Origin of the sequence: Streptomyces sp. DH24 (genome assembly GCF_029813775.1) — a bacterium.
Lineage (GTDB): Bacteria > Actinomycetota > Actinomycetes > Streptomycetales > Streptomycetaceae > Streptomyces.
This window is the reverse complement of record NZ_JARVKW010000021.1, coordinates 57,672-114,791: the sequence shown is the minus strand read 5'-3', so window position 1 is coordinate 114,791 and position 57,120 is coordinate 57,672. Positions and strand designations below refer to the sequence as shown.

Annotated in this window: 54 protein-coding genes (1 of these 54 cut by a window edge); 25 read left to right on the top strand and 29 right to left on the bottom strand. The window is 69.4% G+C overall.

The window, feature by feature from the left end; genetic code table 11:
* Positions 1-187: 187 nt before the first annotated feature.
* The 5 genes from QC282_RS18790 to dnaA all read right to left on the bottom strand — a co-directional run bounded on the left by QC282_RS18790 (position 188) and on the right by dnaA (position 7,271).
* A complete protein-coding gene (locus QC282_RS18790; RefSeq protein WP_279550632.1) occupies positions 188-772 on the bottom strand; it encodes a DUF721 domain-containing protein in 585 nt (194 codons plus the stop codon).
* A complete protein-coding gene (gene recF, locus QC282_RS18785) occupies positions 769-1,890 on the bottom strand; it encodes a DNA replication/repair protein RecF (RefSeq protein WP_279550631.1) in 1,122 nt (373 codons plus the stop codon). The genes QC282_RS18790 and recF overlap by 4 nt, the downstream gene beginning before the upstream one ends.
* A gap of 95 nt (positions 1,891-1,985) precedes the next feature.
* On the bottom strand, positions 1,986-2,861 hold the full coding sequence (gene gnd / locus QC282_RS18780) for a phosphogluconate dehydrogenase (NAD(+)-dependent, decarboxylating) (RefSeq protein ID WP_279550630.1): 876 nt from the start codon (positions 2,859-2,861) through the stop codon (positions 1,986-1,988).
* Between the two features lie 190 nt (positions 2,862-3,051).
* Positions 3,052-4,182, bottom strand: a complete 1,131-nt coding sequence (gene dnaN, locus QC282_RS18775) for a DNA polymerase III subunit beta (protein WP_279550629.1) — start codon at positions 4,180-4,182, stop codon at positions 3,052-3,054.
* Positions 4,183-5,267: 1,085 nt separating this feature from the next.
* Positions 5,268-7,271 (bottom strand): chromosomal replication initiator protein DnaA, encoded by a 2,004-nt coding sequence (dnaA, locus tag QC282_RS18770; protein WP_279550628.1) that lies wholly within the window; start codon positions 7,269-7,271, stop codon positions 5,268-5,270.
* A gap of 399 nt (positions 7,272-7,670) precedes the next feature.
* Here dnaA and rpmH point away from each other — a divergent pair, with 399 nt between their 5' ends.
* The 9 genes from rpmH (at position 7,671) to QC282_RS18725 (ending at position 14,599) form a co-directional block, all read left to right on the top strand.
* Complete coding sequence (rpmH, locus tag QC282_RS18765) at positions 7,671-7,808, top strand: 50S ribosomal protein L34 (RefSeq protein WP_003956500.1); 138 nt, start codon at positions 7,671-7,673, stop codon at positions 7,806-7,808.
* Positions 7,809-7,829: 21 nt separating this feature from the next.
* On the top strand, positions 7,830-8,201 hold the full coding sequence (rnpA, locus tag QC282_RS18760) for a ribonuclease P protein component (RefSeq protein WP_279550627.1): 372 nt from the start codon (positions 7,830-7,832) through the stop codon (positions 8,199-8,201).
* The gene (gene yidD, locus QC282_RS18755) at positions 8,198-8,551 is read left to right on the top strand and encodes a membrane protein insertion efficiency factor YidD (RefSeq protein ID WP_279550626.1); all 354 of its coding nucleotides are present in this window, start codon (positions 8,198-8,200) and stop codon (positions 8,549-8,551) included. The genes rnpA and yidD overlap by 4 nt, the downstream gene beginning before the upstream one ends.
* A 3-nt stretch (positions 8,552-8,554) precedes the next feature.
* Positions 8,555-9,817 carry a membrane protein insertase YidC gene (yidC, locus tag QC282_RS18750; protein WP_279550625.1) on the top strand — a complete coding sequence of 421 codons (1,263 nt, stop codon included), beginning with the start codon at positions 8,555-8,557 and terminating at the stop codon, positions 9,815-9,817.
* Positions 9,818-9,832: 15 nt separating this feature from the next.
* Complete coding sequence (locus QC282_RS18745; RefSeq protein ID WP_279550624.1) at positions 9,833-10,345, top strand: R3H domain-containing nucleic acid-binding protein; 513 nt, start codon at positions 9,833-9,835, stop codon at positions 10,343-10,345.
* A 122-nt stretch (positions 10,346-10,467) separates the two neighbouring features.
* Entirely contained in the window at positions 10,468-11,187 is a 720-nt protein-coding gene (rsmG, locus tag QC282_RS18740) for a 16S rRNA (guanine(527)-N(7))-methyltransferase RsmG (protein ID WP_279550623.1), read from the top strand.
* Between the two features lie 296 nt (positions 11,188-11,483).
* Positions 11,484-12,557 (top strand): ParA family protein, encoded by a 1,074-nt coding sequence (locus tag QC282_RS18735; protein WP_279550643.1) that lies wholly within the window; start codon positions 11,484-11,486, stop codon positions 12,555-12,557.
* On the top strand, positions 12,554-13,654 hold the full coding sequence (locus QC282_RS18730; protein ID WP_279550622.1) for a ParB/RepB/Spo0J family partition protein: 1,101 nt from the start codon (positions 12,554-12,556) through the stop codon (positions 13,652-13,654). Before QC282_RS18735 ends, QC282_RS18730 begins: the two co-directional genes overlap by 4 nt.
* A 327-nt stretch (positions 13,655-13,981) precedes the next feature.
* Positions 13,982-14,599: a GNAT family N-acetyltransferase gene (locus QC282_RS18725; protein WP_279550621.1), complete on the top strand. Its 618-nt coding sequence runs from the start codon at positions 13,982-13,984 to the stop codon at positions 14,597-14,599.
* 99 nt (positions 14,600-14,698) lie between these two features.
* Here QC282_RS18725 and trxA read toward each other — a convergent pair whose 3' ends face one another.
* The 7 genes from trxA to QC282_RS18690 all read right to left on the bottom strand — a co-directional run bounded on the left by trxA (position 14,699) and on the right by QC282_RS18690 (position 24,478).
* Positions 14,699-15,031: a thioredoxin gene (trxA, locus tag QC282_RS18720; protein ID WP_003991504.1), complete on the bottom strand. Its 333-nt coding sequence runs from the start codon at positions 15,029-15,031 to the stop codon at positions 14,699-14,701.
* Between the two features lie 45 nt (positions 15,032-15,076).
* A complete protein-coding gene (trxB, locus tag QC282_RS18715; protein ID WP_279550620.1) occupies positions 15,077-16,045 on the bottom strand; it encodes a thioredoxin-disulfide reductase in 969 nt (322 codons plus the stop codon).
* A 135-nt stretch (positions 16,046-16,180) separates the two neighbouring features.
* Positions 16,181-17,146, bottom strand: coding sequence for a hypothetical protein (locus QC282_RS18710; RefSeq protein ID WP_279550619.1), 966 nt, complete (start codon positions 17,144-17,146; stop codon positions 16,181-16,183).
* Positions 17,143-17,874, bottom strand: a complete 732-nt coding sequence (sigM, locus tag QC282_RS18705) for an RNA polymerase sigma factor SigM (RefSeq protein ID WP_279550618.1) — start codon at positions 17,872-17,874, stop codon at positions 17,143-17,145. Before sigM ends, QC282_RS18710 begins: the two co-directional genes overlap by 4 nt.
* A 33-nt stretch (positions 17,875-17,907) precedes the next feature.
* Positions 17,908-19,623: a serine/threonine protein kinase gene (locus QC282_RS18700; RefSeq protein ID WP_279550617.1), complete on the bottom strand. Its 1,716-nt coding sequence runs from the start codon at positions 19,621-19,623 to the stop codon at positions 17,908-17,910.
* A 143-nt stretch (positions 19,624-19,766) separates the two neighbouring features.
* On the bottom strand, positions 19,767-22,043 hold the full coding sequence (gene murJ, locus QC282_RS18695; protein ID WP_279550616.1) for a murein biosynthesis integral membrane protein MurJ: 2,277 nt from the start codon (positions 22,041-22,043) through the stop codon (positions 19,767-19,769).
* Positions 22,044-22,087: 44 nt separating this feature from the next.
* The gene (locus QC282_RS18690) at positions 22,088-24,478 is read right to left on the bottom strand and encodes a DUF6049 family protein (protein WP_279550615.1); all 2,391 of its coding nucleotides are present in this window, start codon (positions 24,476-24,478) and stop codon (positions 22,088-22,090) included.
* A 256-nt stretch (positions 24,479-24,734) separates the two neighbouring features.
* Between QC282_RS18690 and QC282_RS18685 the strand changes: the two genes are divergently transcribed.
* Complete coding sequence (locus QC282_RS18685; protein WP_279550614.1) at positions 24,735-26,180, top strand: CCA tRNA nucleotidyltransferase; 1,446 nt, start codon at positions 24,735-24,737, stop codon at positions 26,178-26,180.
* Positions 26,181-26,267: 87 nt separating this feature from the next.
* On the opposite strand, the gene QC282_RS18680 is transcribed toward QC282_RS18685, so the two are convergent.
* The 4 genes from QC282_RS18680 to QC282_RS18665 form a co-directional block, all read right to left on the bottom strand.
* Entirely contained in the window at positions 26,268-26,762 is a 495-nt protein-coding gene (locus QC282_RS18680; RefSeq protein WP_279550613.1) for a hypothetical protein, read from the bottom strand.
* 143 nt (positions 26,763-26,905) lie between these two features.
* A complete protein-coding gene (locus QC282_RS18675; RefSeq protein WP_279550612.1) occupies positions 26,906-28,168 on the bottom strand; it encodes an MFS transporter in 1,263 nt (420 codons plus the stop codon).
* Positions 28,169-28,246: 78 nt separating this feature from the next.
* Positions 28,247-29,329 carry an inositol-3-phosphate synthase gene (locus QC282_RS18670; RefSeq protein WP_279550611.1) on the bottom strand — a complete coding sequence of 361 codons (1,083 nt, stop codon included), beginning with the start codon at positions 29,327-29,329 and terminating at the stop codon, positions 28,247-28,249.
* Between the two features lie 44 nt (positions 29,330-29,373).
* Entirely contained in the window at positions 29,374-30,057 is a 684-nt protein-coding gene (locus QC282_RS18665; protein ID WP_279550610.1) for a PadR family transcriptional regulator, read from the bottom strand.
* Between the two features lie 744 nt (positions 30,058-30,801).
* On the opposite strand from QC282_RS18665, the gene QC282_RS18660 reads away from it, so the two are divergent.
* Positions 30,802-33,072, top strand: a complete 2,271-nt coding sequence (locus QC282_RS18660; protein ID WP_279550641.1) for a transglycosylase domain-containing protein — start codon at positions 30,802-30,804, stop codon at positions 33,070-33,072.
* Positions 33,073-33,170: 98 nt separating this feature from the next.
* On the top strand, positions 33,171-34,691 hold the full coding sequence (locus QC282_RS18655; RefSeq protein ID WP_279550609.1) for a glycosyltransferase family 87 protein: 1,521 nt from the start codon (positions 33,171-33,173) through the stop codon (positions 34,689-34,691).
* Positions 34,692-34,804: 113 nt separating this feature from the next.
* On the opposite strand, the gene QC282_RS18650 is transcribed toward QC282_RS18655, so the two are convergent.
* The 3 genes from QC282_RS18650 to QC282_RS18640 form a co-directional block, all read right to left on the bottom strand.
* Positions 34,805-35,836: an alanine racemase gene (locus QC282_RS18650; RefSeq protein WP_279550608.1), complete on the bottom strand. Its 1,032-nt coding sequence runs from the start codon at positions 35,834-35,836 to the stop codon at positions 34,805-34,807.
* 106 nt (positions 35,837-35,942) lie between these two features.
* Positions 35,943-37,064 (bottom strand): peptidoglycan bridge formation glycyltransferase FemX, encoded by a 1,122-nt coding sequence (gene femX, locus QC282_RS18645; RefSeq protein ID WP_279550607.1) that lies wholly within the window; start codon positions 37,062-37,064, stop codon positions 35,943-35,945.
* Positions 37,065-37,238: 174 nt separating this feature from the next.
* The gene (locus tag QC282_RS18640) at positions 37,239-37,553 is read right to left on the bottom strand and encodes a hypothetical protein (protein ID WP_279550606.1); all 315 of its coding nucleotides are present in this window, start codon (positions 37,551-37,553) and stop codon (positions 37,239-37,241) included.
* A gap of 308 nt (positions 37,554-37,861) precedes the next feature.
* On the opposite strand from QC282_RS18640, the gene rpsF reads away from it, so the two are divergent.
* From rpsF to rplI, 4 genes are all read left to right on the top strand, one after another.
* Positions 37,862-38,152 (top strand): 30S ribosomal protein S6, encoded by a 291-nt coding sequence (rpsF, locus tag QC282_RS18635; protein WP_077798159.1) that lies wholly within the window; start codon positions 37,862-37,864, stop codon positions 38,150-38,152.
* Positions 38,153-38,229: 77 nt separating this feature from the next.
* On the top strand, positions 38,230-38,811 hold the full coding sequence (locus QC282_RS18630; RefSeq protein ID WP_279550602.1) for a single-stranded DNA-binding protein: 582 nt from the start codon (positions 38,230-38,232) through the stop codon (positions 38,809-38,811).
* A 78-nt stretch (positions 38,812-38,889) separates the two neighbouring features.
* Positions 38,890-39,126: a 30S ribosomal protein S18 gene (gene rpsR / locus QC282_RS18625; RefSeq protein WP_003949403.1), complete on the top strand. Its 237-nt coding sequence runs from the start codon at positions 38,890-38,892 to the stop codon at positions 39,124-39,126.
* 18 nt (positions 39,127-39,144) lie between these two features.
* Positions 39,145-39,591 carry a 50S ribosomal protein L9 gene (gene rplI, locus QC282_RS18620; RefSeq protein WP_046727591.1) on the top strand — a complete coding sequence of 149 codons (447 nt, stop codon included), beginning with the start codon at positions 39,145-39,147 and terminating at the stop codon, positions 39,589-39,591.
* Positions 39,592-39,714: 123 nt separating this feature from the next.
* Here the strand turns inward: rplI and QC282_RS18615 are convergent, their stop codons facing one another.
* Positions 39,715-41,052, bottom strand: coding sequence for an MATE family efflux transporter (locus tag QC282_RS18615; RefSeq protein ID WP_279550601.1), 1,338 nt, complete (start codon positions 41,050-41,052; stop codon positions 39,715-39,717).
* Between the two features lie 459 nt (positions 41,053-41,511).
* Here QC282_RS18615 and dnaB point away from each other — a divergent pair, with 459 nt between their 5' ends.
* The gene (gene dnaB / locus QC282_RS18610) at positions 41,512-42,987 is read left to right on the top strand and encodes a replicative DNA helicase (RefSeq protein WP_279550600.1); all 1,476 of its coding nucleotides are present in this window, start codon (positions 41,512-41,514) and stop codon (positions 42,985-42,987) included.
* A gap of 76 nt (positions 42,988-43,063) precedes the next feature.
* Positions 43,064-44,449 (top strand): serine hydrolase, encoded by a 1,386-nt coding sequence (locus QC282_RS18605; protein ID WP_279550599.1) that lies wholly within the window; start codon positions 43,064-43,066, stop codon positions 44,447-44,449.
* A gap of 62 nt (positions 44,450-44,511) precedes the next feature.
* Here QC282_RS18605 and QC282_RS18600 read toward each other — a convergent pair whose 3' ends face one another.
* Both QC282_RS18600 and QC282_RS18595 read right to left on the bottom strand, forming a co-directional pair.
* A complete protein-coding gene (locus QC282_RS18600) occupies positions 44,512-44,964 on the bottom strand; it encodes a GNAT family N-acetyltransferase (RefSeq protein ID WP_279550598.1) in 453 nt (150 codons plus the stop codon).
* A 9-nt stretch (positions 44,965-44,973) separates the two neighbouring features.
* On the bottom strand, positions 44,974-45,462 hold the full coding sequence (locus QC282_RS18595) for a MarR family winged helix-turn-helix transcriptional regulator (RefSeq protein WP_279550596.1): 489 nt from the start codon (positions 45,460-45,462) through the stop codon (positions 44,974-44,976).
* Between the two features lie 139 nt (positions 45,463-45,601).
* On the opposite strand from QC282_RS18595, the gene QC282_RS18590 reads away from it, so the two are divergent.
* The gene (locus QC282_RS18590; protein ID WP_279550595.1) at positions 45,602-46,810 is read left to right on the top strand and encodes an MFS transporter; all 1,209 of its coding nucleotides are present in this window, start codon (positions 45,602-45,604) and stop codon (positions 46,808-46,810) included.
* 170 nt (positions 46,811-46,980) lie between these two features.
* Complete coding sequence (locus tag QC282_RS18585; RefSeq protein ID WP_279550594.1) at positions 46,981-47,403, top strand: heme-binding protein; 423 nt, start codon at positions 46,981-46,983, stop codon at positions 47,401-47,403.
* Positions 47,404-47,528: 125 nt separating this feature from the next.
* Here QC282_RS18585 and QC282_RS18580 read toward each other — a convergent pair whose 3' ends face one another.
* The gene (locus tag QC282_RS18580) at positions 47,529-48,395 is read right to left on the bottom strand and encodes a GNAT family N-acetyltransferase (protein ID WP_279550593.1); all 867 of its coding nucleotides are present in this window, start codon (positions 48,393-48,395) and stop codon (positions 47,529-47,531) included.
* A gap of 645 nt (positions 48,396-49,040) precedes the next feature.
* Between QC282_RS18580 and QC282_RS18575 the strand changes: the two genes are divergently transcribed.
* Positions 49,041-50,636 carry a globin domain-containing protein gene (locus QC282_RS18575; protein ID WP_279550592.1) on the top strand — a complete coding sequence of 532 codons (1,596 nt, stop codon included), beginning with the start codon at positions 49,041-49,043 and terminating at the stop codon, positions 50,634-50,636.
* Between the two features lie 29 nt (positions 50,637-50,665).
* On the opposite strand, the gene QC282_RS18570 is transcribed toward QC282_RS18575, so the two are convergent.
* The 5 genes from QC282_RS18570 to QC282_RS18550 form a co-directional block, all read right to left on the bottom strand.
* Positions 50,666-51,148 (bottom strand): NUDIX hydrolase, encoded by a 483-nt coding sequence (locus QC282_RS18570; RefSeq protein ID WP_279550590.1) that lies wholly within the window; start codon positions 51,146-51,148, stop codon positions 50,666-50,668.
* An 88-nt stretch (positions 51,149-51,236) separates the two neighbouring features.
* Complete coding sequence (locus tag QC282_RS18565) at positions 51,237-52,142, bottom strand: LysR family transcriptional regulator (RefSeq protein WP_279550589.1); 906 nt, start codon at positions 52,140-52,142, stop codon at positions 51,237-51,239.
* A gap of 222 nt (positions 52,143-52,364) precedes the next feature.
* On the bottom strand, positions 52,365-53,528 hold the full coding sequence (locus QC282_RS18560) for a cystathionine gamma-lyase (RefSeq protein ID WP_279550588.1): 1,164 nt from the start codon (positions 53,526-53,528) through the stop codon (positions 52,365-52,367).
* A complete protein-coding gene (locus QC282_RS18555) occupies positions 53,525-54,019 on the bottom strand; it encodes a low molecular weight phosphotyrosine protein phosphatase (RefSeq protein ID WP_279550587.1) in 495 nt (164 codons plus the stop codon). Before QC282_RS18555 ends, QC282_RS18560 begins: the two co-directional genes overlap by 4 nt.
* A gap of 6 nt (positions 54,020-54,025) precedes the next feature.
* A complete protein-coding gene (locus tag QC282_RS18550; protein ID WP_279550586.1) occupies positions 54,026-54,403 on the bottom strand; it encodes a phage holin family protein in 378 nt (125 codons plus the stop codon).
* 59 nt (positions 54,404-54,462) lie between these two features.
* On the opposite strand from QC282_RS18550, the gene QC282_RS18545 reads away from it, so the two are divergent.
* The 4 genes from QC282_RS18545 (at position 54,463) to QC282_RS18530 (ending at position 56,811) form a co-directional block, all read left to right on the top strand.
* The gene (locus QC282_RS18545; protein WP_279550585.1) at positions 54,463-54,780 is read left to right on the top strand and encodes a cupin domain-containing protein; all 318 of its coding nucleotides are present in this window, start codon (positions 54,463-54,465) and stop codon (positions 54,778-54,780) included.
* A 208-nt stretch (positions 54,781-54,988) separates the two neighbouring features.
* Positions 54,989-55,201: a DUF5326 family protein gene (locus QC282_RS18540; RefSeq protein WP_279550584.1), complete on the top strand. Its 213-nt coding sequence runs from the start codon at positions 54,989-54,991 to the stop codon at positions 55,199-55,201.
* Positions 55,202-55,552: 351 nt separating this feature from the next.
* Complete coding sequence (locus tag QC282_RS18535; RefSeq protein WP_336621079.1) at positions 55,553-56,278, top strand: IclR family transcriptional regulator C-terminal domain-containing protein; 726 nt, start codon at positions 55,553-55,555, stop codon at positions 56,276-56,278.
* Between the two features lie 98 nt (positions 56,279-56,376).
* Positions 56,377-56,811 carry an SsgA family sporulation/cell division regulator gene (locus QC282_RS18530; RefSeq protein WP_279550582.1) on the top strand — a complete coding sequence of 145 codons (435 nt, stop codon included), beginning with the start codon at positions 56,377-56,379 and terminating at the stop codon, positions 56,809-56,811.
* Between the two features lie 112 nt (positions 56,812-56,923).
* On the opposite strand, the gene QC282_RS18525 is transcribed toward QC282_RS18530, so the two are convergent.
* Positions 56,924-57,120 carry the end of a YibE/F family protein gene (locus QC282_RS18525; RefSeq protein WP_279550581.1) on the bottom strand. Its footprint extends 1,312 nt past the window's final position, so only the last 197 of its 1,509 coding nucleotides appear in the window; the start codon falls outside the window, past its right edge; its stop codon occupies positions 56,924-56,926.

Here is a 57,120-nt window from a genome sequence, read left to right as displayed (position 1 = left end):
GGACTCGCCCGACTCCCGATATGTGGATGGGGGCTCCAAGAGGCTCACAACGGCACTCAGCGCTTCCGGGTGTCAACCCTTGGCTACTTGGAAGTCAGGTCGGCACGCGCAACCGCGTGCGACGGCACTCCGGAGGCCGCCGGGAGGGGTGGAAAGGCCCGTTCAGCGGCCTTCTGTGTGATCTCTGTCACCCATAGGTGTCGCCGGGTCCCGTGCTGCCCGGGGCGCGCAGAGGACCGTAGCGACGGGCACTGCCGCCGGGGCCGTTGACCTTGATCAGACGCACCGTTCCGTGGCCGAGATCCTCGTTGAGCCGGGCCACCAGCGTCGGGGCGAGCAGCCGCAGGTTCGTCGCCCAGGCCGTGGAGTCGCACCGCACGACCAGGACCCGCTCGTCCTCGTCGTACCGCTCCGGTACGCAGTGCTTGGCGACGTCCTCGCCGACGATCTGCGGCCAGCGGCCCATCACGCCGCCCACCGCGGCCGGTGCCTCCCAGCCCCGCTCGGTGATCAGCCGGTTGATGGCCGCGCCGAGCGCCATCGGATCGCGGCCATCGGCGCGCGCGCCGGAGCGCAGACCGCCGCGCCGCGCCTGCTTCTTCTGCCGCGCCGCGTCGCCACGCGCGCGTGCCGCCTCCTTCGCCGCCCGCAGCGCCACGCGCGCGAGGTCGACGCCGGACGGCTCGGCTGCCTTCGCCGGGGCGCTCCCGGGCTTGCTTCCGGGAGCTCCGGCCGCGTTCTCGGGCGGGCTCCCCGGGAGGTTCTCGCTCATACGCGCTCCACGGTCCCCTCGGCCACCGCGAACCGCGCCCCCGCCAGTACGTGCGGAACGTCGTCGTCGACCGCGGCGGTCACCAGCACCTGCTCGCCGGGCGCGACCAGTTCGGCGAGGCGCTCGCGGCGGCGGGTGTCCAGCTCGGCGAACACGTCGTCCAGGACGAGCACCGGCTCGTTGCCCTCGGCGCGCAGCAGGTCGTAGGAGGCCAGCCGCAGGGCGAGCGCGTAGGACCAGGACTCGCCGTGCGAGGCGTAGCCCTTCGCGGGCAGCTGGCCGAGCTTGAGCAGCAGGTCGTCCCGGTGCGGGCCGACCAGCGTGACGCCCCGCTCGATCTCCTGCTTGCGCGCCTCGGCGAGCGCCGCCATGAGCTGCTCGTAGAGGTCGTCACGCGTGTGTGCCTCGCCCGGGGCGGACGGCTTGTACTCCAGGGCGACCGGGCCGCCGCCGGGGGCCAGTTGCTCGTACGCCTTGTCGGCGAGCGGCTGGATCGTGGCGATCAGGTCGAGACGCTGGGCGAGCAGTTCGGCGCCCGCGCGGGCCAGGTGCTGGTCCCAGACGTCGAGGGTGGACAGGTCCATGGTGCGACCGCCGTGCCGGCGGGCCAGCGCGGCCGACTTCAGCAGGGTGTTGCGCTGCCTGAGGACGCGGTCGTAGTCGGAGCGGACGCCCGCCATACGCGGTGAGCGGGCCGTGATCAGCTCGTCGAGGAAGCGGCGGCGCTCACCGGGGTCGCCCTTGACCAGGGCGAGGTCCTCGGGCGCGAACAGCACGGTCCGTACGATGCCGAGCACGTCGCGCGGTCTGACCTGCGTGGACCGGTTGATGCGGGCGCGGTTGGCGCGGCCCGGGTTCAGCTCCAGCTCGACCAGTTGGTGCCGCTCGCCCTGCCGGACCTGGGCGCGGATGATCGCGCGGTCGGCGCCCATGCGGACCAGCGGCGCGTCGGAGGAGACGCGGTGGCTGCCGAGGGTGGCGAGATAGCCGACCGCCTCGACGAGGTTCGTCTTGCCTTGACCGTTGGGCCCGACGAACGCGGTCACGCCCGGGTCGAGCGGGACCTCGACCCGGGGGTAGGAACGGAAGTCGGCCAGCGACAGATGCGTGACGTGCATGATCGTTCGCCGACCTCCCCCAGAACCTCTAGGTGACTGCTTGCTGTGCCCCGGCCGGTGGCAGCTGGGCTGCCGGGCCGGCCGGGGACCGTGGACTACTTCTTCTCGACCGCGTGGCCGCCGAACTGGTTGCGCAGCGCCGCGATCATCTTCATCTGCGGCGAGTCGTCCTGCCGGGAGGCGAACCGCGCGAAGAGGGAGGCGGTGATCGCGGGCAGCGGCACCGCGTTGTCGATCGCGGCCTCCACGGTCCAGCGTCCCTCGCCGGAGTCCTGTGCGTAGCCCCGGAGCTTGTCGAGGTGCTCGTCCTCGTCGAGGGCGTTGACCGCGAGGTCGAGCAGCCAGGAGCGGATGACGGTGCCCTCCTGCCAGGAGCGGAAGACCTCCCGGACGTCGGTCACGGAGTCGACCTTCTCCAGCAGTTCCCAGCCCTCGGCGTAGGCCTGCATCATGGCGTACTCGATGCCGTTGTGGACCATCTTGGCGAAGTGCCCGGCGCCGACCTTGCCGGCGTGCACCGAGCCGAAGTCGCCCTCCGGCTTGAGCGCGTCGAAGACCGGCTGCACCTTGGCGACGTTCTCCGCGTCGCCGCCGTACATCAGCGCGTAGCCGTTCTCCAGGCCCCAGACGCCGCCGGAGACGCCGCAGTCGACGAAGCCGATGCCCTTGGCGGCCAGCTCCCCGGCGTGCTTCTCGTCGTCGGTCCAGCGGGAGTTGCCGCCGTCCACGACCACGTCGCCGGGCTCCAGCAGCTCCGCGAGCTCGTCGATCGTGGACTGGGTGGCCTCGCCGGCGGGGACCATCACCCAGACCACGCGCGGGCCCTTGAGCTTGCCCACAAGCTCTTCGAGGCTGTGGACATCGGCGAGGTCCGGGTTGCGGTCGTATCCGACGACGGTGTGGCCCGCGCGGCGGATCCGCTCGCGCATGTTGCCGCCCATCTTGCCGAGGCCGACGAGACCGAGCTCCATCAGTTGCGTCCTTAAGGTGTGCGAGGTGGCGTTACGGCACTTCCGTACCTGTGTCCGAGCCTAAACCCGGACGGTGACGCACACCTGTGGGCATACGCGCTCATACGTACGCCCCGACCTGCGGCTTCGCCCGGTGGGCCCGGTTGTCCACCGGCCCGGGGGCGCTGTGGACAACCGGCCGGGACCGTCGTCAGCCGCTGAGGCGCACCGGCATGATCAGGTACTTGTAGGCCTCGTCCGCCTCGGCGTCCAGCGCTGGCTTGCCGCTCAGCAGCGCGGGCTTCGTGGACGTCGTGAACGACAGCTGGGCCACCGGCGAGTCGATCGCGCTCAGGCCGTCCAGCAGGAAGGTCGGGTTGAAGGCGATCGAGATGTCGTCGCCCTCCAGCTGGGCGTCGACCCTTTCCACAGCCTGTGCGTCGTCACTGGAGCCGGCCTCCAGGATGAGCACGCCCTGCTCGAAGCTGAGCCGCACCGGGGTGTTGCGCTCGGCGACGAGGGACACGCGCTTGACGGCCTCCACGAAGGGCGCGGTCTCGATGACGGCGACGCTGTTGAACTCCGTCGGGAACAGCGTGCGGTACTTCGGGAGGTCGCCCTCCAGCAGACGCGTCGTCGTGCGGCGGCCGGCGCCCTCGAAACCGATCAGGCCCTCACCGGCGCCCGAGCCGGACAGCGCAAGGGTCACCTGGTCGCCGCTGGTCAGCGCCTTGGCCGTGTCCAGCAGGGTCTTGGCGGGCACCAGGGCGACCGCGGACGCCTCCGGGTTCTCCGGCTTCCACAGGAACTCGCGGACCGCGAAGCGGTAGCGGTCGGTGGACGCCAGCGTCACCGTGTCGCCCTCGATCTCGATGCGGACACCGGTGAGGACGGGGAGCGTGTCGTCGCGGCCGGCGGCGATGGCGACCTGCTGCACGGCCGACGCGAAGACCTCGCCCGGGACCGTGCCCGTCGCGTTCGGCATCTGGGGCAGGGCCGGGTACTCCTCCACAGGGAGGGTGTGGAGTGTGAACCGCGAGGAGCCGCACACCACCGTCGCCCGTACACCGTCTGTGGAAATCTCCACCGGCCGGTTGGGGAGGGCGCGCGAGATGTCGGCGAGCAGGCGGCCGGAGACGAGCACCGTGCCGTCCTCCTCGACCTCCGCCTCCACGGACACCCGCGCCGAGACCTCGTAGTCGAAGCTGGACAGGCTCAGCGCCCCGTCCTCGGCCTTCAGGAGCAGGCCGGCGAGGACAGGCGCCGGCGGACGGGCCGGGAGGCTGCGCGCCGCCCAGGCCACTGCCTCCGCGAGTACGTCGCGTTCCACCCGGATCTTCACCTAAGCCGCCTCCTGCTGTTGCCGGCGTTCTCGCCCTGCTTCGCCTTCGTCGTCTGTCTCGGTGTCGTCGTCTCCTGTGACGGGAAGGACACCGGGGACCAGTCTGACGCACCGCACTGACAGTAGGTGCCCCTCGGGGTCAAGTCGTACCGACGGGCAGCCGGGCTCGAGACGGCGAGTTGTGCACAGGACCCGCTTCGAAACGAATTCCTGGCTCTCTATGGTCGGGAGTAGTAGTAGGGCCTGTGGATACCGTGGATAACCACGTTTTCCCAGCTCAGGGCCACAATTTTGTCCACGGGTCCTGTGGGCGGCGGCGGTGGACAACCAGGGGTTTCTGTGGAGAACGGAAAGTTCTGCACACCCCGTGCACAGGACCGGGCGAGTTCTCCCCAGTGCCGTCCCCAGCTTTACCCACCTTTCCCACAGCCCAACCCGGCACCTTTGTGTGACGCCTTTCACTCGACCCGGTGAGGAGACGCGTCGCGTTGCCGAACAGTGGACAGGCATGTGGAGAAGCCCGCGATCACTGGGGACAACCGGCCCCGGCCTGTGGGTTGCCCGTGGACAACTCCGTGCACAGCCTGTGGACCAACTCTTCGTCCACAAGCTGTGGAGATCGTCCGTCCACCAATCCACAGGCGGTTGACCTGGCCTGATGATCTTTCACCACCGTGCCCTGTGGACAGGATCGGGACAACTTCCCGGTCCCCAGCATGTGGACGCGAGAAAGTCGCCGAGACTGTGGAGGGAGACCGTAACCCGGCGGCTAATCGAACAGGGGGTCACGGCGTCGAGACCCGAGCGGGCGCGGCAGGGGCAGCGCGACGGCGACCGGAGGGGGTCTCGGCGACGGCCGGAGGACGTTCCGGCGGCTGTCAGGGACGTCCCGTGGGTGCCAGGGGCGCCCGGCAGGTGTCATGGAGCGTCCAGTGGCCGTCATGGTGGCCGTCGGGCTGGTGCCCGGGCCGGTCGCCCGGGCCAGGCAGCCAGGGGTGCCGTCACGGCGGCGGGATCGCGCGGTACGGGAAAGGCGCCCCCGGATCTCCTCCAGGGGCGCCTTCAAAGGCATAACTCCGCGGCCGTCAGCCCGCCTTGATGCGGTTCGTCAGCTCCGTCACCTGGTTGTAGATGGAACGGCGCTCGGCCATCAGATTGCGGATCTTGCGGTCGGCGTGCATGACCGTCGTGTGGTCCCGGCCGCCGAACAGCGCGCCGATCTTCGGCAGCGACAGGTCCGTCAGCTCGCGGCACAGGTACATGGCGATCTGGCGGGCCGTCACCAGCGCGCGCCCGCGCGAGGTGCCGCACAGGTCCTCGACCGTGAGGCCGAAGTAGTCGGCGGTCGCGCCCATGATGGCCGTGGACGTGATCTCCGGCGCCGAGTCCTCGCCGCCCGGCATCAGGTCCTTGAGGACGATCTCCGTCAGACCCAGGTCCACCGGCTGCCGGTTGAGCGACGCGAAGGCCGTCACCCGGATGAGCGCGCCCTCCAGCTCACGGATGTTCCGCGAGATCCGGGACGCGATGAACTCCAGCACCTCCGGCGGGGCGTTGAGCTGCTCCTGGACCGCCTTCTTCCGCAGGATCGCGATGCGCGTCTCCAGCTCGGGCGGCTGGACGTCGGTGATCAGGCCCCACTCGAAGCGGTTGCGCAGCCGGTCCTCCAGCGTGACCAGCTGCTTGGGCGGCCGGTCACTGCTGAGGACGATCTGCTTGTTCGCGTTGTGCAGGGTGTTGAACGTGTGGAAGAACTCCTCCTGCGTCGACTCCTTGTCCGCCAGGAACTGGATGTCGTCGACGAGCAGGATGTCCATCTCGCGGTACCGCTTGCGGAAGCTGTCGCCCTTGCCGTCCCGGATGGAGTTGATGAACTCGTTGGTGAACTCCTCCGAGCTCACGTACCGCACGCGCGTGCCCGGGTAGAGGCTGCGCGCGTAGTGCCCGATCGCGTGCAGCAGGTGCGTCTTGCCGAGCCCCGACTCCCCGTAGATGAACAGGGGGTTGTACGCCTTCGCCGGCGCCTCGGCGACGGCCACCGCCGCCGCGTGCGCGAACCGGTTGGAGGCGCCGATGACGAACGTGTCGAAGAGGTACTTCGGGTTCAGCCGCGCGGTCGGCTCGCCGGGGCCGGTCGCCGGCGCGGGCTGCGCGGCCAGCGGGCCGGGCGCGCCGGTGGTCGGCAGGTTCGGGCCGACGGGGCCGCCGCGGTGCACGTGCCCGGAGCCGGGCTGCGGCTCGGGCAGGTCGCGGCGGGCGTCGCGCTGGTCGTAGTCGCCGCGTGACTGCTCGTACTCGCCCCGCTGCCCGTCGTAGCCCCCGCGGTCCATCGGCTGCGGGCGGTACTCGTGCGACGGGGAGCCGTAGGAGTCCTGGGAGGACGGGCGGTATCCGTCCTGGGACGGCGCGCCGTAGGCGTCGTGGCCGGGAGGGCCGTAGTTGTCCTGCGAGGAACCGTACGAGTCCTGCGACGGCGACGCGTAGGGGTCGCGCTCGGGGAAGCCGAGCCGCTGCTGCTGCCAGCCGTAGTCGTCCTGCGAGGGCCGCGGCCAGGAGCCGGGCTCGGGGCGCTGGTACTCCGAGGGGTAAGCGGGCCGGGCGGTCGGCAGCTGGTCGCCGGACGGGCGCGGCTCGGCGCGGTGGCGGCCGTATCCCTGGTAGCCGTCGCGCTCGCGGCTGTCGCGGCCACCCTGGTCGTGGCCGTCGCCGCGGCTCTGGTCGTAGCCGTCCCGGCCCTGGCCGCCGCCGGAGGAGGGGAGCTCGGGCTCGTCGTAGCGCGGCTGCGGGCGGGCGGGTGCCGGCGCGGGCTCGCCGGCGGAGTCGTCGACGGTGATCGCGATGCGGATCGGCCGGCCGCACTCGCGGCTCAGCGTCTCGCTGACGACGGGCGCGAGGCGGCCCTCGAGCACGCCCTTCGCGAATTCGTTGGGGACGGCGAGCAGGGCGGTGTCGGCGACCAGCGCGAGCGGCTGGCAGCGCCGGATCCAGTGTTCGTCCTTCACCTCCACACCCTGGCCACGGCCCTCACCGAGTAGCTGCTCCAGTACGCGTGGCCACACTGCGGCAAGATCGGCAGGTACGTCAGCCACAGGGCACGCTCTCTCACGGGGTCCCTCGAACGTGTGGTTCGCGGGACGGGTCGGGATGTGATTCGGGAGGGTCGGCGGGGGCAAACCCGCTGGGGCAGGGGACAAGGGAACGAATCGGAGTCCAGTCACGGTAGTCAGGGCGGCGGCTACGGTTCAAGTTGTTGTCCCCAGGCTGTGGACAGTGTCTCGCAGTGACCCTTGGTTTGACCGAATGGCGTAGCCGCGCGTACCGTAACCAGGTCGAGTTGTCGATGGCTGCTGCCGCCTGCCTCCGATGGGCACAGATCACGCGGGTGATCGGTAAGCGGTGCACACGGGCGTAACGCGAGCTACTCGTGGGCGCACGGTGACAGCCAGGACGGCACCCGCAAAACATCGATTTCTTACTGGAGCCCCCGAGTGAGCAAGCGCACCTTCCAGCCGAACAACCGTCGTCGCGCGAAGACCCACGGCTTCCGGCTGCGTATGCGCACCCGTGCCGGCCGCGCGATTCTCGCGTCCCGCCGTAGCAAGGGTCGCGCCCGTCTGTCCGCCTGATCCCGGTCAGGTCATGACGTCGTGCTGCCCACCGAGAACCGGCTGAGGCGGCGCGAGGACTTCGCGACCGCGGTACGACGGGGTCGCAGGGCTGGCCGCCCGAGCCTCGTCGTCCATCTTCGTAGCGGTGCCACGGACCCGCACGCGCCTGGGGAGAGCGCTCCCCCGACGCGTGCGGGTTTCGTCGTGAGCAAGGCCGTGGGCGGCGCGGTGGTGCGCAACAAGGTGAAGCGCAGACTTCGTCATCTGATGCGCGATCGAGTCGACCTGTTTCCCCCCGGTAGCCTGGTAGTCGTACGAGCGCTGCCCGGTGCGGGTGACGCTGACCATGCACAGCTGGCCCGAGACCTGGACGCCGCCGTGGAGCGGCTGCTGGGAGGGGGCGCGCGATGAAGTACCCGCTGCTGGCTCTGATCAAGCTGTACCAGTGGACGATCAGTCCGCTGCTGGGGCCGGTCTGCAAGTACTACCCGTCGTGTTCCCACTACGGCTACACGGCCATCGACCGGCACGGTGCGATCAAGGGAACGGCCCTCACCGCCTGGCGCCTCCTGCGGTGCAATCCGTGGTCGCTCGGCGGGGTGGACCATGTTCCGCCGCGCAAGCGTCCGCGGTGGCACGAAATGCTGCGTGACGCCTGGCGGGCACGCAAGGGCGGGCACTCCGCCGCCGAACCGGCCACCGAGGGGCAGGCTCCCTCGAGCCCGGCCGCAGAGACCTCGTCCCATGCGCAAGGAGCATGATTAGTGGACACGATTGCCAGCCTCTTCAGCTTCATCACGACACCGGTCTCCTGGGTCATCGTCCAGTTCCACAAGGTGTACGGCGCCCTCTTCGGCGCTGACTCCGGGTGGGCCTGGGGCCTGTCGATCGTGTCCCTGGTGATCCTGATCCGCATCTGCCTGATCCCGCTGTTCGTGAAGCAGATCAAGGCGACGCGCGCCATGCAGACGCTCCAGCCGGAGATGAAGAAGATCCAGGAGCGCTACAAGAACGACAAACAGCGCCAGTCCGAAGAGATGATGAAGCTCTACAAGGAGACGGGCACCAACCCGCTCTCCTCGTGCCTTCCCATCCTGGCGCAGTCGCCGTTCTTCTTCGCTCTGTACCACGTGCTGAACAGCATCGCGTCGAACGACACCGTCGGCGTGATCAACGAGCGTCTGCTGGAGAGCGCGCAGAAGGCGCACATCGTCGGTGCCCCGCTGGCGGTGAAGTTCACGGACAGCTCGTCGAAGGTCGAGGCGCTCGGCTCCTCGCTCACCGACGTCCGGATCGTCACCGCGGTCATGATCATCCTGATGTCGCTGTCGCAGTTCTACACGCAGCGTCAGCTGATGACGAAGAACGTCGACACCACGGTGAAGACGCCCTTCATGCAGCAGCAGAAGATGCTGATGTACATCTTCCCGATCATGTTCGCCGTCTTCGGCATCAACTTCCCGGTCGGTGTCCTCGTCTACTGGCTGACCACCAACCTGTGGACCATGGGCCAGCAGATGTACGTCATCCACAACAACCCGACCCCGGGTTCCAAGGCCCAGGCCGCCTACCTGGACCGCCTCTACAAGCACGTCACGAACCACGGCAAGGTCCGCCGCCGCAGCGAGCGCGCCATCGTGAAGGCCATCGTCGCCAAGGGCCGCGACCGCAACGAGTTCGAGCGCAAGTTCATCAACGGCCTGAGCAAGGCGGGCCTGGCGGCCCAGCCCGACGGCAGCGTCGTGAAGAGCGAGGCCACGGCCGTCGCCGAGACCGAGGACGGTACGCCGGCCAGCGCCACGCCCAGGCGTCAGCAGCCCAAGCGGCAGACCAAGGCCCAGCGTCAGGCCGCGAAGGTGGCAGCCGAGGCCGAGACCAAGACGTCGCTGACCAAGTCCGAGAGCCCCGAGGACACCAAGCCCGCCCCCGCCGGCGGCGCGAAGAAGGCCGGATCCGGCGGCCGCAGCAAGGCCCAGTCCGGTCAGCGCAAGGGTCCGCAGCGGCCCAAGTCCCCGTCCAAGAAGTAAGAAGGAGTCCATCCCGTGACGGAAGGCACCACCTCCGCCGCTGCCGAGGGTGCAGACACCCTGTCCCGCCTGGAGCAAGAGGGCGAGATCGCGGCGGACTACCTGGAGGGTCTGCTCGACATCGCAGACCTCGACGGCGACATCGACATGGACGTCGAGGCCGACCGTGCCTCCGTCTCGATCATCAGCGACACGGGCAGCCGTGACCTGCAGAAGCTGGTCGGCCGGGACGGCGAGGTGCTGGAGGCGCTCCAGGAGCTCACGCGTCTGGCCGTGCACCGGGAAACCGGTGACCGCAGCCGGCTGATGCTGGACATCGGGGGCTACCGGGCCCGTAAGCGTGCCGAGCTCTCCGAGCTGGGAGCCAAGGCCGCCGCCGACGCCAAGAACAACGGCGAGCCCGTCAAGCTGGACCCCATGACGCCGTTCGAGCGCAAGGTCGTGCACGACGCGGTCAAGGCCGCCGGCCTGCGCAGCGAGTCCGAGGGCGAGGAGCCGCAGCGCTTCGTCGTCGTGCTTCCCGCCTGAACGGTCCCCTGTTCCTCCGGCCCCGTCTGTTGCGCAGGCGGGGCCGAACTTTGTCAGCCTGATAGTTCTGGTGGTTCTGGTGTCGGCGTCCACGCCGACGTCGTACGGAAGGACGGTCCCCCGTGACGGAGGCAGCGGAGCTTCCCCCTGTTCCCGAGCAGGCGCGTGAGGTGTTCGGCGATCGGTACGCCGACGCGGTCCGCTACGCGGAGCTGCTCGCCGAGGCAGGTGTGCAGCGAGGGCTCATCGGCCCACGCGAAGTGCCCCGCCTGTGGGAGCGGCACCTGCTGAACTGCGCGGTGCTCTCGGAGGTCGTGCCCGAGGCCGTGACGGTGTGCGATGTCGGCTCCGGTGCCGGCCTGCCCGGAATCCCTCTCGCGCTGGTCCGCGAGGACCTGAAGATCACGCTCCTGGAGCCGTTGTTGCGGCGCACGAACTTCCTCACCGAGGTCGTGGAACTGCTCGGCCTGGACCATGTGACCGTCGTGCGCGGTCGTGCCGAGGAGGTCATGGGCAAGCTCCCACCGGTCCATGTGGTTACGGCACGCGCCGTGGCGCCGCTGGACCGCCTGGCCACCTGGGGCATCCCGCTGCTGCGCCCGTACGGAGAGATGCTCGCGCTCAAGGGTGACACCGCCGAGGAGGAACTCAAGAGCGCGGCCACCGCACTGAGCAAGCTCGGTGCGGTGGAGACGTCGATCCTTCATGTCGGTGAGGGCGTGGTCGATCCGATGTCGACCGTCGTGCGGGTCGAGGTGGGCGAGAGTCCGGGCGGTGTGCGCTTCGCCGCCAAGCGGGCCAAGGCCGCCCGGACGGGGCGTGCGCGCCGCCGTCGCGGCTGACTTCCCTACTCCACACAAGCTGCCAAACCCATGTAATCCGGAGTGTCGCGGCAATCCGGTCTCGGCTGCTGTGCATCGTGTTTCACGTGAAACGTCGCTCACTGTTGCACGGCATCATCAGTCGAGGCCGCGCTGCGGCCGAACCCCGAGATCGGAAGCCTCTGGGATCCCTCGGATCCCGTGAGCAAAACTCCACTTCTGACGGCCTTCCGTCCCCCGTGGAGGTCACGGAGTTGTCCACAGAGGTGGATTTCTCCACAGAACGCCAGGCCTCACTGGTTCGCGACCCCGAAGGCATGGGAGGCTCTGTTCATCGCGAGCCTGAAGTCGAGGAGAGTGAATCCTTGCGGTCCGACGCCAACATCGCGGGACCGATGACCGATCCGGTCCCCGGTCCCCGTACCGAGTCGATGGGGGCGGATGTTTCACGTGAAACACCGCCTCCAATGGACGACACTCCCATCGGTCGTGCTGCCCAACTGGCGGTGGAGGCTCTGGGCCGCGCCGGCGAGGGCCTGCCGCGGCCCGAGCAGACCCGGGTCATCGTGGTCGCCAACCAGAAGGGCGGTGTGGGCAAGACGACGACGACCGTCAACCTTGCCGCATCGCTGGCTCTGCATGGCGGCCGTGTCCTGGTCATCGACCTCGACCCTCAGGGCAACGCGTCCACTGCCTTGGGTATCGACCACCACGCCGAAGTCCCGTCCATCTACGACGTGTTGATCGACAGCAAGCCGCTCTCGGAAGTCGTTCAGCCGGTCCCCGATGTCGAGGGACTCTTCTGCGCCCCTGCCACGATCGATCTCGCCGGTGCGGAGATCGAGCTGGTATCCCTGGTGGCGCGGGAGAGCCGGCTGGAGCGTGCGATCCAGGCGTACGAGCAGCCGCTGGACTACGTCCTCATCGACTGCCCGCCCTCGCTCGGTCTGCTCACGGTCAACGCGTTGGTCGCGGGCCAGGAGGTTCTCATTCCCATCCAGTGCGAGTACTACGCGCTGGAGGGCCTGGGGCAACTGCTACGCAACGTCGACTTGGTGCGGGGCCACCTCAACCCCACGCTGCATGTGTCGACCATCCTGCTCACCATGTACGACGGCCGGACGCGGCTCGCGTCCCAGGTCGCGGACGAGGTGCGCAACCACTTCGGCGACGAGGTACTGCGGACGAGCATCCCGCGCTCCGTCCGTATCTCCGAGGCGCCGAGCTACGGGCAGACGGTACTGACTTACGATCCTGGATCGAGCGGTGCCCTGTCCTATCTTGAGGCGGCACGAGAAATCGCGCTACGGGGCGCCGGCGTCAGCTATGACGCGTCGAACGCCCACGTCGGCGCACAGAATGATCCGAACCTGGTGGAGGGGATTCAGTGAGCGAGCGACGGAGGGGGTTGGGCCGTGGTCTTGGCGCGCTGATCCCTGCTGCCCCGACAGAGAAGACGGTGGCTCCGGCCGCGGCGGGGGGCGCCGCCTCCTCGTCGCCCGTCGGCGTACCGGTTCTGACGACCGAGCGTGGCGTGGCCGCGGCCAAGGTGGCGACGCTGCCTCAGCTACCTGTTTCACGTGAAACAGAGGAATCGCCGGCGAGCGTGGAGCTGCCTGCGGCTCCCATGGGCGCGCACTTCGCCGAGGTTCCGCTCGACGCCATCACGCCGAACCCACGCCAGCCGCGTGAGGTCTTCGACGAGGACGCGTTGCAGGAACTCGTGACCTCCATCAAGGAGGTCGGTCTCCTCCAGCCCGTCGTCGTACGGCAGATGGGGCCCGGGCGCTACGAGCTCATCATGGGCGAGCGTCGCTGGCGGGCCTGCCGTGAGGCCGGTCTGGAGGCGATCCCGGCGATCGTGCGGGCCACGGATGACGAGAAGCTCCTCCTGGACGCGCTGCTGGAGAACCTGCACCGGGCTCAGCTGAACCCGCTGGAAGAGGCAGCCGCCTACGACCAGTTGCTGAGGGACTTCAACTGCACGCACGACCAGCTGGCGGACCGCATCGGTCGTTCCCGCCCGCAGGTCTCCAACACCCTGCGTCTGCTGAAGCTGTCTCCGTCGGTTCAGCGTCGGGTGGCCGCCGGGGTGCTCTCCGCCGGTCATGCGCGTGCGCTGCTGTCCGTGGAGGACTCGGAGGAGCAGGACCGCCTCGCTCACCGGATCGTGGCCGAAGGGCTGTCGGTGCGGGCCGTCGAGGAGATCGTGACCCTCATGGGGTCCCGCCCGCAGAAGCCTCAGCGGGCCAAGGGACCGAGGGCCGGCGCTCGGGTCTCCCCGGCGCTGAGCGACCTCGCGACGCGGCTCTCCGACCGCTTCGAGACGCGGGTGAAGGTCGACCTGGGTCAGAAGAAGGGCAAGATCACCGTCGAGTTCGCCTCGATGGAGGATCTGGAGCGGATCCTCAGCTCGCTCGCTCCCGGTGAGGGACCGGTCCTGCAGAAGGGACTGGCGGAGGATGACTCGGAGGAGACGGAGTCCTGAGTCACCGGTCGGTGGAGCGGTGAATCCGCTCCACCGGCCGACAGGGCGGGCCGTGTCCGGTGTGTACCGGAAAGCGGCCCGCCTTTTGCTTTCTGTCGGTATCGACGGAAACGCATCGTGGATACGATGCGAACGGTATGGCGCATCCACCTGGCAGTACGTCTAGAGGGAGGCAGGGGCCATGCGAACGATGAGCCGCACCGGACTGGTGAGCGCCGGCCTGGGGCTCGGCGTGGTCGGCGGGTTCCTTGGCGGTCTGCTCAAGGAACGGAGTGCTCTGACGGCCGCCCGTGTGGCCGCGGGCGAAGGAAGCGAGGAACAGCCTTCATGGGGCGTCGGCTCGTACCGCTCACGCTGGACAACCTTCAGGACCTTCCCAAGCGCTGCCAGGCATGCGTCTTCTGGGAACTGGATCCCGTCAGCGGTGAGGCAGCGGTAAAGGCGGGCACACCCGCACTGGAGAAGGAGGCCTGGATTTCCGCCGTCCTGCTGGACTGGGGATCCTGCGGCCGGGTCGTCTACGTCGACGATGTGCCCGTGGGCTTTGTGCTTTACGCTCCGCCCGCCTACGTCCCGCGCTCGACGGCGTTCCCCACGAGCCCTGTTTCGCCCGATGCCGTTCAGCTGATGACCGCGTTCATCATGCCGGGCTACCAGGGGCAGGGACTGGGACGGGTGATGGTCCAGACGGTCGCCAAGGATCTTCTGCGGCGGGGCTTCAAGGCGATCGAGGCGTTCGGGGACGCCCGCTGGAAGGAACCGGCCTGTGTGCTGCCCGCCGATCATCTGCTGGCGGTGGGCTTCAAGACCGTCCGGCCGCATCCGACGTATCCCCGGCTGAGGCTGGAGCTGAGGTCGACGCTGTCCTGGAAGGAAGACGTGGAGCTGGCGATCGACCGGCTTCTCGGCGCCGTGCAGAAAGAGCCGGCGCTCAGGCCGCTCTGACGGCACCGGGCATGCGAATGGGCCGACCCGGATGGATCGGCCCATTCATGTTTCACGTGAAACATCGTCTCCGCGAGCGCCTGGGGCGTCTCGACGGCGTCACTCGGCGATGAAGTCCTCAAGGTCGCGCACGATGGCGGCCTTCGGCTTCGCACCGACGATGGTCTTGGCGACCTCGCCACCCTGGTAGACGTTCAGGGTCGGGATGGACATGACGCCGTACTTGGCGGCCGTACCCGGGTTCTCATCGATGTTGAGCTTGACGACCTCGATCTTGTCGCCGTACTCGGCGGCGATGGCCTCGAGGGACGGAGCGATCTGACGGCACGGACCGCACCAAGCGGCCCAGAAGTCCACCAGGACGGGCTTGTCGCTCTTGAGGACGTCCTGCTCGAAGGAATCGTCCGTCACATTCTTCAGGGTGCCGGCCACGGCTGGGCTCCTTAACTGGTTGGTGCGCGGGGCGGGTAGAGAGGGTCAGACAGCGGTCTTCTCGGGCTCGGCCGGCTCCTCGTCCGCGAGGGCGGCGAGGAAGCGCTCGGCGTCGAGGGCGGCGGCACAGCCGGTGCCGGCCGCGGTGATCGCCTGACGGTAGGTGTGGTCGACCACGTCACCGGCGGCGAAGACACCGGTCACGTTCGTACGGGTCGAGGGGGCGTCGACCTTGAGGTAACCCTCCTCGTCCAGCTCAAGCTGGCCCTTGAAGAGTTCCGTACGCGGGTCGTGGCCGATCGCGATGAACAGGCCCGTGACCGCGAGGTCGGACAGTTCACCGGTCTTGAGGTTGCGCAGCTTCAGGCCCGAGAGCTTCGGGTCGCCCTGGATCTCGGCGACCTCGCTGTCCCAGATGAACGAGATCTTCGGGTCGGCGAACGCGCGCTCCTGCATCGCCTTGGAAGCGCGCAGGGTGTCACGGCGGTGGACGACGGTCACGGACTTGGCGAACCGGGAGAGGAACGTGGCCTCCTCCATCGCGGTGTCGCCGCCACCGACCACGGCGATGTCCTGGTCCTTGAAGAAGAACCCGTCACAGGTGGCGCACCAGGAGACGCCCCGGCCCGAGAGGGCGTCCTCGTTCGGCAGCGCGAGCTTGCGGTGCTGGGAGCCGGTCGCGACGATGACGGCCTTCGCCTTGTGCACGGTTCCGGCGGTGTCCGTAACGGTCTTGATCTCACCGGCCAGGTCGACGGAGACGATGTCGTCCGGGATGAGCTCGGCACCGAAGCGCTCGGCCTGGCCCCGCATGTTGTCCATGAGCTCAGGGCCCATGATGCCTTCCTGGAAGCCGGGGAAGTTCTCGACCTCGGTGGTGTTCATCAGGGCGCCACCTGCGGTGACGGCACCCTCGAACACCAAGGGCTTCAGCGACGCGCGCGCGGTGTAGAGCGCCGCCGTGTAGCCGGCGGGCCCGGAGCCGATGATGATCACGTTTCGGACGTCGCTCACGGCTTATTCCTCGTCTCTGGACTGCGTCGTTAGGTCCGGTGGGAGCCTTCCTCAGAACTCTCACCCCACCCAACGGATCCTAAGGGGCGCGCATTCCCGCTGTGGCCGGGCACACCCCGAGACGGAGCCTGGGGCTCAGGAACGCGCGTAGGTCTCCTTCAGGAGGACCTTCGCCGAGGCGGATGCCGACGGCTGGTCCACGCAGGTTGCCTCGACGATGTAGGCGGTGACTCTGGTGGCGTCCGCAGGGTCGGGCAGGACCACGAGCATTGCCTCGGTGCCCTGGAAGATGCCCTCTTCGGCTGCCAGCGCCACGTCATTGCGTCCGATGCCCTCACGCACGCAGCCCGGTACCGCGGGCTCCTTCATGACCTTCGGCTCGTTGCTCTCCGGGACGGATTCCGCTCCGAGGCTGTTCGGCGTCCGGGGCCCGCCCTTCTCGCGCTTGTCCTTGGCGAGGAGACTCGCGACCTGGCTCTCCAGCTTGCCCTTGGAGAAGGTGTCGGCGGGCGCGGACTGCCGCCCTTGCGCCGTGTCGTCGGACTGCTTGCCGTCGTCGAGCGTGGACAGCAGCACCGAGCCGAGCCCTAGAGCGGCAGCGGTGAAGACAGCGCCCAGGGCGGCGATCCTGCGGCGGCCGGCCCGCTTGCGGTTCTTGCGGCCGGGGCCGGTAGTGGCAGCGCGTGCATGCCCGGCGGGGCGGTCTGCCGATGGCGCTGTTTCACGTGAAACATGGGTGGGCTCGTCGGCGTCCGAAGCGCGGTCGGTCGTTCCGTGCGACGGCTCGGCCGGGGAGTCCGCCCCCGTGAGCCGGGCCGTTTCGGGTGTCTCTGCTGGGTCCGGCGCGGTGGCGTTGAGGAGGGCCTCCGCCGCGAGGGCGGCGTCGATGCGGCCGGCGACATCCGCAGGCATGCGGGTGGGGCCGGGCAGGGTGCCGAGAAGGCCCCGGATCTCCTCCAGGGACGCGTGGACGTCCGCGCACAACTCGCACGCGTCCAGGTGTCGCCGTATGTCTGCGGTCCGTGCGGGCGGGAGCAGGCCTTCGGTGAGGTCGGAGATCTCTGCGACGTCCGGGTGCCCGGCCGTGTCCGTCGATGTCACGCTCGCCCACCTCCGCCCTTCACTGCAGCTGAGTCGCTCGGTCCTCTACCCGTCGGCGGGCCCGATCCATGCGACCCCGCTGCGGGTGGGACGGATGTCCCCTGCGTCCGGTTCCGTTCTCCGCCCGGCTTCTTCTCGTCGTCACCGGCTCCCGGACGGAGGTGAGTGAGCAGCGGCAGGAGTCTCGCTCTGCCGCGGGCGCACCGGCTCTTGACCGTGCCGGTCGGCACGTCGAGGACGCGGGCCGCCTCGGCGACCGGGTAGCCCTGCATGTCGACGAGGACGAGTGCGGCCCGCTGGTCGGGAGGCAGGGTGCCCAGGGCCTCGATCAGCTGGCGGTGCAGATCGTTGCGCTCGGCGGGCGCCGATGCCGACTCGTGCGGCTCCAGCAGAGTCTCCAGGCGCTCGGTGTCGTCCACCGGCGCGGTCTTCCGGGAGGCCGCCTTGCGGGCCCGGTCGAGGCAGGCGTTCACCGTGATGCGGTGCAGCCACGTGGTGACGGCCGCCTGGCCCCGGAAGGTGTGGGCGGCGCGGTAGGCGGAGACGAGGGCGTCCTGAACCGCGTCAGCGGCCTCCTCGCGGTCTCCCAGCGTCCGCAGGGCCACTGCCCACAGCCGGTCGCGGTGACGCCGTACGAGCTCGCCGAAGGCGTCGGTGTCGCCCTCTACGTGGCGAGCCAGGAGGTCCTGATCGCTGACGCCGCCGTACACGGTGTCGTCATCTGCCATCGGACCCCCTCCCCTGGTGCGGTACTGAAACCGTCAGCCCTTGAACTGCACGTCGGTGATGGCCTGCTTGTAGCCGGCGCTGCTGTAGCCGTCGGCGGGTGCGCTGGGCACGGCCGTGATCCACAGCAGCACGAACTGCGTCTTCACGGCCTTCGGCACCTTCACGGTGAGGGACGTTCCGCTCGTGGTGGCGGTGCCGATCTCCTTCATACCGTCAATGCCCGTCGAGGGGGACAGCGCGTCGGTGGCGTAGAGCCGCACGGTCGTGTTGTCACCGGCGTACCGGAGCCCCAAGGACGCCGCCGAGATGTTCTTCGCCGAACCGAGGTCGTAGACGATGCCCACGCCCGGCTTGTAGGGCGCGAGCGTCGGACCCTCGTTGTAGCGCTTGGTGCGCCAGTACGTCGAGTCGTCGCCGTCGTACGTGTTGGCGACGTCCGCGGGTGCCTGGGCCTCGCCCTTGGCGACGTACTCCTGAGCGCCCTCGACCGTGAGCGGCTTGGCCGGTCTGGTGCCCTTGCTGCCCTTGTCGTCGCCGTCCGTCGTCTGCGTCCCGTTCGTGCCGTCGGACTTGCCCCGGTCCATGAGCGCGTCGGCCAGCTGCCAGCTGCCGAGACCGAGAGCCGCGATGAGGAGGGCGGAGACGGCCCACTTCAGGGCCTTTCCGGTGCGGCTCTGCAGCGGGGGCGGCGGCGCCGGGACGGCCTGAGTGACGCCCGGACGCGGCGCCTGACGGCCGTACGTGCCCTGCTGGTACGTCGTGCGCTGGTAGTCCGATGGGGCGGTGAACGCGGGCTCCGGCGGGCGGATGCGAGGCATCTCGCTGATCGCCTTCACCAGTTCCTCGGGCGTGGTGCAGGGAGATTCGTGGCGGGACGCGGTGGCACCGTCGTTGACGAGCGCCCGCATGGCCAGCTCGGACAGCCCGCGATGGACGCCGGCCCGCACCTGGTCCGGCGCGATGAGACCGATGTCCTTGGGCAGGCCGGACAGGCCATAGGCGTCGCTCTCGTACGGCCAGCGCTGCGTGAGTGCGGCGTACAGCAGGGCGCCGATCGACTCCGTGTCGGTGCGCTGCGGGGTGTCGGAGCTGATGCCGCGCAGCGCGGCGTTCACGGCGAGGCCGCGGATGCGCCACTGGCCGGTCGACGTCCGCAGCACGGCGTTGGGGTTCAGGCGCAGATGGGCGAGGCCCTCGCGGTGGGCGGCGGCCATGGCGGCCGACACCTGACTGACCATCTGGTAGGCCTCGTAGACCTCCAGCGGGCCGGAGGCGAGGAGCGTGGTGAGTTCGGTGGCGTCGGGGAGCCACTCGTGGACGACGTAGACGAGGTCGTTCTCCTCGACCGCGTCGAGCACCTGGACGAAGCGGGGATCGCCGAGCAGGGCCGAGGAACGGGCCGCGGCCAGGACCGAGCGGGCGCGGGAGTGGTCCGCCGGCAGGAGGTGGACGCCGACGGCGCGGCGGAGCTTCTCGTCCACGGCCCGCCAGCTGCTGAAGCCGTCCAGACGGGTGACGCACTCCTCCAGGCGGTAGCGTCTGGCGAGCTTGTGGCCGCTGTGCAGTTCGGGCGGAGAAGCCTTCCCGGCAGCCGTTGCCCCGGTGCCCCCCTGTGCCTCGTCGCTGTCCGTGTCCCGCTCCCGGTTGTTGGCCACCCCGTCGGCCGTGGACTGGTCCGCCTCCGCGGTCAGCGACTGCTCGCCGCTGTTGTCTGCCACGTCGACGGCAGCTGTGCTCCGATCCGCCACCGTCGTTCCTGCCTCCCCATCCCATGCGCGCCGGTCGACACCCGTTGCGCGCCGTCCGACGCCGAAACCAATTGTGCCCACAGTCTGCCGCTATGCACGACACACGGTGGCGGACGATGGTTGTGCGCCTACCCAGTACCGCCTCATCGACCCAGACGCCCGCGCACCATGCCGACCAGCGAGTTGACCTCCTCGATGCGCATGCGGCGGGCGGCGACGAAGAAGACCCCCAGCAGCACGGCCCCGCCGGCCAGCAGCGCGGCGAACGAGCCCAGCGTGCCCTGGCCGAGCGAGTGGCCGATGCCGTAGCAGACGGCGCCGCTGAGCAGCGCGGCCGGGACCGACGCGATGCACAGCCTGGCGTACGTTCGCATGACGCGGGCGCCGTCCAGGTCGCCGCCGAGCCGCTTGCGCAGCCGGCTCCATGCGACGCCCACGCCGATCGCGTAGGCCAGACCGTACGCGGCGGCCATGCCGACCACCGCCCACCGGGCCGGGATCAGGAAGTAACACAGCGCCGACGCACTGGCGTTGACCGCCGCCACGATGACCGTGTTGTAGAAGGGCGTGCGGGTGTCCTCGTAGGCGTAGAAGGCGCGCAGCACGACGTACTGCACCGAGTACGGGATCAGGCCGAGGCCGAATGCCATCAGCATGAAGCCCATGTTGGTGGACGCGCCGGTGCCCGAGGAGCCGAAGATCAGCGTGCACATCGGGATGCCGAGCGAGAGGAATCCGAAGGCGACCGGCACGATGGCGACCGCTGTGGTGCGCAGGCCCTGGGAGATGTCGTCGCGCACGGCGCCCGCGTCGTCCTCGGCGGCCGAGCGGGAGATGCGTGGCAGCAGGGCGGCCATCAGGGAGACCGTGATGATGGCCTGCGGCAGGCCCCAGATCAGCTGGGCGTTGGCGTAGGCGCTGAAGCCGGTGCCGGGGATGCTGGGCACCGCCGAGGCCGTGGCCAGCTGCGTGACGACCAGCGCGCCCGCCTGGTTGGCGAGGACGAAGAGGATGGTCCACTTGGCGAGCATCGCGGCCTTGCCGAGGCCGTGGCCCTTCCAGTCGAACCGCAGCCGCAGCCTGAAGCCGGTCTCCCGCAGGTACGGGATCATCGCCAGGGCCTGCACCACGAGGCCGAGCAGGATGCCGACGCCGAGGAGCTGCTGGCCCTCCGGCGGAATGTTCGTGACCTTCATCCCGGAGTCACCGGCGGTGCCGTAGACCCAGATGAACATGCCCAGCGTCACGATGATCACGATGTTGTTGAGGACCGGGGTCCACATCATCGCGCCGAACCGGCCGCGGGCGTTGAGGATCTGCCCCATCACCACGTGCAGGCCCATGAAGAAGATGGAGGGCAGGAAGTAGCGGGTGAAGGTGACCGCGACCTCGTTCGCCTCGGGGTTGCTCGCGATCGGGTTCGACAGCATGCGGACCAGGAGCGGCGCCGCGAACATCGCGACCGCGGTGAGTGCCGCCAGAGCGACCATGACGAGGGTCAGCAGGCGGTTCGCGTACGCCTCGCCGCCGTCGTCGTCCTCCTTCATCGCGCGCACGAGCTGCGGCACGAACACGGAGTTGAGGCCGCCGCCGACGGTCAGGATGTAGATCATGGTCGGCAGCTGGTAGGCGATCTGGAACGTGTCGCCGAGCATCGCGAGGCCCAGCGCCGAGACGATCATCGCGGACCGGATGAAGCCGGTGAGGCGGGACACCATCGTGCCCGCCGCCATCACGGCACTCGACTTCAGCAGGCCGGCGGCGCGCCCGCCCTTCTTCGGCGCCGCGGCGGGGGCGGGCGCCGGTGCGGGAACCTCGGACGCGGGCGTCGGAATCATGGCCGCCGCGCCCGGTACCGGGGCGGGGCCTGGCACGGAGGGCTGGGACTGGTACGGCGGCTGTGGGGCGCCCTGCTGCGGGTCGTACCCGCCGCCCGGGTGCGGGCCCGGGTGGCCACCCTGCTGCTGGTCCCGGAACAGGTGCGCGAAGGCGTCCGGCTCGTGGCGCTCCTCGGCGGCCTCGGTGACCAGATCGTCCACGCCCACGTAGCGCGTGGTGCGGGGGTCGTCGCCGTACGGCAGGTACTGGGTGGGGCCGTCGGGCTCCGGCGGCGGCGTCTGGGCCCACACGCGCGGGTCGGGGGCGTACGGCGACTGCGGCGGCTGGGCGTACAGCGGCTGCTGCGGCTCGTACGTGCCCGGGGGCGGCGGCGGGTGCGCGGCACGGTCGTAGAGGGCCTCGGCGACCGGGTCCTGGGCGGCGAGATCCTGCGCCCGGTAGGGGTCCTGGTCGTAGGCGTCCTGGAGGTACATGTCCGCGGGCGGCTGCGCCGGCGCCTGGCCGTGCTCCGGGGGCGGCCCCTCGGGGTGGCCCGAGCTGTCCCCGGGCCGGCCGTGGTCACCGTCGTACGGCGCGTTCATGGTTACCCCACCTCATCGTCCCGGGCCCACCGGCCACGACATCCTCAACGGTCCACTCTCTCACCCGTGCCGGACGGGTCGGCGCTTTCCGCTGGGGTGTCCGGTGTCGGGTCACTCGGCTGCTCCGGGTCCTCCGCCCGGGAGCCCTCCGCGGACTTCTCCCCGAGACGTTCGTCGGGCGCTTCCTGGTTCTGCTCGCCGTCGGCGTCCGAGCGCGGCGTGTCCGCGTCGTTCCCGGCGGCCTCGCGGGCTGCGGTGCGCTTGCGCTGGGTGTACATGCGGAAGCCGGCGAGGACGAGGAGCAGGACACCGCCGCCGATGACCAGCATCACGGTGGCCGTGATCTCGGTGACCTTCACGTCGAACCTGACGGGGTCGCCGTACTTCCGGCCGTCCAGCGTGTACAGCTGGGCGACCACCGACGCGCGGCCGTTGGCGTTGGCCGACGTGGTGAACTTCACCGACTGGCTGTGGCCGCCCGATACGGTGACGCGCTGCTCCGTGTACGGCTCGCCGCCGATCTTGAGGCGGGTGGGGTTGACGGAGGTGAGCCGCAGCACGAGGTGGTCGACGTCCTGGACCAGGTTGTTCTGCACGGTCACCGGGATCGTTGCGCTGCGCCCGGAGAGCTTCGTCTCCGACTTCTCGATCAGCCTGACCTGCTTGGCGAGGCCCTGGAGGTAGATCTCCACGCCCGTGCGGAAGGACATGGCCGCACCGGGCCGGCCCCGCCACGAGGTGGACATCTCGCGGTTCGTGGCCCGGCCGAAGGGGGTCACCACCCGGGACTGGTTGGTGAGGATGACCTTGAAGTTGTCGAGCTTGCCCTCGGTCCGCGCCAGCTGCTGGTAGGCCGACCGCGGCAGCTCCCGCTTGCGCAGCGCCGACGGATACGAGCGGGCGGACGGGACCTGCGTCGTGGCGGCCGGGTCGGGCTTGGCCGAGGCGGCCGCCGTGAGGTCCTGTGCCTCGGACCAGGTGCCGTCCTTGAGAGCCGTCAGGGCCTCGGCCATCGCCCGGGCCTGGCTGGCCGTGGGCGTGCGCTGCGGGGCGACGACGACACTGCGCTGCTTGTCGGTCTGGAGGTTCAGGGTCAGGCTCTGGGCGAGGAACCGCTGCACCGCGAGGGTGGACGCGGAGGCCCTCGTCAGGTCGCCCTGGAACACCGTGGACAGCCGGGCGTCCGCGACGACCGCCGTCGTGCCGCCGCCGATGGGACGGGGCGCGGAGGGCGTGTACGTCAGGCTCCGGCTCTCCTGGAGGCTGTCGCTGCGGGCGATCACCTTGTCGGCGCCCGCGGAGGTCGCGACCTTGACGATCGACGGATCGATCGCGCCGTCCACCGGCCAGGCGAAGTCGGTGACGGGTTTCACGTGGAGGATCGGCTCGACCGTGTTGGCGACGACGTCCGTGGCTTCCTTGAGGTTCCTCAGCGCGCCGGGGACGCTCGTGCCGTTGTGCGCGAGGGACGCCAGGTCAGGGTCCGAGAACGGGAGGGCGACGACCTCCTTGCCGGCCACCGCCTCCTGCAGGCCGGCGAGCCACCGCTTGGCGACCTCCTGATGGGTGCCGGCGCGGGTGGTGCCGTCCTCGCCGCGGACCTGATAGGTGCGCGTCATGGCGTCGACGGAGGCCAGCAGGTCGGGGTCGACGACCCAGGTCACGTCGAGTTCCTTGCCCAGGGAGATCATCTGGTCCAGGCGGCCGCCCGGTGAGATCTCCTTGGCGAGGTCGTCGTCGAGGAAGACCGGCGTCTGCTGCTCGTTCGAGCCCGTCTCGGCCGTCATGTGGACGGTGGAGATCAGCGGCCACAGGAACGTCATGCGGGTCCGGGTGTCGGCCTCCTCGGACTGGTACGGCAGGAACGTCCGCTGGACGCCCAGAACCTGCGTCCAGGGCTGCGCCGAGGTCTGGCCGGACAAGGAGACGCCGAACTCGTAGACGCCGTCCTGGGCGAGGTTCAGCTCGTCGACCGGAACCGAGATGCTGAAGGGCCGGGCGACGCCGGGCGAGAGCTTGGCGAACTCCTCGACGTACTTGCCGCCGACCGCCGAGCCGATCGTCCCCTGGACGTTGCTGCTGTCCTTGGCGGCGGTGTCGATGGACGAGCGGGTGCCGACCGGTGCGCCCACGCGCAGGTCCACCTGGGCGTCCGTGACCGCCTGCTTGCCCTTGTTGGTCACGGTGCCCGACACCGTCAGGGTGTCGTCGTCGGTGGGCGTGCTCGGCGTGAGGGTGTCGACGGAGACGGTCACCGCGCCGGAGCCGGCCGCGGCCTGCGGGGCGTCCTGGCCCGCGGCGTCGGCCGGAGTGGCGGCGGGCAGCTGGAGGAGACCGGCCATCAGAGGCGCAGCCGTGAGCAGGGCTCCCGTGCGCCGCAGCCACCGGCGGGCAGGAGAGGGACTCGTCCCCTGGAAGTCTGCCGCCTCGGCCACGCGCTCGCCCGTCCCTCGTCGTCGTCAGTGGTCGTCGGAATGTGCGTCCACGCATGGTAACGATGCGCGCTGAGGGGAAGTGCCGCGGACTGCTCCACAAGATCGGGGGAGCGGATCGTGCTGTCCTGAATGTACGCGTATAAAGAGGAGCGCTCCCGAACGTCCCGATGACAGGTCTTGTGCACGTTCGGAGGAGGCGGCGGTGCCCTTTAATGGGTGCGCTCGCGGTACCCGGCGCCACGTACCCTCTTCTGTTGTGCCGAACGCCAACGAAGACAACCCCAGTGCCCTGAGTCAGGCGCAGCTCCGCGCAGTGAGTGAACTGCTGCGGGTCGCCCCGGTCGCCGACGATCTCGCCCGTCGATTCCAGGAGGCCGGGTTCTCTCTCGCCCTGGTCGGCGGGTCGGTCCGGGACGCGCTGCTCGGCCGGCTCGGCAACGACCTGGACTTCACGACCGATGCCCGGCCGCAGGACGTCCTGAAGATCGTCCGGCCCTGGGCGGACGCCGTCTGGGAGGTCGGGATCGCCTTCGGCACGGTCGGCGCGCAGAAGGACGGCTACCAGATCGAGGTGACCACCTACCGATCGGAGGCGTACGACCGCACCTCGCGCAAGCCCGAGGTGTCGTACGGCGACTCCATCGAGCAGGACCTGGTCCGGCGTGACTTCTCCGTGAACGCGATGGCCGTCGCGCTGCCCGAGAAGAGGTTCATCGACCCGCACGGCGGTCTCGACGACCTCGCCGAGCGGGTGCTGCGTACGCCCGGCACTCCTGAGGAGTCCTTCTCCGACGACCCGCTTCGGATGATGCGGGCCGCGCGCTTCGCCGCTCAGCTCGACTTCGAGGTGGCCCCCGAGGTCGTCACGGCCATGACGGAGATGTCCGGACGCCTGGAGATCGTCTCTGCCGAGCGGGTGCGGGACGAGCTGAACAAGCTGATCCTCTCCGCACATCCGCGCAAGGGACTGGCGTTGCTGGTCGACACCGGGCTTGCCGAGCACGTACTGCCCGAGCTGCCGGCGCTGCGCCTGGAGAGCGACGAGCACCACCGGCACAAGGACGTCTACGACCACACGCTGATCGTGCTGGAGCAGGCGATGGCGCTGGAGGACGACGGCCCCGACCTCACTCTCCGGCTCGCCGCCCTGCTGCACGACATCGGCAAGCCGCGCACCCGTCGTTTCGAGAAGGACGGGCGGGTCTCGTTCCACCACCACGAGGTGGTCGGGGCGAAGATGACGAAGAAGCGCATGACGGCGCTCAAGTACTCCAACGAGCTGGTGAAGGACGTCTCACGCCTGGTCGAACTCCACCTGCGCTTCCATGGCTATGGCACCGGTGAGTGGACCGACTCCGCCGTGCGCCGCTATGTACGGGATGCCGGCCCCCTTCTGGACCGGCTCCACAAGCTGACGCGCTCCGACTGCACCACGCGGAACAAGCGCAAGGCCGCCGCCCTCTCCCGTGCGTACGACGGTCTGGAGGAGCGGATCGCCAAGCTCCAGGAGCAGGAGGAGCTGGACGCCATCCGTCCGGACCTCGACGGCAACCAGATCATGGAGGTCCTGGGCGTCGGCCCGGGCCCGGCCGTGGGCAGCGCCTACAAGCACATGCTGGAACTCCGCTTGGAGCACGGTCCAATGGGCCACGAAGCGGCGGTGGCCGCGCTCAAGGAGTGGTGGGCGGAGCAGCAGGCCTGACGCCGAGAAGCGGGCGCATGTTTCACGTGAAACATGCGGAGGGGCGGTGTTTCACGTGAAACACCGCCCCTCCGTGCGTCGCCCGTACTACTTCGCGGAGTAGTCCTCGAGGCAGAGGGTGAAGTCGTCACCGCTGCCGCTCTCGGTGTACTCGCTGTACTTGGTGCGGTCGCAGCCGTCCGACGTGCCGTCCTTCTTCTCGGCGACCTTGTACTTCGCCTTGGAGTCGGTGCAGTCGACAACCTCGAGGCCCGGGTCGGTCGTGCTGTTCGGGTCCGAGATGCTCATGCAGTCCCCGACCTTCGCCTGGGCGGCGTCGTCGCGACTGGCGATGAAGCCACCCACGGCCACGCCGATCACGATCACGGCGATGACGATGTTCTTGATCATCTTGAAGCTGAGCTTGCGGCGGGGCTGCTCCGGCGGGACGGGAGCGTAAGGCGCGCCGCCCTGGAAGCCCGGCTGGCCGGCCTGCTGCGGGAAGCCGCCCTGGGGCGGGTACGCGGCCTGGCCCTGGGGCTGGCCGTAGGGCTGCTGGCCCTGGGCGAACGGGTTCTGGCCCTGGGGCGGCGGAGTCGACACTTGGGGGTCCCCCTACATAGTTCGTGACGCGATCATGGCGCGAAGAAGTGACGCGGACATGGCGCGAGTAAGACGCATGTAAGCTACCGGCCGCCACTGACAACCCGGCAATCGAGGGCGGCTCTGTGTCATTGATGTGACACTTACGAGCGCTCAAATCGGGTCATAGCGCCAGCTACTGCTGCGTAGATAACGGCGACCGTAATCACCAGCGGCACCGAGCGGCCGTCCGGCGGCAGCATCAGGGCGGCCACCCCGGCGGCGCCCACGAAGGCGATGTTGAACAGCACGTCGTAAACGGAGAAGATCCGGCCACGGAAGCCGTCCTCGACGGCCGCCTGCACCACGGTGTCCGTGGCGATTTTCGCACCCTGGGTGGTCAGGCCAAGCAGGAACGCCGCGATCAGCAGGGGCACCGTGGCGAACGGCAGGCCGAGGGCCGGCTCCAGAACCGCCGCCGTCCCGGCACACACGGCGATCCAGCGGCCAGGCCCGAGCCGCCCGGCCGCCCACGGCGTCACCACGGCCGCCGTGAAGAAGCCGGCGCCGGACACTCCGAGCGCCAGGCCCAGCAGCGCGAGCCCCTCGTCCGGGTCCGACGTCAGGGCGTAGCGGCAGAGCATCAGCAGCAGGACGAGCAGGGCGCCGTAGCAGAACCGCATCAGCGACATCGCCGCGAGCGCCCAGGCCGCCTCGCGGCGTGGCGGCGCGGCGAGATGACGCACCGCCGCGACCAGATCACGCGCGGCTCCGGTCACCGCCGCCGTCAGCTGCGGCCGCGCCAACGCGCGGTCGGGGCCCAGCAGTTCCCGCGTCATGCGCAGCGACGCCAGCCCTGCGCACAGGTACAGGGCCGCCCCCAGCAGCACCACGGCGGCGTCGGAGTCGGCGCCCACGATGCGTACGACGAAGGCGAGCCCGCCGCCCGCGGTCGCGGCGAGCGTCCCGGCGGTCGGGGACAGGGAGTTGGCGACGACGAGCCGCTCGGCGTCGACCACGCGCGGCAGCGCGGCGGACAGGCCCGCGAGGACGAAGCGGTTGACGGCGGTCACGCACAGCGCGGAGACGTAGAACAGCCCGTCCGGGGCGTTGCCGAGCATCAGGAGGGCCGTACCGGAGGCGAGCCCGGCGCGCAGCAGACTGCCGTACAGCAGCACTTGGCGGCGGCGCCAGCGGTCCAGCAGCACACCGGCGAAGGGGCCGACGAGGGAGTAGGGCAGCAGCAGTACCGCCATCGCGGAGGCGATCGCGCCGGCCGACGCCTGTTTCTCCGGGGAGAAGACGACGTAGGCGGCGAGCGCGACCTGGTAGACGCCGTCGGCGCCCTGGGAGAGCAGCCGTACGGCGAGCAGGCGCCTGAAGCCCTGGAAGCGCAGCAGGACACGCAGGTCACGGACGACGGCCATGGGGCCAGCCTCACATACGGGAAGGGTCCCCGGGGCGTGCGACCCGGGGACCCTCAACACACTTCGGCGGAGCGGTTGTTAGCGCTCGACCGTGCCCTGGATGAACTTCTCGACGTTCTCGCGGGCCTCGTCGTCGAAGTACTGGACCGGCGGGGACTTCATGAAGTACGAGGACGCCGACAGGATCGGGCCGCCGATGCCGCGGTCCTTGGCGATCTTCGCCGCGCGCAGGGCGTCGATGATGACACCGGCGGAGTTCGGGGAGTCCCAGACCTCGAGCTTGTACTCCAGGTTCAGCGGGACGTCACCGAACGCGCGGCCCTCGAGGCGGACGTACGCCCACTTGCGGTCGTCCAGCCAGGCGACGTAGTCGGACGGGCCGATGTGGACGTTCTTCTCGCCCATGTCCCGGTCGGGGATCTGGGAGGTGACGGCCTGCGTCTTGGAGATCTTCTTCGACTCGAGGCGGTCACGCTCGAGCATGTTCTTGAAGTCCATGTTGCCGCCGACGTTCAGCTGCATCGTGCGGTCCAGGATGACGCCCCGGTCCTCGAACAGCTTCGCCATGACGCGGTGCGTGATGGTGGCGCCGACCTGCGACTTGATGTCGTCGCCGACGATCGGCACGCCCGCCTCGGTGAACTTGTCCGCCCACTCCTTGGTACCGGCGATGAAGACCGGCAGGGCGTTGACGAAGGCGACCTTGGCGTCGATGGCGCACTGGGCGTAGAACTTCGCCGCGTCCTCGGAGCCGACGGGCAGGTAACAGACCAGGACGTCGACCTGCTTGTCCTTCAGGACCTGGACGATGTCGGCCGGGGTCTCGGAGGACTCCTCGATGGTCTCGCGGTAGTACTTGCCGAGACCGTCGAGCGTGTGGCCGCGCTGGACCGTCACACCGGTGCTGGGCACGTCGCAGATCTTGATGGTGTTGTTCTCGGACGCGCCGATGGCGTCCGCGAGGTCCAGGCCGACCTTCTTGGCGTCGACGTCGAAGGCGGCGACGAACTCGATGTCGCGGACGTGGTAGTCGCCGAACTGCACGTGCATGAGTCCGGGGACCCTGGCCGCCGGGTCGGCGTCCTTGTAGTACTCGACTCCCTGCACCAGCGATGCGGCGCAGTTGCCCACACCGACGATGGCTACGCGAACCGAACCCATTCCGGTTGCTCCCTGTGTGTACGAGTGAGGCCGCTCGGCGGCTCTCACGTGGCGGTGTCGTCGGGCGTATCCGGCCGGGGATCGTCCCCGGACCGGGGCAGGCCGCCCGTCGCTCCAGATGTGGTGTCCTGCTGAGCGGACCCCCCGGAGGCAGAACTCCTCAGGTCCCGTCCGGCCCGCTCGCTCTCGATGAGCTCGTTCAGCCAGCGCACTTCGCGCTCCACGGACTCCATCCCGTGGCGCTGGAGCTCAAGCGTGTAGTCGTCGAGGCGCTCCCTGGTGCGCGCCAGTGAGGCGCGCATCTTCTCCAGACGCTCCTCCAGCCGGCTGCGGCGGCCCTCCAGCACGCGCATGCGTACGTCTCGCGACGTCTGCCCGAAGAAGGCGAAGCGCGCGGCGAAGGTCTCGTCCTCGTAGGCGTCCGGCCCTGTCTGGGAGAGCAGCTCCTCGAAGTGCTCCTTACCTTCCGCCGTCAGCCGGTAGACGATCTTGGCGCGGCGTCCGGTGAGCGGAGCGGCGAGGGCGTCCTCGGTGGTGTTTCCCGGCTCCTCGGTCAACCAGCCGTTGGCGACCAGCGTCTTGAGGCACGGGTAGAGCGTCCCGTAGCTGAACGCACGGAACACGCCCAGTGAGGTGTTGAGCCGCTTGCGCAGCTCATAGCCGTGCATCGGGGACTCGCGGAGCAGGCCGAGTACGGCGAACTCGAGGATTCCGGAACGCCGGCTCATCGTCGCCTCCTCTCTGCCGCGGGCGTGCCGTGACGGCTCGCACCAGACTTTATGCCGGGCTGATGTATCGACTCGATACATCATGACGATAGAACGGCCACCGGGTCGGGACAAGAGGGGCGACGGTGAACGGGATCACATCCCGGATTCATCAGAAGCGAGTTGCCTGATTTGGGGTGAACTTCTGGGCCAGGCACGTTTTGGCGGTGCGTAGTCTGTGCGGCATGCACACCACCGGGAACCGAGTGACGCGTGAGGGCGTCATCGTCCTTGGTGCGGTACGGGTGAATGAGCAACCGACACCATCCGTACTTCGGGGGGACCGGAAACCAGCCGCCGTTTCCAGGCGCGCAAGGGTGCGCCTGCCCGAGGAGTAGTCGTTCGATGAGCGAGCACCGTCGCAAACCGCCGCAGCCGCAGGGAGGCGGACGTGCCGCGGCCCGACGTGGTCAGTCCGGCTCGTCCTCCGGCCGCCGCGCGGCACCGCGAGGCGCCACCGGGTCTCCGTCCGGCTCGTACGAGACGGGAAGCGAGGAGCGGCCGTACGGCGGCCGCGCCGAGGCCCGTCGTGCGGCCCAGCGCAGTGGAGGGCGCCGCAGAGCGGCGGAACCGGGACGCGGAGGCCGGCGCGCCGCGCCCGGCGGTCCGGGCCGGGGCAGGGGCCGTGCCGCAGCCGCGGCGGGACCCGGCGCCAAGCGCCTGATCGACTATCCGCGCCACGACAAGTACGGGTGGCGCCGCTGGATGCCGTCCTGGAGGCTCGTCTCCGGCGCGTGCCTGTTCCTCTTCGGCAGCATGGTCGCCGCGGTCGGCGTCGGCTACGCGATGGTGGGCGTCCCCTCCGAGGAGAACGCCGCCGCGCTGTCGCAGAACAACGTCTACTACTGGGCCGACGGCAGCCAGATGGTCGCCACCGGCGCCGGTCAGAACCGGCAGAACGTCACCATCGACCGGATCCCCAAGGAAATGCAGTACGCGGTGATCTCGGCCGAGAACAAGACGTTCTACAAGGACTCGGGCGTCGACCCCATGGGCATCGCCCGGGCCCTGGCCAACATGGCACGCGGCGGGGACACGCAGGGTGGTTCGACCATCACCCAGCAGTTCGTCAAGAACACCTACCTGAGCCAGGACCAGACCATCTCCCGCAAGTTCAAGGAGATGTTCATCTCGATCAAGGTGGGCACGAAGCTCACCAAGGACGAGATCCTCCAGGGGTACCTGAACACCTCGTACTACGGCCGCGGCGCCTACGGCATCCAGGCCGCCGCCCAGACCTACTACGGCAAGGACGCCGTCAAGCTCAACGCGAGCGAGTGCGCCTTCCTCGCCGCTCTGCTCAAGGGCCCGACGTACTACGACCCGGCCGGCAACGAGAACCTCGACCCGACGGCGACGCGCAAGGCCAACCGTGAGCGGTCCGAGGTGCGGTGGCGCTGGATCCTCGGCGAGATGCGCAAGGACGAGCGCATCTCGGAGGCCGAGTACCAGAAGGCGATCAAGAAGTACCCGACGCCCCAGGGCCGCAAGGCGATCAAGGGCATGACGGGGCAGATCAGCTACCTGGTCGACACGGCCAAGAAGTACGTCCTGAACAAGTCCGACATTGACGAGGCCAAGTTCGACCAGGGCGGCTACCAGATCTACACGACCTTCGAGAAGGACAAGGTCGATGCGCTCGCCAAGGCCGTCAAGAAGATCGAGAAGGAGAACATCGACCCGAAGAGCCGCAAGGAGGACGAGCACGTCCAGTTCGGCGCGGCCTCGGTGGAGCCCAATGACGGCGCGATCGTCGCGCTCTACGGTGGTGCGGGCTACGAGAACAACCACTTCAACAACAACGCGGACACCTCCGGTGTGCCCGTCGGTTCGACGTGGAAGCCCTTCGTCCTCGCCGCCGCCATGGAGCACGGCACGTACAAGACCGAGGGCGTCGGTGTCTCGCCCATGAGCAAGTACAACGGCGACGACCATCTGAAGGTCCGCAAGCCGGACGGCAGTTACTACCTGCGCAAGGACAACTCGATCTTCTACCAGGAGAACGAGACGGACCGCCGTTGGGGATACATCACCCTGCGCAAGGCCATGGAGCAGTCCATCAACACGCCGTTCGTCCAGCTCGGCGTGGACGTGGGGATGTCGAAGGTGCGCGATGTCGCGAAGGCGTCCGGCATCCTCGACCAGTCGTTCGCCGGTCTCAACCCGTCCTTCGCGCTCGGCACCTCGACGCCCAGCGCGATCCGCATGGCCGACGCCTACGCGACATTCGCGGCCTCCGGCAAGCAGACCGCGCCCTACTCGGTGAAGGCCGTGAAGTACGCCGGCCAGGAGCTCGGAGGGTTCGAGAAGCCGAAGGCCACGCAGGCGATGCCGGAGAACGTGGCGAACAACGTCACGGACGTCCTCGAGAACGTCATCCAGAACGGCACGGCCAAGAACGCCAAGGCCCTCGGCCGCACCGCGGCCGGCAAGACCGGTACGACCGACGAGAACAAGTCGGCCTGGTTCGTCGGCTACACCCAGCAGCTGTCGACCTCGGTCGCGATGTTCCGTGAGGACCCGGGGAGCCACAAGCTGCTCTCCATGAACGGCACGGCGGGTGTCGACTCCATTCACGGTGGTGACATCCCGACGTTGGTGTGGACCGAGTACATGAGGGCCGCGCTGGAGGGCCAGCCCGACCCCGGCTTCCCGGCGGCCACCAAGATCGGCGAGATCGCGGACCAGGTGGGCGCTCCGTCCCCGAGCCCGAGTGTCACGGCGTCGCCCAGCCAGTCGGCGAGCGAGTCGCCGAGCGCCTCCCCGACCGAGTCCAGCCCGACTCCGACGCCCTCGGCGACCGAGACGTGCAGCGCCTGGGACTTCGACTGCGAGGAGAACGGCGGCAACACCAACGGAGGCACCGATACCGGAGGCTCGGGCGAGGTGACGCCCACGCCGTCGACGACCGAGACGGGCGATACCGGCACCAGTCGCGGCAATGGCAACGGGGGCTTCTTCGGAGGAACCGGTTAGCCGCCATATCGCCCGGCACGGGTGTTTCACGTGAAACATGGGCCGTCGCACCTCTGGGTGCGGCGGCCCTCCGCGTACGGCCAGGTTCGTACGGCAGGATGTGGGACATGCCCAGCGCAGAATCGACGCAAGCGAGCGTGCACGAGCCCGACCCGGTGCGGCCGACCCAGGAGGACGAGGTCGCCGCGGCCGGCAGCGAGGTGATCGGCGGCCCCGTGGGACGGCGTGCCCTGCTCGGGACTTCCTGGTGGACGCCCGTGCGGGTCGTCGCGCTCGTGGCGATCGGCATGTTCGCCCTCGGCCTGGTCCAGAAGGCGCCCTGCTACAACGGCGCCTGGTTCTTCGGTGCCGGCTCGCAGTACACCCACGCCTGCTACTCGGACATCCCGCACCTGTACGCGGGACGCGGTTTCTCCGAAGGGCTCGTACCGTACTTCGACAAGCTGCCCGGCGACATGCAGTACCTCGAGTACCCGGTGCTGACCGGCGTGTTCATGGAGGTCGCGGCCTGGCTCACGCCCGGCAGCGGCAGCATCCAGCACCAGGAGCAGTGGTACTGGATGGTCAACGCCGGGATGCTCATGGCGTGCGCGGCCGTCATCGCCGTCTGTGTGACCCGTACCCACGGCCGACGTCCCTGGGACGCCCTACTGGTCGCCCTGGCGCCCGCCGCGGCGCTGACCGCGACCATCAACTGGGATCTACTGGCGGTCGCTCTGACGGCCGCAGCGATGCTGATGTGGGCGCGGGGCCGTTCCCTCGCCTTCGGCGTCCTCCTGGGGCTCGCCACGGCCGCCAAGCTCTATCCCTTCCTGCTCCTGGGTCCCCTGCTCGTGCTGTGCTGGCGTGCGGGCCGCTGGCGGGAGTACGGGACGGCTCTGGGCGGCGCGGCCGTCGCATGGCTCGTGGTGAACGTGCCGGTGATGCTGCTCGCCTTCGAGGGCTGGTCGAAGTTCTACACGTTCAGCCAGGAGCGGGGCGTCGACTTCGGCTCCTTCTGGCTGATCATGGCCCAGAACTCGAAGAACCCGCTCAGCACGGAGACCGTCAACACTCTCGCCACGGTGCTGATGCTGGTGTGCTGCGCGGGCGTCGCCGCACTCGCGCTGACGGCGCCGCGCCGACCGCGCTTCGCCCAACTCGCCTTCCTGATCGTCGCGGCGTTCATCCTCACCAACAAGGTCTACTCGCCGCAGTACGTCCTGTGGCTGATCCCCCTGGCGGCGCTGGCCCGGCCGAAGTGGCGGGACTTCCTGGTCTGGCAGGCCTGCGAGGTGGCGTACTTCCTGGGCATCTGGATGTACCTCGCGTACACGACCAGCGGTGACGCCCACAAGGGCCTGCCCCAGGACGGCTACCACTGGGCCATCGCCGCGCACCTGCTGGGAACGCTCTATCTGTGCGCCGTCATCGTGCGGGACATCCTCATGCCGGAGCGCGATCCGGTGCGCCGAAGCGGCGACGACGATCCTTCCGGCGGTGTGCTGGACGGAGCCGAGGACGTCGTCGTGTTCGGCCCCGCGGCCCACCCCCCTCGGCACGCGGCGCACTTCGGGACGGAGGAGGAGGGCTCGCGAGTGCAGTGGGGCGGACAGGGGGCGACCGGCGGTTCGCTCTGAGCGAACAGTGTGCGCTGCGGCGTGTCAGTCACTCGAAAGGCCGTACACGGGCAGGTCCGTGTACGGCCTTTCGGCTGCTGTCGTCGCGACGGCTGCCGCGGTGGCTGTGTCGGTCAGCGGTCCAGGATGCGGTCGAACTGCGTGGTGGTGTGCCGCAGATGGGCTACCAGTTCCTCGCCGACCTTGGGCTCCGGCGCGTCCGAGGGCACGAACAGGATCGAGACCTGCATGTGCGGCGGCTCGGCGAACCAGCGCTGTTTGCCCGCCCAGACGAACGGCGAGAGGTTCCGGTTGACCGTGGCGAGGCCGGCGCGGGCGACGCCCTTGGCGCGCGGCATGACGCCGTGCATCGCCTTGGGGGCCTCCAGGCCCACCCCGTGCGACGTACCGCCCGCCACGACCACCAGGAAGCCGTCGGAGGCGGCCTTCTGCTGCCGGTAGCCGAAGCGGTCGCCCTTGGCGACGCGGGTGACGTCCAGGACGGCGCCGCGGTACTCGGTGGCCTCGTGGTCCCCCAGCCACAGCCGCGTGCCGATGCGGGCGCGGAACCGGGTCTGCGGGAACTGCTGCTGGAGCCGGGCGAGTTCCTCGGCCTTGAGGTGGCTGACGAACATCGTGTGCAGCGGCAGCCGGGCCGCGCGCAGCCGGTCCATCCAGCCGATGACCTCCTCGACGGCATCCGAGCCGTCGGTGCGGTCCAGCGGCAGGTGGATGGCGAAGCCCTCCAGGCGGACGTTCTCTATGGCGGCGTGCAGCTGCGGCAGGTCCTGCTCGCTGATGCCGTGCCGCTTCATCGAGGACATCACCTCGATGACCACGCGGGCGCCCACGAGGCCGTACACGCCGTCTATCGACGACACCGAGCGCACCACCCGGTCGGGCAGCGGCACCGGCTCCTCGCCGCGCCGGAAGGGCGTCAGCACCAGGAGGTCCCCGCCGAACCAGTCCTTGATCCGGGCGGCCTCGTAGGTCGTGCCGACGGCGAGCATGTCCGAACCGAGTCGCGTGGCCTCCTCCGCCAGCCGCTCGTGTCCGAAGCCGTAGCCGTTGCCCTTGCAGACCGGGACGAGCCCCGGGAACTGCTCCTGCACGTGCTTGTGGTGCGCCCGCCAGCGCGCGGTGTCGACGTAGAGCGTGAGCGCCATGGCCGGACCTGGAACCTTTCTCGTGGCTGCGGTGGGTCGTGTGTGGGGGGAACTGTGGGAGCTCGTCTGGGAAAGCCGGGGAACTGCCGAAGCGAACGGGCCGGGGTCAGCGCCGCGACATGTACATGTCGAGGGCCTTGTGGAGCAGCTTGTTCAGCGGGAAATCCCACTCGCCGAGGTACTCCGCGGCCTGGCCGCCGGTGCCCACCTTGAACTGGATCAGGCCGAAGAGGTGGTCGGACTCGTCCAGCGAGTCGGAGATGCCGCGCAGGTCGTAGACGGTGGCGCCGAGCGCGTAGGCGTCGCGCAGCATCCGCCACTGCATGGCGTTCGACGGCCGCACCTCGCGGCCGATGTTGTCCGAGGCGCCGTAGGAGTACCAGACGTGCCCGCCGACGATCAGCATCGTCGCCGCCGACAGGTTCACGCCGTTGTGGCGGGCGAAGTACAGCCGCATGCGGTTGGGGTCCTCGGTGTTGAGGGCCGTCCACATGCGCTGGAAGTACGACAGCGGGCGCGGCCGGAAGTGGTCGCGCACGGCCGTGATCTCGTACAGCCGCTGCCATTCCTGGAGGTCCTCGTAGCCGCCCTGGACGACCTCGACGCCGGCCTTCTCGGCCTTCTTGATGTTGCGCCGCCACAGCTGGTTGAAGTTTTTGTGGACCTCTTCCAGGGAGCGGTTCGCGAGCGGCACCTGGTACACGTAGCGGGGCTGGACGTCACCGAAGCCGGCACCGCCGTCCTCGCCCTGCTGCCAGCCCATGCGGCGCAGCTTGTCGGCGACCTCGAAGGCGCGCGGTTCGATGTGGTCGGCCTCGATGTCGCGCAGGCGCTTGACGTCCGGGTTCTGGATACCGGCCTTGATGGAGGCGGCCTCCCAGCGACGGATGATCACCGGCGGGCCCATCTTGACCGAGAAGGCGCCCTGCTGCTTCAGGTGCGCCAGCATCGGCTCGATCCAGTCCTGCAGATTCGGCGCGAACCAGTTGATGACCGGGCCCTCGGGCAGATAGGCGAGGTAGCGCTTGATCTTGGGGAGCTGCCGGTAGAGGACCAGACCCACGCCGACCAGCTCACCGGTCCGCTCGTCGAACCAGCCGAGATTCTCCGAGCGCCATTCGGCCTTCACATCAGCCCAGGCCGGGACCTGCATGTGGCTCGCCGCCGGCAGGCTCTGGATGTACGCCAGATGCTGCTCGCGACTGATGGTCCTCAGGGTCAGGCTCATTCGGGGCGCTCCTCGGGCTGGTGTGTCCCCATGGGTACAGGGGCTCCGGCTCTCGCGCCGAAGCCTACTGCGCCTCGCGAGCGCCCCGACTGGGCCCACGGCACCTTCACCGGGCCTTGTAGGGCGGCCGGGTGGCCTGCGCGGTCCCGGAGGGGTGAGGGGGGTCCCGGCGGGTCAGTCGAAGAGTCCGCCGAAGAGCCCGCCGTGCGCCATGCCGAGGAAGAAGCCGATCCCCGCGGCGCCGAGGCCCAGGATCAGACCGAAGCGCTCACGTGTCGTCTCCGAGATCCACTGGCCGTAGGCCCCGGTGGCGATTCCCAGCAGGCCGGTCCACGAGCTCAGCAGGTGCAGGCCGTGGAACATCGCGGTGATGAACGACGTGATGCCCAGCACCAGGGTCACCGCGAGCAGCGCGTCCTGGAGGGGGTGGGGTTTGCCGTCCGTGGCGAAAAGGCCTCCGGCGGTGTTGGGTCGCATTGCCTGTGCCATGGGGCACCTCCTGCGAAAGGCGGCGGATCGTAGCGCCGTACACACCCGATGTGTACAGATTGACGGGCTTCGCGGCCGGATTTCAACCGGTAGCGGGTGTGCAGGTAGTCTGTACGGTCTGCACCGGTGTCTGCCCAGACAGCGCCAGGCACGCGTCAGGATCCGTCCCGGCCCGACCTGGGAAAACCGCCGAACGACCGCCCATGTCAGTGGCGGCTGTTTTACTGACGGGCACTGTTGCGTACGCATCACGACCCTCCTGCCACGGAACGACCGTGGCCGCTGAGTCCAAAGGAGGTGGGTTCCACATGCGTCACTACGAGGTGATGGTCATCCTCGACCCCGATCTCGAGGAGCGTGCTGTCTCCCCGCTGATCGAGAACTTCCTCTCTGTCGTCCGTGACGGCGGCGGAAAGGTCGAGAAGGTCGACACCTGGGGCCGTCGTCGTCTCTCGTACGAGATCAAGAAGAAGCCCGAGGGCATCTACTCGGTCATCGACCTGCAGGCCGAGCCTGCGGTCGTCAAGGAGCTCGACCGCCAGATGAACCTGAACGAGTCGGTCCTCCGGACCAAGGTCCTCCGTCCCGAGATGCACTGAGCGCTTCCGCTCAGCTGATCCCGGGATTCGAGTAGCAGCACCAGCAGCCAGCAGCAAACCCGCCGAGAGGTTCCCCCATGGCAGGCGAGACCGTCATCACGGTCATCGGCAATCTTGTCGACGACCCCGAGCTGCGCTTCACCCCGTCCGGTGCGGCCGTCGCGAAGTTCCGCGTCGCGTCGACTCCCCGCACCTTCGACCGTCAGACGAACGAGTGGAAGGACGGCGAGAGCCTGTTCCTGACCTGCTCGGTCTGGCGTCAGGCGGCGGAGAACGTCGCCGAGTCGCTCCAGCGAGGCATGCGCGTCATCGTGCAGGGCCGGCTGAAGCAGCGGTCCTACGAGGACCGTGAGGGCGTCAAGCGCACGGTCTACGAGCTGGACGTCGACGAGGTCGGCCCCAGCCTGCGCAACGCCACGGCCAAGGTCACCAAGACCACGGGTCGCGGTGGCCAGGGCGGTTACGGCGGCGGTGGCGGCGGCCAGCAGGGTGGCGGCGGCTGGGGCGGAGGCCCCGGCGGCGGTCAGCCGGCCGGCGGTGCTCCGGCCGACGACCCCTGGGCCACCGGCGCTCCCGCCGGTGGCGGCCAGCAGGGTGGCGGCGGCTGGGGCGGTGGCTCCGGCGGCGGTGGCGGCTACTCGGACGAGCCCCCCTTCTAGGCCTTCGGGCCGGGTCCTCGGACCCGGCCGGCCGAGGTGGGCCGTACCCACACTTCTTGATCACACAGGAGAATCACCATGGCGAAGCCGCCTGTGCGCAAGCCGAAGAAGAAGGTCTGCGCTTTCTGCAAGGACAAGGTCACGTACGTGGACTACAAGGACACGAACATGCTGCGGAAGTTCATTTCCGACCGCGGCAAGATCCGTGCCCGCCGCGTGACCGGCAACTGCACGCAGCACCAGCGTGACGTCGCCACGGCCGTCAAGAACAGCCGTGAGATGGCGCTGCTGCCCTACACCTCCACCGCGCGATAAGGGAAGGGTGACCGACAAATGAAGATCATCCTCACCCACGAGGTCTCCGGCCTCGGTGCCGCGGGCGACGTCGTCGACGTCAAGGACGGTTACGCTCGCAACTACCTGATCCCGCGGAAGTTCGCTATCCGCTGGACCAAGGGCGGCGAGAAGGACGTCGAGCAGATCCGTCGTGCTCGCAAGATCCACGAGATCCAGACCATCGAGCAGGCCAACCAGGTGAAGGCCCAGCTCGAGGGCGTCAAGGTTCGTCTGGCCGTTCGCGCCGGCGACGCCGGTCGTCTCTTCGGTTCCGTCACCCAGGCCGACATCGCCTCGGCGATCAAGGCTGCCGGTGGCCCCGAGGTCGACAAGCGTCGCATCGAGGTCGCCTCGGCGATCAAGACGCTGGGCGCCCACGAGACGTCCGTGCGTCTGCACCCCGAGGTTGCCGCCAAGGTCAACATCGAGGTTGTCGCGGCCTGAGTGCCGCGCTCGCTGTAGCGACATGTGGGGCCGCATCCTTCGGGGTGCGGCCCCCTCGCATGTCCGGCGCGTGTTTCACGTGAAACACGCGCTTTCGTCGTTTCACGTGAAACGACGAAAGCGTCAGCGCGTTGCTCCGGTGACTATCCAGCGGCCCGAGCGGGCGCGTAGCCACAGGGTCAGCATCCGCACCGTCATCATCAGCGTCATGGTGATCCACAGCGTGGTGAGTCCGCCGCCGACGGCCGGCACCAGCAGGGCGGCCGGAGCGAAGACCGCCAAGGTGATCAGCATCGCCCACGCCAGGTACGGTCCGTCGCCCGCGCCCATCAGGACGCCGTCCAGGACGAAGACGATGCCGCTGATCGGCTGGGAGAGCGCCACGATCACCAGCGCCGGCAGGGCCGTGTCGGTGACGGCGGAGTCACTGGTGAACAGTGGCAGGAACACGGGACGGGCGAGCACCACCAGTACGCCGAGCACGACACCGACGGCAACGCCCCACTGGACCATCCGACGACAGACGACCTTGGCTCCTTCGGCGTCTCCCGCCCCCAGGTAGCGCCCGATGATGGCCTGGCCCGCGATGGCGATGGCGTCCAGGGCGAAGGCGAGCAGGCTCCACAGGGACAGGATGATCTGGTGAGCCGCCATGTCGGCGTCGCCGAGGCGGGCCGCGACGGCGGTGGCAATCATGAGAATGGCCCGCAACGAAAGGGTGCGGACCAGCAGGGGCGCCCCCGCTTGGGCAGAGGCCCTGATTCCGGCGACGTTGGGCCGCAGGGAGGCGTGGTGCTTGCGGGCGCCACGGACGACCACGACGAGGTACACCAAGGCCATGCCCCACTGGGCGATGACGGTTCCCCATGCGGAGCCGGCGATCCCCAGGTCGGCGCCGTAGACGAGGACGACGTTGAGGACGGCGTTGGAGACGAAACCCCCGACGGCGACGTACAGGGGCGTCTTCGTGTCCTGCAGTCCGCGCAGGACTCCGGTCGCGGCGAGCACGACGAGCATGGCCGGGATGCCGAGCGACGAGATTCGGAGATAGGTGGTGCCGTACGGGGCGGCTGTCTCCGATGCACCGAAGAGGTCGACCAGACCGGGTGCCGTGGGCAGGACGACAGCGATGACGGCCACGCCGAGGAGGAGGGCGAGCCATACGCCGTCCATGCCCTGTCGGATGGCGGCCTTCAGATCGCCGGCGCCGACGCGTCGGGCGACGGCCGCCGTGGTGGCGTAGGCGAGAAAGACGAATACGCTCACGGCGGTGGTGAGGAGAGCGGAGGCGACGCCGAGTCCCGCGAGTTGGGCGGTGCCCAGATGGCCGACGATCGCGCTGTCGGCGATGACGAAGAGGGGCTCGGCGACGAGGGCGCCGAAAGCGGGGACGGCGAGCGCGACGATCTCCCGGTCGTGTTGTCGGCGGACCTCTCGGGAGTGCGCGGGGGCCTGTGTCATGAACACCAATCTAATCGTCCACAGGTAAGAGATGCAAAGCTTTTGTGACCCTTACTTCTGCTCTCGTTGCGTGATCCTCTGTAAGCCGCCCGCAGCGATCTTGGTCCGACTGGGGAAGTTTTTCTTCTGCACAGCCGGTGGACGGGAAAGTGGCAGGTCAGAGGCCTTTTGTGAAGGTGGATGGAAGCTTGTTCACAGGGCTGTCCACCGGGTCGTGCACAGGTTTCGCGGAGTTCTCCACAGCATCTGAGCCGTCGTCCACATGGCCTGTGGATAACCAGATTGGCTGACGGTGCCCGCAGGCCTACGGTGGACCGGCGCCCGCTCCGTCCGCCGGTTTCTCAAACGTCGCAAAACCGGCGCGCCAGAACCGGAGTTGGGCGTCTCATTTGTCAGTGCCGTGCCGTAGAAAAGAGGGGCACGGCGAGGTCCGCTCGGCGGACGGGAGGAGGTGGCTCGGTGAGTATTTCCGAGCCCTTGGACGACCCGTGGGCCGACAGCGGGCCCAGTGATCGTCTGCCCTCCCGCCGACGCGGCGAAGGAACCCGCGGCCGCGACGAGCAGCACGACCGCGGTGGGGACAGCGGCGGTTGGGACGGAGGAGGCTCGGCATTCGAGCGCGTGCCGCCCCAGGACCTGGAGGCCGAGCAGTCCGTCCTCGGCGGCATGCTGCTCTCCAAGGACGCCATCGCCGACGTGGTGGAGATCCTCAAGGGCCACGACTTCTACAAGCCGGCCCACGAGACGATCTACCAGGCGATCCTCGACATCTACGCCAAGGGCGAGCCGGCCGACCCCATCACGATCGCCGCCGAGCTGACCAAGCGCGGCGAGATCAACAAGGTCGGCGGTGCCTCGTATCTCCACACCCTCGTCCAGACGGTGCCGACGGCGGCCAACGCGGCGTACTACGCGGAGATCGTGCACGAGCGTGCCGTCCTGCGCCGCCTGGTCGAGGCCGGTACGCGCATCACACAGATGGGATACGCGGCCGACGACGACGTCGACGAGATCGTCAACCGCGCCCAGGCCGAGATCTACGCCGTCACCGAGCAGCGCACCAGCGAGGACTACCTGCCGCTGGGCGACATCATGGAGGGTGCGCTCGACGAGATCGAGGCGATCGGCTCCCGCAGCGGCGAGATGACCGGCGTGCCGACCGGGTTCACCGACTTCGACTCGCTCACCAATGGTCTGCACCCGGGGCAGATGATCGTCATCGCCGCGCGTCCCGCCATGGGTAAGTCGACCCTCGCACTGGACTTCGCGCGGGCCGCCTCGATCAAGAACAACCTGCCGAGCGTCATCTTCTCGCTCGAAATGGGCCGCAACGAGATCGCCATGCGTCTGCTGTCCGCCGAGGCCCGGGTGGCCCTGCACCACATGCGCTCGGGCACGATGACCGACGACGACTGGACGCGCCTGGCCCGCCGTATGCCGGATGTCTCGGCCGCCCCGCTCTACATCGACGACTCCCCGAACCTGTCGATGATGGAGATCCGCGCCAAGTGCCGCCGTCTCAAGCAGCGCAACGACCTCAAGCTGGTGGTCATCGACTATCTGCAGCTGATGCAGTCCGGCGGCTCCAAGCGCGCCGAAAGCCGTCAGCAGGAGGTCTCGGACATGTCCCGCAACCTCAAGCTGCTGGCCAAGGAGCTGGAGATTCCGGTCATCGCGCTCTCCCAGCTGAACCGTGGTCCCGAGCAGCGCACCGACAAGAAGCCCATGGTCTCCGACCTGCGTGAGTCCGGCTCCATCGAACAGGACGCCGACATGGTGATCCTGCTGCACCGCGAGGACGCCTACGAGAAGGAGTCCCCGCGCGCGGGCGAGGCCGACCTGATCGTGGCCAAGCACCGAAACGGCCCCACGGCGACGATCACGGTCGCCTTCCAGGGCCACTACTCGCGCTTCGTGGACATGGCACAGACCTGACCCGGCACCCTGCGGACGCCTTCGTTCCTCGCGGAATTGGCTCGACGGTGCGTCCGGTTCGGGGTGGACTGGGGGCATGACGATCTCCCAGGAAGACCTCCTGCCGGGCACCCGCCGTGCCCTGACGCACCGGATCGCCGTCGCGCAGGCCGAGGGGCGTGCGCCGTCCTTGGTCGCGGCCGTCGTGCGGGGCGGGCGAACCGTGTGGCACGGGGCCCGCACCTCGGTGGACGGACACGGGCCGGACGAGAACGTGCAGTACCGGATCGGTTCCCTCACCAAGACCTTCACCGCGGTGCTGGTGATGAGACTGCGCGACGAGGGGCTGCTCGACCTTGCCGACCCCTTGGAGAAGCATCTGCCGGGCAGCGGCGCGGGAGAGGCGACCATCACCCAACTCCTCTCCCACACCGCGGGGTTGGCGGCCGAGTCGCCCGGCCCGTGGTGGGAGCGCACTTCCGGCTCCCTGCGCCCCGAACTCGCGGATGTCCTCGGTGACCAGCCGCACCGGCATCCGATCGGCCGGCGGTTCCACTACTCGAACCCCGGTTACACGTTGCTGGGCGCACTGGTCGAGAAGCTGCGTGGCGCCGCGTGGGAGGACGTTCTCCGGCGGGAAGTGCTCGAACCCCTCGGCCTGGACCGCACCAGCGCGCAGCCGCGGGCGCCGCACGCCGGTGGCTGGGCCGTGCACCCCTGGGCGGACGTAATGCTGCCCGAGCCCGTCGAGGATCTCGGGCGGATGGCACCGGCCGGACAACTGTGGTCGACAACCGCCGACCTGGCGCGCTTCGCCGCGTTTCTCGTGCGGGGTGACCAGCGCGTGCTGAGCGCCGAGTCGCTGCGGGAGATGCGGACGCCGGCCGCGCCGCCCGAAGCCTCGGACGTGGCGGCCGGTTACGCGTACGGCCTCGGTATGGAGCTGCGCCACTCGCAGGGACGGGTCCTGGTCGGGCACAGCGGCTCGCTGCCGGGCTTCCTCGCCGGGCTCACGATCAGCGTGGAGGACGACGTGGCGGCGGTGGTGCTGGCCAACTGCACCTCCGGTCCGCTGGTCGTGGCGGCCGCCGCCGATCTCGTGCGCATCGTCGCCGAGGCCGAACCGCGGATTCCCGAGCCGTGGCGGCCGATGCGCGCGACCGACGCGCCTGCGCTGGAGCTTGTGGGGCCGTGGTACTGGGGCACGCATGCCTTCGCTCTGCGGCTCATGGCCGACGGCCTGCTCTCCCTGGGTCCTCTGTCCGGCAACGGGCGCAACTCGCCGTTCCGGGCCAACGGTGACGGCACGTGGACCGGGCTGGAGGGGTACTACGCCGGAGAGGTACTGAAGGCGGTGCGACGCGCGGACGGGACCGTCAGCCATCTCGATCTCGGGTCTTTCGTGTTCACGCGCCAGCCGTACGACGAGAAGGCCCCCGTGCCCGGCGGAGTGGACCCGGAGGGCTGGCGGGGCATCGGATAGCCGCCGCCGTCCCATGACACGCCACGAGGGCCTGTTTCACGTGAAACAGGCCCTCGACGTATTCACAGGGGCAGCTTGAAGCCCACGTGCGAGGCCGTGAACCCGAGCCGCTCGTAGAAGCGGTGGGCGTCCTTGCGTGTGCTGTCGGAGGTCAGCTGCACCAGTTGGCACCCCTGTCTGCGCGATTCCTCGATCGCCCACTCGATGAGCTGGGTGCCGAGGCCACTGCCGCGCTCGTCGGCGTGGATGCGTACGGCCTCGATGATCGAGCGGGTGGCACCACGCCGGGACAGCCCGGGGATGACCGTCAGCTGGAGCGTGCCGACGACACGGTCGTCGCGTACGGCGACGACGAGGTGCTGGTTGGGGTCGTTGGCCAGACGCTCCAGCGCGGCCAGGTAAGGGGTCAGGTCGTCCGGTGACTCGCGCTGGGCCCCCAGCGGGTCGTCCGCGAGCAGGGCGACGATCGCGGGGACGTCGTCGGCCACGGCGGCGCGGATGTCGAGGTCTGTCATGTCTGAACCCTAGGCGGGCACGTTCAGCGACTTGGCATGCAACGGCTGGGTGTTCAGTGATTCGACGGCGTGGACGAGGGGGGCGAGTTCGGGGTTGGTGGCGGCGGTGTCGAGGGCTTCGCGGAGGGCGGCTTCGTTGGTGGGGCGGGCTTCGGCGAGGAGCTTGAGGCCGGCGTCGGTGACGTTGGTGTAGATGCCGCGGCGGTCGGTGGGGCAGAGGTAGCGCTCCAGCAGGCCGCGGTCCTCGAGGCGGGTGACGAGGCGGGTGGTGGCGCTCTGGCTGAGGACGACGGCGTCGGCGACCTGTTTCATCTGGAGGTGGCCGCCGTCGCCGTCGTGCTGGCGGCTGAGGACGTCGAGCAGGGAGTACTCGCGCACGCTGAGGTCGTGGCGGGACTGCAGGGCGCGTTCGATGTGGGCCTCGATCCTGCCGTGCAGCAGGGAGAGTGCGCACCAGCCCTGCGCCAGTGCGGTGAGCGAGGGGTCCGTGGCGGTCATGGGTGCTCCTCCGTCCGAGAGGGTTGTCACCAGGGTAGACCAGAACCGCGAATGTCTGCGCTTGCATATTGCCCGCGTCTGCAATTAACGTGAGGGCACATAAAGCGCTTCTGCAATCTTCTGGGAAGGTGTACCCCTCATGCCTCTCGCGCTCCTGGCCCTCGCGATCGGGGCCTTCGGAATCGGAACGACCGAGTTCGTGATCATGGGCTTGCTGCCCGAGGTCGCGGGCGATTTCGGGGTCTCCATCCCCACGGCCGGCTATCTGGTGACCGGCTACGCGCTCGGCGTCGTGCTCGGTGCCCCGCTCATGACCGTCCTCGGCACCAGGATCTCCCGCAAGCGGATGCTCATGCTGCTCATGGGTCTGTTCATCGTGGGCAACCTGCTGTCCGCGCTGGCCCCGGCCTTCGGGGTCATGCTCATCGGCCGCGTGGTGGCCTCGCTCGCCCACGGCGCCTTCTTCGGTATCGGCTCGGTCGTCGCCGCCGATCTGGTCGCCCCGGACAAGAAGGCCGGAGCCATCGCGATGATGTTCACCGGTCTGACCGTCGCCAACGTCGTCGGCGTCCCGCTGGGCACGCTCGTCGGACAGTCCATCGGCTGGCGCGTCACCTTCGGCATCGTCGCCGCTCTCGGCGTCGTCGGCCTGGCGGGCATCGCGAAGCTCGTGCCCGACATGCCCAAGCCGGAGGGCGTGCGACTGGGCCATGAAGTGGCCGCTTTCAAGAACGTCCAGGTCCTGCTGGCGATGGCGATGACGGTCCTCGGCTTCGGCGGCGTCTTCGCTGCCATCACCTACATCGCGCCGATGATGACCCACGTCACCGGCTTCGCCGACGGCTCCGTGACCTGGCTGCTGGTCCTCTTCGGCCTCGGCATGGTCGGCGGCAACCTCGTCGGCGGCAAGTACGCCGACCGTGCCCTGATGCCCCTGCTGTACGTCTCCCTGGGCGCACTCGCCGTCGTGCTCGCGCTCTTCACGCTCACCGCGCACGACAAGGTTCTCGCGGCCGTCTCGATCTTCCTGATCGGCGCCCTGGGCTTCGCCACCGTCCCGCCGCTGCAAAAGCGCGTTCTCGACCAGGCACACGGCGCCCCGACGCTCGCCTCGGCCGTGAACATCGGCGCCTTCAACCTCGGCAACGCCCTGTCCGCCTGGCTCGGCGGCCTCGTCATCGCGGCGGGCCTGGGCTACACCGCCCCCAACTGGGTCGGCGCCGCGCTCGCCGGAGGAGCGCTGCTCCTGGCGTTCCTGTCGGCCGCTCTCGAACGCCGCGACAGGGCCACGAGCGTGGTCGTGACGGGGTCCGCGCCGGCCGAGCAGGTCGCCGCCGTCCGCCACTGACCCACCGCACCGCACGGCACGGGGTCAGCGCCGCCCCCGAGCCCGGCGGAACGCCGCTCTCATGGCATCTCACCGGACGGACCACAGCTTCCACGGCACCGCTTCCCGTGGATCTCCTCCGTCACGGCGGCACAGCGCCGCTTTACCACCCACCAAGGAGAAAACCGCTCATGAGCACCACCACCGCCGTCGCCCCGCTGACCATCCAGGACGCCGAGACACTCGTCGCCGTCGCGCGTCGCGCCGCCGAGGACGCCGGGGTCACGGTCAGCGTCACCGTCCTGGACGCGGGCGGTCACCTCCTCGCCTTCCGGCGTGACGACCGCGCCGTGCTGATCTCGGGGGAGACCAGCACCCGCAAGGCGTACACGGCGCTGCAACTGAACGCGCCGACCGCCGACCTCGTCGATGCGGTCCAGCCCGGGGGCCTGTTCCACACCCTGCCCACCGCGCTCGACCGGCCGTTGCTGTTCATCGCGGGCGGTGTGCCCGTGCACCGCGACGGCCGGCTGATCGGTGCGATCGGTGTCGGCGGCGGTGCCCCCGAGCAGGACCACGCCTTCGCCACGGCCGCCGTGGCGAGCCTCGTCTGACCATCCCGCTTCAACGCCCATCGCCGGTTCCCGACGCATCGGGAACCGGCGATGGGCGTGAAGAGGAACCGGCGACAGGCGTCAGCCAGAGCAGACGAGACCCATCAGCGGGAACCGGCGAGGCGTCAGCCAGCCGCCACTGTCAGCGGAGCGAACCGCTGCCGCCAGTCCCCCGGCAGTTCCGTGATCCCGTGGCTCATCACCGCGTTGAAGGCGACCGACTCCAGCCCGCGCTCCTTCGCCCACGCGAGCAGTTCCTCGTGCCGCACATCGATGTCGGTGCGCAGCGGGCGATCCGTGTGGGCGGCGAGCGAGGCGATGAGCGCCTTCGCCGTTTCGGTGTCCTGGGCGATCAGCGGGCCCACGACATGAGTCTCCATGTTGGGCCAGACGGCCGCGTATCCGGTCAGCCGCCCGTCGGCCTCGGCGACGCGCAGATGGTCGACGAAGGCGGGGAGCCGGGTGATGATGTGCGTCCGGTCGGTGCCGAACACCTCTCCGTCGAGCCGCAGGATCGCGCCGAGGTCCTCGGCGGTGGCCGGGCGCGTGGCGACCCTGGGCCCCGGCCCCTGGGGTGAGAAGTGACCTCGCAGCATCTCTGCCCGCCCGGTGACCTTGAAGCCGAGTTCTTCGTAGAGCGGCTTGCCGTACGGAGTGGCGTGCAGGGTCAGAGGCGTCGGGCCCATCTCGGAGACGACGTGACGCATCAGCCGGCGCCCGACGCCCTGACGAGCGTGCCGCCCGGCGACCAGCACCATGCCGATGGCCGCGAGCGCGGGGCGCTCGTGCGGCCCGTACCGGGTGACGACGCAGGCGCTGACGAGTCCGCCCTCGGGGTCGTCGATGCCGTAGCCCGTCCCGGCCGTCAGCAGGAAGCTCCACTTGTGTTCCTCGCGTGGCCACCCCCGGTCCTCGGACAAGTCGGCGCAGGCGGTGAGATCGCGGAGCGTCAGACGGCGGATGGGGAGAGAGGCGAGGGAAGGAGTCGGCACGCAGGTCAGGCTGTCCGAAGCGGGCCCTCGGCGTCCACCTGTTTCCGTCTATCCGTGCGAGCTTTTGGCCAAGCTGCGGCGGGCTGCCACATCTCGGGTACGGCCGCAGGGTGTTTCACGTGAAACATCCAGGAACGGCGCGCATCGGCCGCTCGCCTCGCGGGGCGAGCTCCGCTCCCGTTCTCGCCGCTTGCTCCTGCACGGGCGGGATCTGCGGGAAGCCTATGAATTGGCGCAAGCCTCCCTGTAGCTGGCGTAATTGACGCTTCGCCCCGTGTTCTCAAATCGTGAGAACCAGAGGGGGACTTGTGTGCGCGGCGGCGCCCGGTATGGTCGACTCCGGTTCAAGTCCGGGATGACTGGACGCATCCCGGACGGACCAGTGGCAGGGTGTTGCAGCGTAACGGGACGGAGAGATCGAAGGCACGCTTTCTCGGTTGTACGGACGGGGCGTCCGGACGGGGTGGATGCTCGGTGAGCGTGCTGCGGCCCACATCACACTCCCACCTTGTCCGTAGGGACTGGAATGACGGGTTGAATGTGGCCGCACTGGCCACACTGGCCGAGGCGCCGGACGGAAGACAGTCCGTCCGCGGGGGAACGCAGGCAGCTTCCGGCTGAGGAAGTGCGCAGACCGACCGAAAGATGTTCGAGGCGAGGCAGACCATGGACGCTCCGACCACCACGTCGGCCGACAACGGCACTTCCGGCGGCGGGGGCGGCTGGTTCACGCCGCGCAAACAACCGCCGACGAGCCAGAGCGGTGAACGTGAACCCGGTACCCCCGAAGGGGGACGCCTGGCGGCCCTGCGCCCGGTGGGCAGGCCGGCACCGGACGGGGAGTCGACCCCCGAACCAGAAGACGCGACACCTCCCGGAGCACCCGGCCACGCACACACCGAAGCACCCGGCCACGCCCGCACTGAGACCGTCAGCGACGTGTGGCCCGGCCTGTCCGGCGGCGCACGCACCGAGACACCTCACGACGACAACGTGTGGCTCGGCCGGTCCGGTGGTGCGCACACCGAGACGAACCACGACGCGTGGCCCGGCTCATCGGGCGGCGCGGCGCTCTCCGAACCTCGTGTACCCGCCCAGCGTCCGGCCCGGCGAACCGCTCCCGTCGAGGAGGGGTCCCCGGACGCGATCCTCGTCCGCCGCACCATGGCAGAGGTCGCCCCCGTCGCCGACAAGGTCACCTCGTACTTCTACGCCCTGCTGTTCGTGCGCCATCCCGATCTGAGGCAGCTGTTCCCGGCGGCGATGGACACCCAGCGGGACCGGCTGCTCAAGGCGCTGCTCACCGCGGCCGAGCACGTCGACAACACCGAGATCCTGGTCGCCTACCTGAAGAACCTCGGCCGCGGACACCGCAAGTACGGCACGCGCCCCGAGCACTACCCGGCCGTCGGGGAGTGCCTCATCGGCGCGCTCAGCAAGTACGCCTCCGCCATCTGGGACGCGGAGACGGAGGCGGCCTGGGTCCGGACGTACACGACGATCTCGCAGGTCATGATCGACGCGGCGGCCGAGGACGAACTGCGCGCCCCGGCCTGGTGGCACGCCGAGATCGTCACGCACGATCTCAGGACCCCGGACATAGCCGTCGTCACCGTCCGTCCGGACCAGCCCTATCCCTTCCTGGCCGGGCAGTACACGAGCCTGGAGACTCCCTGGTGGCCGCGTGTGTGGCGGCACTACTCCTTCGCCTCGGCGCCCCGGTCCGACGGACTGCTGTCGTTCCATGTGAAGGCCGTCCCCGCGGGCTGGGTATCCAACGCCCTGGTGCACCGCGCCCGCCCCGGCGACATCATCCGGCTGGGCCCGCCGGCCGGCTCGATGACCGTGGACCACACGACCGACAGCGGCCTGCTCTGCCTCGGCGGAGGCACCGGCATCGCGCCCATCAAGGCACTGGTGGAGGACGTCGCCGAGCACGGCGACCGGCGGCCGGTGGAGGTGTTCTACGGCGCCCGCACCGACCACGACCTGTACGACATCGACACGATGCTCCGGCTCCAGCAGGTCCACCCCTGGCTGTCCGTGCGCGCCGTCATCGACGAGCTCGCGCACGTCCAGTTGCCCGACGCGATACGCGCCTATGGCCCGTGGAACGAGTACGACGCTTTTCTGTCGGGCCCTCCCGGCATGATCCGCAGCGGTGTCGACGCCCTCAGGAACGCGGGCATACCCAGCGAGCGGATAAGGCACGACTCGGTCGAGGAACTCGTCGCTCTCTGACCTCGCCGCCCCTCTCATCCGCCGGACTGTCAGCCCAGGTCAGGGGCGTGCATGGCGCGCACCCCTTCGATGTTGCCGTCGAGGTAGTGCCGCAGGGACAGCGGTACGAGGTGCACCGAGGCGATGCCGACCCGAGTGAACGGCACCCGCACGATCTCGTACTCGCCGGCCGGCTCCTCCACCTCGGGGCCGTGCCGCAGGGCCGGGTCCATGGACCCCAGACGGCAGACGAAGAAGTGCTGCACCTTCACGCCGGTCGCCCCGCCGTCCTCGCCGATGTGCTCGACGGTGTCGACGAAGCAGGGCACCACGTCGGTGATCTTGGCGCCGAGCTCCTCGTACACCTCGCGGTGCAGAGCGTCGACGACGGTCGGGTCCTCCGGCTCGACCCCGCCCCCGGGAGTGACCCAGTAAGGATCGACGCCGGGCTTGGTGCGCTTGATCAGGATGAGGTCGTCACCGTCCAGCAGAACGGCGCGGGCGGTGCGCTTGACCACGGGTCGGACGGTCATGGGAGAAATGTGGCCCCGCTGGTTCCACGTGAAACATCGCGAAACGTCACCGGACGAGTCCACGAGGTGAAGCTCTCGTGGGCTGCCCTCAGCACCAGTCGGCCGCCGCTCGCTGCAGCCACTCGTGCGCCCTCGCGATGTGCGGCATCGCCAGCGTTCCGGTGCGGACCACCAGGAAGTACGTCCGTAGCGGCGGCACCGAGGGCTCGAAGAGGGAGACCACGTCACCGCGCTTCAGGGCCGCCGCGCACAGATATCGGGGCAGCACCGCGAGCCCTGCCCCCGCGACGACGCAGGCGAGCACCGCGCGCAGGTCGGGAACGACGACGATACCCGGCGCCGCCGGGCGCGAGTCGAAGACGGACGCCCAGTAGCGCGAGACGAACGGCAGCGACTCGTGCACCTCGACCACGGGAACGTGCTCCAGGGCCGGTGCGCCGTCGCGGTGCAGCGACCCGGTGCCGATCCGCCCGGCCCAGCGAGGGGCGGCGACCAGGACGTGTTCCTCGTCGCAGAGAGCGGTCGCGGTGAGCAGGGCACCCCGCGGCCGGGCCGTACTGATGGCCAGATCGTGATGACCGGCGGCGAGCCCTTCCAGCGTCTCTTCCGCGTTCCCGAAGGTGGCGCGCAGCGCAAACCCCTGGCCGTCCTCGCCGGTCAGCTCCGTCAGCGCGGGCAGTGCCCGTTCGGCGGTGAACTCGGCAGGCCCCGCCAGATGCAGTGTCCGCGGGGAGGACTCGCCGTCCAGGCCGGTCTCGGCGATCTCCACCAGGGCGTCGAGATGCGGCGCGGCCTTGTGGGCGAGTTCGTCCCCGATGGTCGTCGGTATCACGCCGCGGGCCTGCCGCAGGAACAAGGGCCTGCCGAACTGCCGTTCCAGCGTGCGGATCTGCGCGGTCACGGCCGGCTGCGAGAGACCGAGCAGCGCGGCGGCGCGGGTGAAGGAACCGGCCCGGTGCACGGTGACGAACGTGCGCAGCAAGGCCAGATCCACGGCACGCCTCCCCTCGCCGGCCCTCTTCCACTCCTGGCCCCCGGCCGCGGCCCACTATAAATATGCCGATAGGCCCCTGTCGCTACCGTGATTGGACACTGACAGAGAGTCAACTAGCCTAGGTCACACGGTTCTTCGCGCGCGGAACCGAGGACGGTCCGAGCCACGAGGGGGGAGGCTCGGACCGTCCGCCGTACTTGTTCCGGCGCGGGATCGGGCCGGTCAGTCCGCCGACTCGTCGAGGGCGCGCAGCAGGTCCGCGATCAGGTCCTCGGGGTCCTCGGCACCGACCGAGAGACGGATGAAGCCCTCCGGCACCGCGTCGCCGCCCCAGCGCCCGCGCCGCTCTGCCGTGGACCGGACCCCGCCGAAGCTGGTCGCGTCGTCCACCAGCCGCAGCGCGTCGAGAAAGCGGTCGGCACGCTCGCGTGAGGGCAGCGTGAACGACACCACGCACCCGTAGCGCCGCATCTGCTGCGACGCGATCTTGTGCGAGGGATCGTCGGACAGCCCCGGGTGGCGCAGCCCGGTCACCTCAGGCCGCTCCCGCAGGGCTTCGGCGACCCTGAGCGCGGTCGCGTTCTGCCGGTCGACGCGCAGGTGGAGCGTGGCGATCGAGCGGTGCGCCAGCCAGGCCTCCATGGGCCCGGGGATGGCGCCGACGATCTTCCGCCAGCGCCGTACGGCAGCCATCGTCCCGGCATCGCGGCCGGTGACGTATCCGAGGAGGATGTCGCCGTGGCCGGTGAGCTGCTTCGTGCCGCTGGCCACGGAGAAGTCCGCGCCGAGCTCCAGCGGGCGCTGGCCGAGCGGCGTCGCGAGCGTGTTGTCGACGGCGACCAGGGCGCCACGCGCGTGTGCCGCCTCGGCGAGCCGCCGGACGTCGCACACGTCGAGCCCCGGGTTGGACGGCGTCTCGATCCACAGCAGCTTCGCGCCGTCGAGGACGTCGAGCTGGGCGTCGCCGCCGGTGGGCGCGGTGCGCACCTCGATGCCGTACGCCTCCAGCTGGGCGCGCACCAGCGGGAGCACCTGATAGCCGTCGCTGGGCAGGACGACCGCGTCCCCGGCGCGCAGCTGGGAGAAGAGCACCGACGAGATGGCGGCCATGCCGGAGGCGAACACCAGCGTCTCGGTGCCGTCCTGTCCGGGCGCCTCCAGCTCGCCGATGGCGCGCTCCAGCAGGGTCCAGGTGGGGTTCTCGTCACGGCCGTAGGTGTACGGGCCCGTGGGATCGCCCGGCAGATGGAAGTGGGCGGCGAACACGGGCCCCGGCAGTGTCGGCTCGTGCTTGACCGGTTCGGGCAGCCCCGCCCGTACCGCGCGCGTGCCGTCCCCGGCGTCCACGAACGCGGCGCCTCCGTTTTCCGTAGCGGATTCGCTCATGCCGCCTGTCCTTCCACTTGCTCACGTACCGCAGCGAGCAGACCGTCGCTCGCCGCCTCCACCATCTCAAGACACTCCTCGAAGCCGGCCATGCCCCCGTAGTACGGGTCCGGCACGTCGAGGTCGGCGGCGCCGGCGGCGGGGTCGTAGGAGCGCAGCAGGCGGATCTTCCGCGCGTCCTGCTCCGTGGGCGCGAGGTTTCGCAGGGCCCTGAGGTGGCCGGTGTCCAGGGCGAGGACCAGATCGAGGCGGGAGAACCAGGACGCCTCGAACCGGCGGGCCGTGTGAGCGGTGCCGTAGCCGTGCTCGGCCAGCACGGTGACCGTGCGCGGATCGGCACCCTCGCCCTCGTGCCAGCCGTCCGTGCCGGCGCTGTCGGCCTCGACCAGGCCGTCGAGCCCGGCCTCCTCGACGCGGGCCCGGAAGACGGACTCGGCCATCGGGGAGCGGCAGATGTTGCCGGTGCACACGAAGCAGACGCGGTAGGGCATGCCTGCTCAGTCCCCGTCGGGCAGCACGACGTTGAGCGCCCACGACACGATCGAGATGATCAGGCCGCCCAGCACGGCGGTCCAGAAGCCCTCGACGTGGAAACTCAGGTCGACCTTGTCGGCCAGCCACGAGGTCAGCAGCAGCATGAGCGCGTTCACGACCAGCGTGAACAGGCCGAGCGTCAGGATGAGCAGCGGCAGGCTGAGGAGCTTCACCAGCGGCTTGACCAGGAAGTTCACCAGGCCGAAGATCAGCGCGACCAGCAGCAGCGTGCCGACCTTCTTGCCGGTGCTCTCACCGGTCAGGGTGATCTTGTCGAGCAGCCACACCGCGACCGCCAGGGCGCCCGCGTTGGCGATCGTCTTGACTAGGAAATTCATCATGTGTCTGATCGTGGCAGACGAGATCGGAAACCAGCAGTGGGGCGAGGGCGGACACAGCGATGAAGGCATTCCGGCTGGACGAACTGGAGGCGGAACGGGCCGCCAACGAGGGCGCCTACCTTCAGTTCCTGCGGGAGCGGAACATGTCGGTCGGCCTCTACGCCCTCGACGCGGGTGATCAGGACCCGCAGAAGCCGCACAACCAGGACGAGGTGTACTTCGTCGTCAGCGGCCGCGCGGCGATCACCGTGGGCATGGAGACGACGCAGGTGGCACGCGGCAGCGTGGTGTACGTGCCGGCCGGCGTCGCCCACAAGTTCCACCACATCAGCGAGGACCTGAGGGTGCTGGTGGTGTTCTCTCCCCCCGAGAGCTGATGCGCCGCCTCGGGGTTCCCTAGGGGATCGGTCAGGGGAGGACAAGGGGTGCGAGGCCCCCGCCGGGGCACCTCGCGGCCCTAGCATCGAGTGTGGGAAGCCCGGACATCCGGGGATCCCGGAGCTTGCGGGGCCGACAGCCTTCCAGGCACCAGACAGTTCGACGGGACCCGGCTTTCAGGCGGGCAGAGAGGTGAGGACGAGGGCGATGCGAGAGATCTTCGCGGGACTGCCGTGGTGGGTTAAGTGGATCGCGGTGCCGGTCATCGCCCTGGTGGTGTTCGGCGGGCTGATCGCCAACGTCGTCGGCTTCGTGATCGGACTCCTCTTCAAGCTGCTGGTCTTCGTGGCACTGGTCGGCGGAGTGATCTACGTGGTGCGGAAGTTCACGGCGAGTTCCTCGTCGCGCGGCGACTGGTGAGCGATGCGGGGAGCCGGTGACCGGTAACGAATTTCACCGGTTCCCTCGCGCGAGGGAAGTTTTCCGGCGGGGCGGCCTGCGAGCGGTGGCGGGCCGTTAGAGTCCGGAATTCGACGCGGGGACAAACCGCCCCGCGAGCGGCGTACACCCCCACCCGTGTTACCCCGCACGGGCTGCCCCCTCGCGCTACGGGAGTGACCCTTGGCCATGGTCGACACCGCACTTGCAGAACCGCAGGCCCCGCCGGGGCTGTCGGCGTTCCCCCGACAGCCGGACTCCGCGCAGGCCTCCGTCCCGCTCGACACGGCACCGGCTTCGACGCAACCGGCCTCCGCCACCCTCATCGGCTCCGTGCAGCGCGCCGTGCGCCTGCTGGAACGTGTCGCCGAACACGAACACGGGGCCCCCGCCAAACAACTGGCCCGCGAGACAGGCCTCGCCCTGCCCACCGCCTACCACCTGCTGCGCACGTTGGTGTACGAGGGCTATCTGCGCCGCGACAAGGGCCTGTTCTTCCTGGGGTCGGCCGCTGAGCGGCTGAGCAGCAGTGGAGCACAGCAGAAACGTCGCAGCACGATCGTGGAGGCGCTCGCCCACTGGCGCGACGCGCTCGGCGTCCCCGTGTACTACGCGATGTACCGCGACGGCGAGATCGACGTCATGTGCGTCTCCGACTCCCCGGGCACCCCGGCGGTGGAGGAATGGGCCGACTTCCGCGAGACGGGGCACGCCCACGCCATCGGCCAGTGCCTGCTGTCCCAGCTCGACGGGCCCGCCCGCCGGGACCACCTGGAGCGCTACCCGGTACGGCCCCTCACGCCGTACACCGTGCGGGACAGCCACAGTCTGCTGCGCCGCCTGGAGCGGCTCCGGCGCATGGAACCCGTCTACGAGCGGCAGGAGTACGCGCTGGGCACGGTGTGCGCGGCGGTCCCGATCACCGTCGCCACCACGGCCGCGACGATGGCCATCTCGATGCCCGTCCATCAGGCCGACCGGCTGCTGCCCACGACACAGCGGTTGCAGCGCGAACTGGGACGGCTTCTGGGCTCGCTGGCGATCTCTATCAGTATCTGAAAACTCACTCCTTGTGATCTGTCGTGTACTTTCTGCAAGATTCCACCAGAATCAGGGGTTCATTCCCGGCCAGTCGACGGCAACCGACGGGGTAGACGATGCGCGAGTCCGTACAGGCAGAGGTCATGATGAGCTTTCTCGTGTCCGAGGAGCTCTCCTTCCGCATCCCGGTGGAGTTGCGCTACGAGACCTGTGATCCCTACGCCATCCGGCTGACGTTCCATCTGCCCGGTGATGCGCCGGTCACCTGGGCCTTCGGCCGCGAGCTGCTGATCGACGGAGTGGGCCGGCCGTGCGGGGACGGGGACGTGCGGGTCTCGCCCGCGGAACCCGAGACGCTGGGCGAGGTGCTGATCCGGCTTCAGGTGGGCGGTGACCAGGCACTGTTCCGCTCGTCCACGGCACCGCTGGTGGCGTTCCTCGACCGCACCGACAAGCTGGTGCCGCTGGGCCAGGAGGGGGCGCTCGGCGACTTCGACGCACATCTCGACGAGGCGCTGGACCGGATCCTGGCGGATCAGGGCGCCGGCTGAAGCGTTACGGCAGCCTGGTGTTGCTGTAACGCTTCGCCGGGCGCCCGGGGGGTGTGCAGGAACGATTCAGCTCGTCTGGGGCGGGCTGAGGGCGGGCTGGTGGCCCGCTCTGTCAGCGCTTGCGGCGTCGTCCCCGCCCGCCGCCGCGGGACGCGACCGGACCCGTTGTGGCCGTCGTGGAACCGCCGCCCGTTCCCGTCCGGTCGGCGGAGACGACGAGGGCCGCGAGGCCGGTGGTGACCGGCACCGAGGCGACCAGGCCGATCGAACCGACGAGCGTGCGCACGATCTCCTCTGCCACCAGCTCGC

Coding starts and splice junctions, on each gene's coding strand:
- QC282_RS18600 (WP_279550598.1), bottom strand. CDS start 44,964: ATGACAGACCTCGACATCCGCGCCGCCGTGGCCGACGACGTCCCCGCG.
- QC282_RS18550 (WP_279550586.1), bottom strand. CDS start 54,403: ATGATGAATTTCCTAGTCAAGACGATCGCCAACGCGGGCGCCCTGGCG.
- QC282_RS18540 (WP_279550584.1), top strand. CDS start 54,989: ATGCGAGAGATCTTCGCGGGACTGCCGTGGTGGGTTAAGTGGATCGCG.
- QC282_RS18640 (WP_279550606.1), bottom strand. CDS start 37,553: ATGGCACAGGCAATGCGACCCAACACCGCCGGAGGCCTTTTCGCCACG.
- femX (WP_279550607.1), bottom strand. CDS start 37,064: ATGAGCCTGACCCTGAGGACCATCAGTCGCGAGCAGCATCTGGCGTAC.
- yidD (WP_279550626.1), top strand. CDS start 8,198: ATGAAGTACCCGCTGCTGGCTCTGATCAAGCTGTACCAGTGGACGATC.
- QC282_RS18575 (WP_279550592.1), top strand. CDS start 49,041: ATGTTCGAGGCGAGGCAGACCATGGACGCTCCGACCACCACGTCGGCC.
- QC282_RS18590 (WP_279550595.1), top strand. CDS start 45,602: ATGCCTCTCGCGCTCCTGGCCCTCGCGATCGGGGCCTTCGGAATCGGA.
- QC282_RS18655 (WP_279550609.1), top strand. CDS start 33,171: ATGTGGGACATGCCCAGCGCAGAATCGACGCAAGCGAGCGTGCACGAG.
- QC282_RS18545 (WP_279550585.1), top strand. CDS start 54,463: ATGAAGGCATTCCGGCTGGACGAACTGGAGGCGGAACGGGCCGCCAAC.
- murJ (WP_279550616.1), bottom strand. CDS start 22,043: ATGAACGCGCCGTACGACGGTGACCACGGCCGGCCCGGGGACAGCTCG.
- QC282_RS18555 (WP_279550587.1), bottom strand. CDS start 54,019: ATGCCCTACCGCGTCTGCTTCGTGTGCACCGGCAACATCTGCCGCTCC.
- QC282_RS18630 (WP_279550602.1), top strand. CDS start 38,230: ATGGCAGGCGAGACCGTCATCACGGTCATCGGCAATCTTGTCGACGAC.
- QC282_RS18675 (WP_279550612.1), bottom strand. CDS start 28,168: ATGGCCGTCGTCCGTGACCTGCGTGTCCTGCTGCGCTTCCAGGGCTTC.
- QC282_RS18615 (WP_279550601.1), bottom strand. CDS start 41,052: ATGACACAGGCCCCCGCGCACTCCCGAGAGGTCCGCCGACAACACGAC.
- QC282_RS18660 (WP_279550641.1), top strand. CDS start 30,802: ATGCCGTCCTGGAGGCTCGTCTCCGGCGCGTGCCTGTTCCTCTTCGGC.
- QC282_RS18560 (WP_279550588.1), bottom strand. CDS start 53,528: ATGAGCGAATCCGCTACGGAAAACGGAGGCGCCGCGTTCGTGGACGCC.
- QC282_RS18725 (WP_279550621.1), top strand. CDS start 13,982: ATGGGGCGTCGGCTCGTACCGCTCACGCTGGACAACCTTCAGGACCTT.
- QC282_RS18790 (WP_279550632.1), bottom strand. CDS start 772: ATGAGCGAGAACCTCCCGGGGAGCCCGCCCGAGAACGCGGCCGGAGCT.
- QC282_RS18605 (WP_279550599.1), top strand. CDS start 43,064: ATGACGATCTCCCAGGAAGACCTCCTGCCGGGCACCCGCCGTGCCCTG.
- recF (WP_279550631.1), bottom strand. CDS start 1,890: ATGCACGTCACGCATCTGTCGCTGGCCGACTTCCGTTCCTACCCCCGG.
- sigM (WP_279550618.1), bottom strand. CDS start 17,874: ATGGCAGATGACGACACCGTGTACGGCGGCGTCAGCGATCAGGACCTC.
- QC282_RS18735 (WP_279550643.1), top strand. CDS start 11,484: ATGGGAGGCTCTGTTCATCGCGAGCCTGAAGTCGAGGAGAGTGAATCC.
- rplI (WP_046727591.1), top strand. CDS start 39,145: ATGAAGATCATCCTCACCCACGAGGTCTCCGGCCTCGGTGCCGCGGGC.
- QC282_RS18585 (WP_279550594.1), top strand. CDS start 46,981: ATGAGCACCACCACCGCCGTCGCCCCGCTGACCATCCAGGACGCCGAG.
- rpsF (WP_077798159.1), top strand. CDS start 37,862: ATGCGTCACTACGAGGTGATGGTCATCCTCGACCCCGATCTCGAGGAG.
- QC282_RS18530 (WP_279550582.1), top strand. CDS start 56,377: ATGCGCGAGTCCGTACAGGCAGAGGTCATGATGAGCTTTCTCGTGTCC.
- QC282_RS18670 (WP_279550611.1), bottom strand. CDS start 29,329: ATGGGTTCGGTTCGCGTAGCCATCGTCGGTGTGGGCAACTGCGCCGCA.
- rpsR (WP_003949403.1), top strand. CDS start 38,890: ATGGCGAAGCCGCCTGTGCGCAAGCCGAAGAAGAAGGTCTGCGCTTTC.
- QC282_RS18595 (WP_279550596.1), bottom strand. CDS start 45,462: ATGACCGCCACGGACCCCTCGCTCACCGCACTGGCGCAGGGCTGGTGC.
- QC282_RS18665 (WP_279550610.1), bottom strand. CDS start 30,057: ATGAGCCGGCGTTCCGGAATCCTCGAGTTCGCCGTACTCGGCCTGCTC.
- QC282_RS18570 (WP_279550590.1), bottom strand. CDS start 51,148: ATGACCGTCCGACCCGTGGTCAAGCGCACCGCCCGCGCCGTTCTGCTG.
- QC282_RS18650 (WP_279550608.1), bottom strand. CDS start 35,836: ATGGCGCTCACGCTCTACGTCGACACCGCGCGCTGGCGGGCGCACCAC.
- gnd (WP_279550630.1), bottom strand. CDS start 2,861: ATGGAGCTCGGTCTCGTCGGCCTCGGCAAGATGGGCGGCAACATGCGC.